This is a genomic window from Actinomyces sp. Marseille-P3109 (genome assembly GCF_900323545.1).
GTDB lineage: Bacteria > Actinomycetota > Actinomycetes > Actinomycetales > Actinomycetaceae > Actinomyces.
This window is the reverse complement of the sequence record NZ_OOHN01000008.1, coordinates 2,419,389-2,477,059: the sequence shown is the minus strand read 5'-3', so window position 1 is coordinate 2,477,059 and position 57,671 is coordinate 2,419,389. Positions and strand designations below refer to the sequence as shown.

At 70.5% G+C, this 57,671-nt stretch carries 41 protein-coding genes, 2 tRNA genes and 3 pseudogenes (2 of these 46 cut by a window edge); 28 read left to right on the top strand and 18 right to left on the bottom strand.

From position 1 onward, the window contains the following. On the bottom strand, window positions 1-586 hold the 5' portion of the coding sequence (locus tag BQ8008_RS10725; protein WP_108833983.1) for a DNA alkylation repair protein. It extends 140 nt beyond the left edge of the window; the window shows 586 of its 726 coding nt (coding positions 1-586); the start codon lies at window positions 584-586; its stop codon lies beyond the left edge, outside the window. 265 nt (window positions 587-851) lie between these two features. Here BQ8008_RS10725 and BQ8008_RS10720 point away from each other — a divergent pair. The 3 genes from BQ8008_RS10720 (at window position 852) to BQ8008_RS10710 (ending at window position 2,733) form a co-directional block, all read left to right on the top strand. Next, window positions 852-941 (top strand) — tRNA-Ser (locus BQ8008_RS10720). A 246-nt stretch (window positions 942-1,187) separates the two neighbouring features. Next, window positions 1,188-2,498 (top strand): hypothetical protein, encoded by a 1,311-nt coding sequence (locus tag BQ8008_RS13475; protein ID WP_234415363.1) that lies wholly within the window; start codon window positions 1,188-1,190, stop codon window positions 2,496-2,498. A gap of 159 nt (window positions 2,499-2,657) precedes the next feature. Continuing rightward, a tRNA-Arg gene (locus BQ8008_RS10710) sits at window positions 2,658-2,733 on the top strand. Window positions 2,734-2,837: 104 nt separating this feature from the next. Here BQ8008_RS10710 and BQ8008_RS10705 read toward each other — a convergent pair. The 3 genes from BQ8008_RS10705 to BQ8008_RS10695 form a co-directional block, all read right to left on the bottom strand. Further along, entirely contained in the window at window positions 2,838-4,607 is a 1,770-nt protein-coding gene (locus BQ8008_RS10705) for an alpha/beta hydrolase (protein ID WP_234415362.1), read from the bottom strand. A 93-nt stretch (window positions 4,608-4,700) separates the two neighbouring features. Beyond that, window positions 4,701-5,909 (bottom strand): PLP-dependent transferase, encoded by a 1,209-nt coding sequence (locus BQ8008_RS10700; RefSeq protein WP_108833981.1) that lies wholly within the window; start codon window positions 5,907-5,909, stop codon window positions 4,701-4,703. Between the two features lie 126 nt (window positions 5,910-6,035). Next, complete coding sequence (locus tag BQ8008_RS10695; protein WP_234415475.1) at window positions 6,036-7,379, bottom strand: MalY/PatB family protein; 1,344 nt, start codon at window positions 7,377-7,379, stop codon at window positions 6,036-6,038. A 595-nt stretch (window positions 7,380-7,974) separates the two neighbouring features. Here BQ8008_RS10695 and BQ8008_RS10690 point away from each other — a divergent pair. Beyond that, window positions 7,975-8,976 (top strand): alpha/beta hydrolase, encoded by a 1,002-nt coding sequence (locus BQ8008_RS10690; protein ID WP_234415361.1) that lies wholly within the window; start codon window positions 7,975-7,977, stop codon window positions 8,974-8,976. A 184-nt stretch (window positions 8,977-9,160) separates the two neighbouring features. Here BQ8008_RS10690 and BQ8008_RS10685 read toward each other — a convergent pair whose 3' ends face one another. From BQ8008_RS10685 to BQ8008_RS10675, 3 genes are all read right to left on the bottom strand, one after another. Further along, window positions 9,161-12,019 (bottom strand): heavy metal translocating P-type ATPase, encoded by a 2,859-nt coding sequence (locus tag BQ8008_RS10685; RefSeq protein ID WP_234415360.1) that lies wholly within the window; start codon window positions 12,017-12,019, stop codon window positions 9,161-9,163. A gap of 74 nt (window positions 12,020-12,093) precedes the next feature. Continuing rightward, complete coding sequence (locus BQ8008_RS10680; RefSeq protein WP_108833980.1) at window positions 12,094-12,363, bottom strand: heavy-metal-associated domain-containing protein; 270 nt, start codon at window positions 12,361-12,363, stop codon at window positions 12,094-12,096. A gap of 82 nt (window positions 12,364-12,445) precedes the next feature. Further along, entirely contained in the window at window positions 12,446-12,727 is a 282-nt protein-coding gene (locus tag BQ8008_RS10675; protein ID WP_108833979.1) for a metal-sensitive transcriptional regulator, read from the bottom strand. Window positions 12,728-12,900: 173 nt separating this feature from the next. Between BQ8008_RS10675 and BQ8008_RS10670 the strand changes: the two genes are divergently transcribed. Then, window positions 12,901-13,920 carry a variant leucine-rich repeat-containing protein gene (locus tag BQ8008_RS10670; protein WP_108833978.1) on the top strand — a complete coding sequence of 340 codons (1,020 nt, stop codon included), beginning with the start codon at window positions 12,901-12,903 and terminating at the stop codon, window positions 13,918-13,920. A gap of 22 nt (window positions 13,921-13,942) precedes the next feature. Here BQ8008_RS10670 and BQ8008_RS10665 read toward each other — a convergent pair whose 3' ends face one another. Further along, complete coding sequence (locus BQ8008_RS10665) at window positions 13,943-14,695, bottom strand: response regulator transcription factor (protein WP_108833977.1); 753 nt, start codon at window positions 14,693-14,695, stop codon at window positions 13,943-13,945. A 266-nt stretch (window positions 14,696-14,961) separates the two neighbouring features. Here BQ8008_RS10665 and BQ8008_RS10660 point away from each other — a divergent pair, with 266 nt between their 5' ends. The 8 genes from BQ8008_RS10660 to BQ8008_RS10620 all read left to right on the top strand — a co-directional run bounded on the left by BQ8008_RS10660 (window position 14,962) and on the right by BQ8008_RS10620 (window position 25,092). Then, window positions 14,962-16,335, top strand: a complete 1,374-nt coding sequence (locus tag BQ8008_RS10660; protein WP_108833976.1) for a YcaO-like family protein — start codon at window positions 14,962-14,964, stop codon at window positions 16,333-16,335. 66 nt (window positions 16,336-16,401) lie between these two features. Continuing rightward, entirely contained in the window at window positions 16,402-17,184 is a 783-nt protein-coding gene (locus BQ8008_RS10655; protein WP_108833975.1) for a cyclodehydratase, read from the top strand. A 28-nt stretch (window positions 17,185-17,212) separates the two neighbouring features. Further along, window positions 17,213-18,958, top strand: a complete 1,746-nt coding sequence (locus tag BQ8008_RS10650) for a TOMM precursor leader peptide-binding protein (protein ID WP_234415359.1) — start codon at window positions 17,213-17,215, stop codon at window positions 18,956-18,958. Beyond that, window positions 18,948-19,685, top strand: coding sequence for a hypothetical protein (locus BQ8008_RS10645; protein ID WP_108833973.1), 738 nt, complete (start codon window positions 18,948-18,950; stop codon window positions 19,683-19,685). The genes BQ8008_RS10650 and BQ8008_RS10645 overlap by 11 nt, the downstream gene beginning before the upstream one ends. Window positions 19,686-19,881: 196 nt before the next feature. After that, window positions 19,882-20,058 (top strand): thiocillin family RiPP, encoded by a 177-nt coding sequence (locus BQ8008_RS10640; protein WP_108833972.1) that lies wholly within the window; start codon window positions 19,882-19,884, stop codon window positions 20,056-20,058. A 98-nt stretch (window positions 20,059-20,156) separates the two neighbouring features. Then, a complete protein-coding gene (locus BQ8008_RS10630) occupies window positions 20,157-21,296 on the top strand; it encodes a PqqD family protein (protein WP_108833971.1) in 1,140 nt (379 codons plus the stop codon). Further along, window positions 21,293-23,932 (top strand): lantibiotic dehydratase, encoded by a 2,640-nt coding sequence (locus BQ8008_RS10625; RefSeq protein WP_108833970.1) that lies wholly within the window; start codon window positions 21,293-21,295, stop codon window positions 23,930-23,932. The genes BQ8008_RS10630 and BQ8008_RS10625 overlap by 4 nt, the downstream gene beginning before the upstream one ends. After that, a complete protein-coding gene (locus BQ8008_RS10620) occupies window positions 23,929-25,092 on the top strand; it encodes a thiopeptide-type bacteriocin biosynthesis protein (RefSeq protein WP_108833969.1) in 1,164 nt (387 codons plus the stop codon). Before BQ8008_RS10625 ends, BQ8008_RS10620 begins: the two co-directional genes overlap by 4 nt. Window positions 25,093-25,427: 335 nt before the next feature. Here BQ8008_RS10620 and purB read toward each other — a convergent pair whose 3' ends face one another. Together purB and BQ8008_RS10610 are read right to left on the bottom strand one after the other, a co-directional pair. Further along, on the bottom strand, window positions 25,428-26,873 hold the full coding sequence (purB, locus tag BQ8008_RS10615; protein WP_108833968.1) for an adenylosuccinate lyase: 1,446 nt from the start codon (window positions 26,871-26,873) through the stop codon (window positions 25,428-25,430). 5 nt (window positions 26,874-26,878) lie between these two features. Beyond that, the gene (locus tag BQ8008_RS10610) at window positions 26,879-27,295 is read right to left on the bottom strand and encodes a hypothetical protein (protein WP_108833967.1); all 417 of its coding nucleotides are present in this window, start codon (window positions 27,293-27,295) and stop codon (window positions 26,879-26,881) included. A gap of 236 nt (window positions 27,296-27,531) precedes the next feature. On the opposite strand from BQ8008_RS10610, the gene BQ8008_RS10605 reads away from it, so the two are divergent. After that, the gene (locus BQ8008_RS10605) at window positions 27,532-27,972 is read left to right on the top strand and encodes a GNAT family N-acetyltransferase (RefSeq protein WP_108833966.1); all 441 of its coding nucleotides are present in this window, start codon (window positions 27,532-27,534) and stop codon (window positions 27,970-27,972) included. Window positions 27,973-28,154: 182 nt separating this feature from the next. Here the strand turns inward: BQ8008_RS10605 and BQ8008_RS10600 are convergent. The 3 genes and pseudogenes from BQ8008_RS10600 to BQ8008_RS10590 form a co-directional block, all read right to left on the bottom strand. Continuing rightward, a pseudogene (locus tag BQ8008_RS10600) lies at window positions 28,155-28,520 on the bottom strand (hypothetical protein); the annotation flags it as partial. Window positions 28,521-28,599: 79 nt separating this feature from the next. Next, window positions 28,600-29,358, bottom strand: coding sequence for a siderophore-interacting protein (locus tag BQ8008_RS10595; RefSeq protein ID WP_108833965.1), 759 nt, complete (start codon window positions 29,356-29,358; stop codon window positions 28,600-28,602). 199 nt (window positions 29,359-29,557) lie between these two features. Continuing rightward, the gene (locus tag BQ8008_RS10590) at window positions 29,558-30,652 is read right to left on the bottom strand and encodes a DNA cytosine methyltransferase (protein WP_108833964.1); all 1,095 of its coding nucleotides are present in this window, start codon (window positions 30,650-30,652) and stop codon (window positions 29,558-29,560) included. Window positions 30,653-30,798: 146 nt separating this feature from the next. Here BQ8008_RS10590 and BQ8008_RS10585 point away from each other — a divergent pair, with 146 nt between their 5' ends. The 9 genes from BQ8008_RS10585 to BQ8008_RS10545 all read left to right on the top strand — a co-directional run bounded on the left by BQ8008_RS10585 (window position 30,799) and on the right by BQ8008_RS10545 (window position 46,903). After that, the gene (locus tag BQ8008_RS10585) at window positions 30,799-33,624 is read left to right on the top strand and encodes a DUF1156 domain-containing protein (RefSeq protein WP_108833963.1); all 2,826 of its coding nucleotides are present in this window, start codon (window positions 30,799-30,801) and stop codon (window positions 33,622-33,624) included. 1 nt (window position 33,625) lies between these two features. Then, a complete protein-coding gene (locus BQ8008_RS10580) occupies window positions 33,626-37,042 on the top strand; it encodes a DUF499 domain-containing protein (protein ID WP_108833962.1) in 3,417 nt (1,138 codons plus the stop codon). 2 nt (window positions 37,043-37,044) lie between these two features. Then, complete coding sequence (locus BQ8008_RS10575; RefSeq protein ID WP_234415358.1) at window positions 37,045-38,553, top strand: ATP-binding protein; 1,509 nt, start codon at window positions 37,045-37,047, stop codon at window positions 38,551-38,553. 3 nt (window positions 38,554-38,556) lie between these two features. Then, window positions 38,557-39,549 (top strand): PD-(D/E)XK motif protein, encoded by a 993-nt coding sequence (locus BQ8008_RS10570; RefSeq protein WP_108833960.1) that lies wholly within the window; start codon window positions 38,557-38,559, stop codon window positions 39,547-39,549. 3 nt (window positions 39,550-39,552) lie between these two features. After that, window positions 39,553-42,567 carry a Z1 domain-containing protein gene (locus BQ8008_RS10565; RefSeq protein WP_108833959.1) on the top strand — a complete coding sequence of 1,005 codons (3,015 nt, stop codon included), beginning with the start codon at window positions 39,553-39,555 and terminating at the stop codon, window positions 42,565-42,567. Beyond that, on the top strand, window positions 42,518-43,027 hold the full coding sequence (locus BQ8008_RS10560) for a very short patch repair endonuclease (protein ID WP_234415357.1): 510 nt from the start codon (window positions 42,518-42,520) through the stop codon (window positions 43,025-43,027). The genes BQ8008_RS10565 and BQ8008_RS10560 overlap by 50 nt, the downstream gene beginning before the upstream one ends. A gap of 165 nt (window positions 43,028-43,192) precedes the next feature. Next, window positions 43,193-43,897, top strand: a complete 705-nt coding sequence (locus BQ8008_RS10555) for a class I SAM-dependent methyltransferase (protein WP_108833957.1) — start codon at window positions 43,193-43,195, stop codon at window positions 43,895-43,897. A 559-nt stretch (window positions 43,898-44,456) separates the two neighbouring features. After that, window positions 44,457-44,684, top strand: a complete 228-nt coding sequence (locus tag BQ8008_RS10550; RefSeq protein WP_108833956.1) for a hypothetical protein — start codon at window positions 44,457-44,459, stop codon at window positions 44,682-44,684. Continuing rightward, complete coding sequence (locus BQ8008_RS10545) at window positions 44,681-46,903, top strand: hypothetical protein (protein WP_442778224.1); 2,223 nt, start codon at window positions 44,681-44,683, stop codon at window positions 46,901-46,903. Before BQ8008_RS10550 ends, BQ8008_RS10545 begins: the two co-directional genes overlap by 4 nt. 47 nt (window positions 46,904-46,950) lie before the next feature. Here BQ8008_RS10545 and BQ8008_RS10540 read toward each other — a convergent pair whose 3' ends face one another. Further along, window positions 46,951-47,358, bottom strand: a complete 408-nt coding sequence (locus BQ8008_RS10540) for a phage holin family protein (protein WP_108833955.1) — start codon at window positions 47,356-47,358, stop codon at window positions 46,951-46,953. A gap of 46 nt (window positions 47,359-47,404) precedes the next feature. Between BQ8008_RS10540 and hisC the strand changes: the two genes are divergently transcribed. Beyond that, entirely contained in the window at window positions 47,405-48,610 is a 1,206-nt protein-coding gene (gene hisC, locus BQ8008_RS10535) for a histidinol-phosphate transaminase (protein WP_108833954.1), read from the top strand. Between the two features lie 150 nt (window positions 48,611-48,760). On the opposite strand, the pseudogene BQ8008_RS10530 reads toward hisC, so the two are convergent. The 3 genes and pseudogenes from BQ8008_RS10530 to pgm all read right to left on the bottom strand — a co-directional run bounded on the left by BQ8008_RS10530 (window position 48,761) and on the right by pgm (window position 52,635). Then, a pseudogene (locus tag BQ8008_RS10530) lies at window positions 48,761-49,923 on the bottom strand (YwiC-like family protein). Between the two features lie 336 nt (window positions 49,924-50,259). Continuing rightward, window positions 50,260-50,790, bottom strand: a complete 531-nt coding sequence (locus BQ8008_RS10520; protein WP_108833952.1) for a GNAT family N-acetyltransferase — start codon at window positions 50,788-50,790, stop codon at window positions 50,260-50,262. Window positions 50,791-50,952: 162 nt separating this feature from the next. After that, entirely contained in the window at window positions 50,953-52,635 is a 1,683-nt protein-coding gene (pgm, locus tag BQ8008_RS10515) for a phosphoglucomutase (alpha-D-glucose-1,6-bisphosphate-dependent) (protein ID WP_108833951.1), read from the bottom strand. Window positions 52,636-52,882: 247 nt separating this feature from the next. Between pgm and BQ8008_RS10510 the strand changes: the two genes are divergently transcribed. The 4 genes and pseudogenes from BQ8008_RS10510 to BQ8008_RS10495 all read left to right on the top strand — a co-directional run bounded on the left by BQ8008_RS10510 (window position 52,883) and on the right by BQ8008_RS10495 (window position 57,370). Then, the gene (locus tag BQ8008_RS10510) at window positions 52,883-53,281 is read left to right on the top strand and encodes a RidA family protein (protein ID WP_108833950.1); all 399 of its coding nucleotides are present in this window, start codon (window positions 52,883-52,885) and stop codon (window positions 53,279-53,281) included. A 306-nt stretch (window positions 53,282-53,587) separates the two neighbouring features. Then, window positions 53,588-54,601 (top strand): DUF5129 domain-containing protein, encoded by a 1,014-nt coding sequence (locus BQ8008_RS10505; protein ID WP_108833949.1) that lies wholly within the window; start codon window positions 53,588-53,590, stop codon window positions 54,599-54,601. 105 nt (window positions 54,602-54,706) lie between these two features. Beyond that, a pseudogene (locus BQ8008_RS10500) lies at window positions 54,707-56,328 on the top strand (DUF5129 domain-containing protein). A gap of 145 nt (window positions 56,329-56,473) precedes the next feature. Then, window positions 56,474-57,370 (top strand): DUF5926 family protein, encoded by an 897-nt coding sequence (locus BQ8008_RS10495; RefSeq protein ID WP_108833948.1) that lies wholly within the window; start codon window positions 56,474-56,476, stop codon window positions 57,368-57,370. Window positions 57,371-57,469: 99 nt separating this feature from the next. Here BQ8008_RS10495 and BQ8008_RS10490 read toward each other — a convergent pair whose 3' ends face one another. Further along, on the bottom strand, window positions 57,470-57,671 hold the 3' end of the coding sequence (locus tag BQ8008_RS10490; RefSeq protein ID WP_108833947.1) for a DUF817 domain-containing protein. Its footprint extends 656 nt past the window's final position; the window shows 202 of its 858 coding nt (coding positions 657-858); the start codon falls outside the window, past its right edge; it ends in the stop codon at window positions 57,470-57,472.

The window sequence follows — 57,671 nt, the reverse complement described above, 5'->3', positions numbered from 1 at the left end:
AGTCCTCCTGGTTGGCCTCGATGACGCCGGTGAGCAGGTCGAGGTCCGTGTCGGCCTTGTGCTGGAGCTGGCAGATGATGGCGCTGCGCCGTACCCACATGTCCGGATCGGTGGCCCACACGCGCATGCGGGCCGCCGCAGCCGGGTGCTGACGCACCACCAGCCCGACGGCGTGGGAGGTCTCATCAACCAGATCCCACCACTGCCCCGTGCGCAGAAAATGCTCGTAGAGCGCCAGGGACTCCATGCGTCCAGCATGCGATGTGGACAGCTTGGATCGGATGATGGCCAGGGCCGCGTAGCGCTCCTCGCGGTGAGCGGCCCCGTCCCACAGGCGCCGCAGCGCGGCCTCCCAGGTAGTGGCCTCGGTCCACAGCTCGGTGTGGGCGCCAGCGGTCCTTCGGGAGAGGCACCGCGTTTCCGGGACCCCGACTCCGTACATCGCCATCTCGGACTTGAGGTACGCCCGCTGCTGCTCCGCGCGGGCCGGGTCACCCGCGCCTTCCAGCGCCTTGCGCAGGTCGGTGATGAAAGCCGTGATCCGCGCACTCGTCTCCTCGCTCACCGACTCTTCATCCCTGTCCATCTCCTCGCAGTGCGCAGCTCATGCTCTCGTCGCCTTATGGCATGCTTCCAGGGACATTATGGCCCCGGTGCGCATCTGAGGGCCGGCGGATCGTTGGATCCGGAGACTTCGGGCCGTGAGTGACGGCCGCAGGCCGCCCATCCGCCCAGTGGCCGGGGTGCCTCACGTCAAGGTGCCCGCGAAAAGTCGTCGGGCAGTTTGCTCGTGGGGGCGTCCTGCCGGTAGGCTGCGCGTGCATCCTACGGTGGAGCCGTGGGAAGGCGATGGAGATGTCGCATAGTGGCCTAGTGCGCCTCCCTGCTAAGGAGGTTGGGGTGGAAGCCCCTCGGGAGTTCGAATCTCCCCATCTCCGCCAGAGCGAAGAGCACCGGTGCGCAGCAGTGCGCCGGGGCCTCGTCGTCGGGGTCGCCTGCTGGCGCGGTACCGGCGTCTCGGAACGCGTCGGGCCTCCACGAGCCCGCTGTTGCGGCCATGCCCCGCCGACCGAGCCCCACGAATCAAGCCCGCTCGGCGCGTTCGCCTCTGGCCGATCGGGGTGCCTGTGTGTCGCCCCGCGCTGATCCGGGATAGCGTGATGCTGTACTCGACTGAGAGGGACCTCATGTCTGACCACGACGCAACCCAGCCTCCGGCCTCCGGATCGCCCCGCCCCGGCGAGGGGGACGAGTTCAACGCACGGACTGTCCTCATCAACCAGGACCTGCTCGACGCCGCACGCGCCGAGTCGCAGCAGGCCGCCGGGCAGGTGCCCGGTGGGGTACCCGGCGCCCAGGCCCAGGCCGGATCGTGGCGCCCCGTGCAGCCCGACCTTCCCGCTGGGCCTCCGCCCGAGGAACAGACGCGTGCCTACCCCACAGGTGCCGCACGGGCAGCCGCCCAGCCGGGGGCCGCCCCGGCGGACCCCTACGCTCAGGGCAATCCTTACGCCCAGCAGAGCGGGGCCGATCCGTTCGGGCCGCCGAGCCCGCAGCCCCAGCCTGGCCAGCCGCCTCAGTTCGGTCAGTCCGACCCGGCTGGAGGTGCAGGATTCGGCGGCTCCGGTGCCTCGCCCTTCCAGGCCGGGCAACCATCCGTTCAGCCGGCGGCCCAGCCGACGCCCTACAAACAGCCGGCTCAGCCCGCCTGGGGCGCGCCCCAGGGCGACGACGGCGCGGCGGCCGCGGCCTCGCCCCTCGCTCAGTCGGCACCCGGTACCCCCTCGGCGCCGGGTACGTCCTCGGAGCCCGTTGCTGGTGGGGCTCCGGGTGCCGCCGGGGGCCAGGAGACCCTGCACTGGCAGGAGCAGCAACCTGCGCAGCCGGCGGTTCCCCAGGACCAGCAGGCCTTCGCCCAGCAGCCCGCCCCTCACTCGCACCCCTTCAGTGGGGGCCGCCACGACGGCGACGTCGGCATGTCCTCGGTCTTCCCCACGGCCACCGCGCGCGCTGAGGCCGAGCAGGCGGCGGAGACCTTCGTTCCCGCGGCGGCGCAGCCGGTCGCCCAGTCCGCACCGTCGTCGGCCCCGTCCGTCCAGTCGCAGGGCTCGGCGCCCCAGTGGGACTCGGCCCCCTCCTCCGATGCCGCAGCCGGGCAGGTCCCCGCCTTCTCCGACGTGGTTCCCCCCGCCGCAGGGACGTCATTCGGGCAGTCGGCGGGCGGCGGCGCGCTGGCGCAGCCCTACGACGAGGGCGCCGACTCCGTCGGCAGCTGGATGCTGACGACGTTCCTGGCCGCCATCCCGTTGTTCGGACTCATTTACCTGCTGATGCTCGCCTTCGGCGACGGCCGCTCGGTCGCTAGGAAGAACTGGGCCAGGGCCGCTCTCATCTGGATGGTGATCGGCATCGTCCTGAGCATCCTCCTCTCTGTCGTGCTCGGCGCGTTCGGCCTCTCGATGTGGTCTTTCAACACCGGGAGTACCAGCGTCGGGTAGGGACCCAGTGGCTCGCAGACGAGCACCGCTGCCGTAGCAGCACGCACAGGGCCGGAGCTCCGTCGTCGGCGGGGCTCCGGCCCTGTGCCCATCCTCACGGGGCGCGGATTTGTCCCCTGGGTGGACGCTGAGTAATCTTCTATCCGTCGGCAACGACGAGCGCCTGTAGCTCAACGGATAGAGCATCTGACTACGGATCAGAAGGTTGGGGGTTCGAATCCCTTCGGGCGCACCAACACCCCGTCATCGGCTGGAAAGTCGGAGCCGGGGTGTTTTCCATTTCCGGCACTCCCCGGCTCCGACGGCGCGGCTCAGCGGAGTCGCTGCTGAATCTTCGCGTCAGCCTTTCTCACCACCTCCTGCCTGGGGCTCCGGGTCCGCCGCGCAGACCTCGCCGTCAGAGGGAAGCGTCCCGTTGACGAGGAAGTCGCTCACCTTCGTGCTCGTGCAGGCATTGCGACCGGTAGCGCCGTGACCGTACATGTCCACGCTCAGCAGATGGCTGTTGCGGATCCTCGACACCAGTGTCTGGGACCACGGGTAGGGCGTTTGCGGATCGTGCAGGATGCCGACGATGAGCACCGGGTTCGTGGCCTTCGTGTCGACGTCGACCGCCTCGGTCCTGCTGGTGTGCCCCCAGCCGTGGCAGAACGCGTCGTACTGGGGTAACAGACTGTGGAAGACCGGGTAGTCGTGGTGGTAGGAGGCCAGTGCCGCATCCCAGCTCGACTCGTTCCCGGCGTCGGGGAAGTCGAGGCACCGGTTGGCCGAGAAGACCTTGAGGCCTTGGAGCTGCTCGACCACCTGCTTCTCGGTCGTGGGAGGTGCGCTGTTGCCGGAGACGGCGTCGGCGTTCGCCTTCAGAGCGGTGCCGTCGTGCGCATTCATGGCCTGGGTCAGTCCCTCGGTGAGCAGCGGCCACTTGTCAGGTGATGTGGTGACGAGCTTGCCGATCGCGTCAACGGCCTTGGCGCGGTTCAGGGGCGTTCCGGATCCGGAGACGGTCAGCGGATCGGCATCCAGACCGTCGAGGAAGGTGGCGAGCTGGGCGACGGCCTCATCCGTCGTACCGCTCAGGGGGAACCCCGCCTGGCCCTGCTGGGACTCGATGTAGGTGCGCAGTGACTGCTCCCCGGCTGCCGCATCACCTTCCATCGGATCCTGGCGAGCCATGGTGGGGTCCATGGCGCTGTCCAGGACGACGCGTCCGATGTTGTCGGGGAAGAGCTCGGTGTAGACGGCGCCCAGGTAGGTGCCGTAGGAGTAGCCGAGGTAGTTGAGGTCCTTGTCTCCCACCAGTGCCCGCATGACGTCCATGTCACGGGCGACGGAACGGGTGTCCGCATGGTCGAGGATCTCGGGGACCTCCGTGTGCTCCTCGCAGGCCGTGGCCTCGCGTGAGCCCTGGGCGACGATGTCGGCGGCGCTGCCCGGCGTCAAGGGGGAGAAGGGCACCTCGGCCTGCCCGGCCAGAATCGCCTGGACGTCCTCGGGGGTCCAGCAGGTGATAGGAGTGGACTGGCCGACGCCGCGAGGGTCGAAGCCGATGACGTCGTAGTTCGCCAGGACCTCGGACAGATCGCCGCTCTTGTAGAGATCGGCCTGGGACTCGATGGCGGAGATACCGCTTCCCCCGGGTCCGCCGGGGTTGAGGAACACCGAGCCCCGAGGGGAGGAACTCGTCGAGGACAGCTTCTTGAGGGCCACCGTAATGGTCTGCCCCTGCGGGTTGTCATAGTCCAGGGGAACGGTCACGGTAGCGCACTGGAAGGCGGTCCCGGTGGCGTCGTCGGTACAGTCGGTCCAGGTGAGGTCCTGGTTGTAAAAGGACTCCAGGCCCTTGGGGACGTCCGCCCCCGTGGACCCGGTGGATCCCGTGGAACCGTTTGAGCTGTTGCTGCCGGTGGCCCGAGATGTGTCGGCGTTGCTGTTCGAGTTCGTACTGCTGTCCAGCACGACGCCGGCCTCATGGGAACCCTGCGCGGGCGGGCTGGCGGCGGCTGCGATATTCGCACCGAGCATGCTGCAGGCGGTGAGCGTGCCGAGCAGGGTGAGGACGGTGAGGGTAGAGCTGGCGTGCGGTGGCGAGGTGGTTCGTAGGCGTCTCATAGTAACGAGCATTGTCCTTCCACAGCCCGATGGCCCCCGCCTGAAGCACAGCACTGCCTGTCCTTATGGACAGTTCGGGCTTCGAACGAACTCTCAGACGCCGGCGGCCTCGAATGCCTGGGCCAGGTCCGCGATGAGGTCGTCGACGTGCTCGATCCCCACACTCAGGCGCATGAGCCGGTCGCTCAACCCGTAGGAGGCACGCACCTCGGCGGGCACGTCCGCGTGCGTCTGCACCGACGGGCACGTCACCAGCGACTCCACGCCACCCAGGGACTCGGCGAAGGTGAACACCCGCACCGATTCCAGGAAGCGGGACACATCCACCGACTCGGCCAGGTCGAAGCTCACCATGCCCGATCGCCCCGGGTAGAGCACCCGCGTCACGTGCGGGCTGGAGCGCAGGAACTGCGCGATCGCGGTGGCGTTGGCCTCGTGGCGCTCCATGCGCAGCGCCAGGGTCTTGAGCCCGCGCAGCAGCAGGAAGCAGTCGAATGGCCCCAGCGTCGCGCCGGTCGTGTTGAGCCGGTAGTTCAGCCGCTCGGCCAGGGCGTCGTCGGCCACCACCGCCACGCCCGCCATGACGTCGTTGTGCCCGCCGAGGTACTTCGTGCCCGAGTGGACGACGACGTCGGCCCCCAGCTCCAGGGGCCGCTGCACCACCGGGGTGTAGAAGGTGTTGTCCACGATCAGCCTCGCCCCGGCCGCGTGGGCCAGCTCGACCGCCTCGGGGATCGGGATCTCCTCCATCATCGGGTTCGTGGGCGTCTCGATGATGACCAGGTCGGCCGGGGAGGCCAGCGCCTCGCGCAGGCCCTCGACACCCAGGACGAAGTCGACGCGTGCGGCGCCCTCCTCCGCCAGAACCTCCAGGAAGCGGAAGGAGCCGCCGTACAGGTCGCGCAGCGCCACGATCCGGCTGCCATGCGGCGCCAGCGTGCGGGTCACCAGCTCCAGGGCCGCCATCCCCGAGGACAGGGCGAAGGCGGCCGTCCCTCCCTCCAGGCGGGCCAGGGCGTCCTGGAGGACGTCGCGGGTGGGGCTGGCCGTGCGCGTGTAGTCGTAGCCCGTCGACTCGCCCAGACCCGGGTGCCCGTAGGCGGTCGACAGGTGGATCGGCGTCGTGATCGCACCCGTGGCCGGGTCGGTCCCGGTGCCCGAGCGCACCAGCAGCGTCTCCAGGCGGACCTGCGGGGCCGGGGCCGACGACGTTGGGTGGTGGTGGACGGGGAAGGTGCGAGCGGCCAGCGGCTCGGGACACTCGGGGCGGCCGGTGGGCTGGGGTGCGGACGTAGTGGTCATGGGCGGCTTCTCCTCGGGCTGGCGGGGCGGAAGGAATGATGGCTGAGGGGCGGTGGCGGTGCCGCCGGTGATCGGTGGCTGGACGCCGGGTAGCCGATCCGGTCGGCGGGGTTCGGGCGAACCGGCTCAGGCGGACAGGGCGACGCGACCGCGCCCGGATCGCTCGGCGGCGCGAGCGATCACGGCGGTAACGGCCGCCTCCAGCCGGTCCAGGGCGGCGTCGAGCGTGGCGCGGGGGCAGGCGACGTTGATGCGGGTGAAGCCCTCGCCGCCGGCGCCGAAGATCCGGCCGTCGTCGAGCCAGAGCCCGGCCTCGCGCAGCATGACCTCGTCGAGCTCATCGGGCTCGAGCCCGGCGGCCTCCAGGAAGCCCGAGCAGTCCAGCCACAGCAGGTAGGTGCCCTCGCAGGGCGCCGCCTCAATCCCCCTAATCCGCGCCAGGCGCGCCTCGACGTGCGCCCGGGCGGCCGCGATGTGCTCGCGCAGCGCGTCGAGCCAGGCCTCGCCGCCCTCGTAGGCGGCCTGGCAGGCGGTCAGGCCCAGGACGTTGGGCTGGGAGTAGCCGGTGGTGGCGAGCTCGCGGCGGAAGGCCTCGCGCAGGCGCGCATCGGCGATGAGGATGTTGGCGACCTGCAGGCCCGCCAGGTTGAAGGACTTCGACGGCGAGGTGCAGGTGATCGTGCGCGCGGCGGCCTCCTCGCTCAGGGAGGCGAAGGGGGTGGTGGTCAGGCCCGGCAGGGCCAGGTCGGCGTGGATCTCATCAGCCACGACGACGACGCCGTGGCGGGCCGCCACCTCGTCCAGGGCGGCGAGCTCGCCCCGGCTCCAGACCCGGCCGACCGGGTTGTGCGGGTTGCACAGGAGCAGCAGGCGTGAGCCGGTGGCCTCGATGGTGGCCTCCAGGGCGGCCAGGTCACGCCGGTAGAGGCCGTCGGCGTCGCGCACCAGCGGGACGGAGGCTACGGTGCGCCCGTTGTCCTCGACGACCTCCCGGAAGGGGTAGTAGACGGGCTCCTCGATGAGGACCGCCTCGCCCGGGGCGGTCAGGGCGCGCACGGCCAGGGCGAGGGCCGGGACGACGCCGGGAGTCACGGTGTTCCAGGCCGCCTCCACCTGCCAGCCGTAGCGGCGGGAGAACCAGCCGGTCAGGGCGGCGTGGTAGGCGTCGTCGGGCTCGGAGTAGCCGAAGATGCCGTGGCGGGTGCGCCACAGCAGGGCGCTGGTGACGGCGGGTGCGGTGGTGTGGTCCATGTCTGCGACCCACAGGGGCAGGACGCCCTCGGGGCGGCCGCGCTCGACGGCGAAGTCCCACTTGAGGCTGGCCGTGCCGCGGCGGTCGGGGACGACGTCGAAGGAGGCGGGGTCGACGGCGGGGCAGGTGGAGAAGGGGGAGTGGCCGGCCGGTGAGAAGGCGGCCGCGGGGGAGGAGACGGCCGAGGATGGTACTGGGGTCGGCGTGAGGCCTGACAGGCCGGGACAGGGGTGAGGTGGGCGGGCATGGTGGAGGTCCTCTCGGGTCCCCGGACGCGGCGACGGGCGGCGGCGCAGGACGCCTGCGCGGCACGTCGATGCGGTGCGTTTCCGGGGCGGCCGGCGCGCGGGCCGGCCGAGGTGGCGGGGTGCTGGAGGGATGAACACGGGGCCAGCGGGGCCTCCGCGGAGTGCGACGAACCGGTGTGACGCGGCTCGGACTCTCACCGTTACGTGTCAGACAGCGACGGCTGGCGCTGTCAGCGCATGCACATTCGACCCTCGCCAAGAGGACGCACCATCATCGTGCGGGCCTGGGTCAGAGGAGTCGTCATGGCGACGAGCATAGCGGGCGCGCCGCCGCCGGCGCCACCTCGCTGGTCGGCGCCGTGATCTCGTCCTGCCGGGCGACGCATGTCAAGACGGGGAGCCTCATCTATATTTTCCACCGATTAATAACGATAGTATCGGTGTTGGTCGCGACCGCCATGCCAGGCTCGCGACGAACGCCGCAGCCATGATCCAGTGGAGGCGGCCTGGGGGGAGGGACCCCCTTTCTTCACCATCATCGACGCGGCAAGGAGCTGTACATCCCATGATTCAGAAACCTGACCACCCGATGACCCTGGATCCGCCTCGCCCTCCGGCCCGCCGGGGGATCGACCGACGCAGCATGCTCAAGGGGGTGGGCGGGGTCGCTGCACTCGCCGCCGTGGGCGCCGGCGCATCCGTGGCCGGTGCGGCTCCCGCCCGGGCCGCGGGCCTGAGCGTCGTCGAGCACCAGGACGGCGGCCGTATGCAGTACTACCGGTTCTCCACGCCGTCGATCGGCTGGAACCCGGCCGTCAATGTGCTGCTGCCCGACGGGTACAACCCCGCGCGCCGCTACCCGGTGCTTTACCTCCTTCACGGAGGAGGCGGCGACAACAACTTCATGATCTTCGACAAGCTGGGCATCCGGGACTACACCGTGGGCCGCGAGCTCATCGTCGTCATGCCCGATGGAGGAACCGCCGGCTGGTACTCCAACCCGGTGAGCTCCAATGTGGGGCCGCGCAATTGGGAGACCTTCCACATGGGCGAGCTCGTCCCCTGGGTGGACGCCACCTTCAGCACCATCGCGGAGCCCGCGGGGCGCGCCGTCTCCGGGTTCTCCATGGGAGGCCTCGGGGCCCTGAAGTACACGGCCAAGTACTACGGGCACTTCGCCTCCGTCTCCTGCCACTCGGGGCCCGCGGACCTGCGCGGAACGGATGGCGCCGCGATCACTCACTGGGCGAATCTGACCTCGATGGTCGAGCTCGGGGGCGGCATGGTCTACGGGGCCCCGTGGGACGAGGCCCGTGTGAGCGCGGACAACCCCATGGAGCACATCGAGAGCTACCGGGGCAAGCGCATCTTCCTCGTCTGCGGAACGGATCCCGTCGACCCGAACGAGAATCATGTCCTGCCGACCCAGAGGACCTTCGGCGGTGCCCTGGAGGCCGCCGGCATTCCTCACGAGCGTCATGAGGACGCGGGGGGTCACATTGTGCGCCCGGAGCGGCTGCAGCAGGACATCGATGGCGTCATCGCCCACCTGACCAAGGCGGGGTGAGGGCTTCCCCGTAGCTCTGCGCCCCCTGAGGTCCACTGCACTGAGCCGGCATGACCGGCTCAAGAGCTCGGCGTCGAGAACCGTGGTGTCAGCGGTTCTCGCCGGGCGCTTGATCGCATGAGGACCCGGTCAGGGGGCGGGTCGGGATCTCCTCGACGTCCCGACTCGCCCCCTGGCCCGTCGGTCAGCCGGCGCGGCGCAGGCGCAGGGAGTTGGTGACCACGATGACGCTGGAGGCGGCCATCGCGGCCCCCGCGATCATCGGATTGAGCAGCCCGGCGACCGCCAGCGGGATCGCGGCCACGTTGTAGGCGAAGGCCCAGAACAGGTTCTGGCGGATGATTCGCAGGGTCGCCCGCGACACCCGCACCGCCGCCACCGCGGCGTCCAGGTCCGTGCGCACCAGGGTGATGTCGGCGGCCTCGATGGCCACGTCCGCCCCCGACCCCATGGCGAGTCCCAGTCCCCGCGTCCCGGCCTGGGCCAGGGCCGCGGCGTCGTTGACCCCGTCGCCCACCATGCCCACGACCGCACCCTCGGCCTGCAGCGCGGCGACGACGTCCCGCTTGTCGGCGGGCAGCACCTCGGCGCGCACATCGACGGCGTCGATCCCCACCTGGGCCGCCACGTGCTCGGCGGCCCGGGCGTTGTCCCCGGTCAGCAGCACCGGCCGGATCCCCAGCTCGCGCAGCGCAGCCACCGCCGCCCGCGAGGAGGGCCGCACCGTGTCGCGCACCACGAGGACCGCCACCGCCCGCAGCGGCCGCGCGTCCGGATCCGCAGCGCCGGCGCCGTCGGCGCTCGAGGCCGCACCGATGGCCTCACTGACTGCGACGACGACGGCGGTCGCCCCGGAGTCCTGAGCCTCCCCCACGGCGGAGCGCAGAGTCTCGGGAACCTCGACGCCCAGCTCGCCGGTGAGCCAACCCGGCCGGCCCACCGCCACCCGGCGGCCCTCCACGGTTCCCGACACGCCCCGGCCCTCGTGGTTGGAGAAGCCGGCAGGTGCCGGCAGGACGCCCAGGCGCTCGCGGGCGGCCGTCGTGATCGCCGCGGCCACCGGGTGCTCCGAGGCCGACTCGACGGCGCCCGCCAGGCGCAGCACCTCGTCCCCGAGCGGGGACAGGCCCGCGGCGACGTCTGCGCTGGCGCCCGCGGCGGCGTCCACGTCGGGGCCGGCACCGACCGCATCCGGGGCCTCGGACGACGCCGAGTCCGCGTCAGCGGCCGCGTCGTCAGAGGGCGCACCTGCCGTCCCCGTGGCCTGCGCGGCCTGGTCCGGGGACGGGCCGTGAACTCCGTTCACCTCGCGGCAGGCCTCGACGTCCAGGCTCATGCGCCCCTGGGTGACCGTCCCGGTCTTGTCCATGACCATCGTGTCCAGCGCCCGCGTCGACTCCAGCACCTCCGGGCCCTTGATGACCACGCCGAGCTGGGCCGCCCGTCCCGAGCCGACCAGCAGCGCCGTCGGCGTGGCCAGCCCCAGCGCGCAGGGGCAGGCGATGACGAGCACGGCCACCGCCGCGGTGAAGGCCGCCTGCGGGCTGTGCCCGGTGAGCAGCCAGCCCGCCAGGGTCGCGGCCGACAGCACCAGGACGATCGGCACGAACACTCCCGAGACCCGGTCCGCCAGGCGCTGGACCGGCGCCTTGCCCGCCTGCGCGGCCGTCACCATCTGGCCGATCCGGGCCAGCATCGTCCCCTCGCCCACGGCCGTGGCCCGCACCAGCAGCGCGCCGGAGGTGTTGACGGTCGCCCCGGTGACGGCCTGCCCGGCCTCCACCTCGGTGGGCACGGACTCGCCGGTGAGCAGGGAGGCGTCCACGGCCGAGCGGCCCTCGACGACGACGCCGTCGGTGGCCACCTTCTCGCCCGGCCGCACGAGGAACAGGTCCCCGGCTGCCAGGTCCTCGATGCTGATGCGCTCCTCGGTGCGGGTGGCCTCCGCGCGGGGCGAGCCGTCCTCGTTCAGGACGTCGATGGCGTCGCGGCTGCCCGACGGCGAGGTGAGGACCACCCGGGTGACCTCCTTGGCGCCCAGCTCGAGCAGGGCGCGCAGGGCGTCACCGGAGCGGTACTTGGCGCGCGCCTCGGCGTAGCGGCCCGCCAGGAGGAAGGTGGTCACCCAGGCGGCCGACTCGAAGTACATGTGGGCGGCGTGCCCCTGCGCGCGCGGCAGCAGCTCCATGCTCATCCGCATGCCGATGTGCCCGGCCCCGCCGAGCACCAGCGCCCACAGGCTCCAGCCGGTCGCCGCGATGACCCCGAGGGACACGAGCGTGTCCATGGTGAAGGCGCCGTGGCGCAGCGCCCGGAAGGCCGCCTGGTGGAAGGGCAGCGCCCCCCAGAGCGCCACCGGCAGTGACATGATCGCCACTGTCCACTGCCAGCCGGGCATCTGGAGCGCCGGCACCATGGAGATCGCCATGATCGGCACCGACAGGATGAGGCTGTAGACGAGCCGCAGCCGCAGGTCGGCGGCCCGCTCCACATGCGAGGCGCCCAGGGCCGGTGCGGACGCTGTGGAAGCAGAGCTGGGGTGGACGCCGCCGGCGCTGCCGGCGGGGCCGCCGGAGGGCACCGCCGGCGTGCCCGCCGCGGTAGGTGCCGCCGCGGCCGCCATGGACAGCGTCGTGCGGCCGCCTCCGCCTTTGGTGCTGCGCCCGGTGCCGCCCGAACCGGCCGGCGTGGACGGTCCCGACGCCGATGCCGACGACGGCATCGACGCCGACTCGCCGGCCGACGACTCCTCCGGCGTGTCGGTGCCCAGCAGGGCGCCGGAGTACCCGGCGCGTGCGACAGTGGCAAGGAGGTCGTCGACACTCACCGTGCCCGGGGCGGTGACCCGGGCCGACTCGGTGGCGAGGTTGACCGAGGCGCTCACGCCATCGAGCTTGTTCAGCTTCTTCTCCACCCGGGCCACGCAGCTGGCGCAGGTCATGCCCCCGATGGAGAGGCTGACGGTGCGCAGCTGCTCGCCCGGTGTCTTATCCGACGCCGCGGCGCCGGACGAGACGCGGGCCCGACTGGTCGACGTGCTCATGAGTGCGGTTCCCTCTCCTGTGCTGCCCTCCGTCGGTGCCGTGCCGCAAGCCGTGGGGGTGGTTGCCGGACTGCTCAGCCCTCGCGGACGTCGCGCTCGATGGCGTCGAGCGTGTAGTCCCCGGCCTCATCGATGGCCTCGGCCAGGGCCGTGTCCTCGAGGCGGACATCGGAGAGCACGGTGACGGTGGACTGCCCGCCCTTGTTGAGCAGGACGGAGACGTCCTTGACGCCGTCGAGCGCCTCGAGCTCCTCGGTGACGTGGGCGACGCAATGGCCGCAGGTGAGTCCGGAGACCTTGAGGGTGGTGGTGCGGTCGACGCCTTCAGCGGTGAACTCGGTCATCTCTCACTCCTTGGGATGTGAAGAAAATGGATGGATCGGAACGGGAACGAGGTGGTCCGGTCGGGCGGCCGGACCGCGGTGCTCAGGACCGCACGATCCGGGCGATGGCGTCGGAGGCCTCGCGGATCTTGGCCGTGCCCTCCTCGTCGCCGGCCTGGGCGGCGTGCAGGACGCAGTGGCTCATGTGATCCTCCAGCAGGCCCAGGCTCACGGCCCGCAGGGCCTTGGTGGCGGCGGAGATCTGGGTGAGGACGTCGATGCAGTAGGTGTCCTCCTCAACCATGCGGGAGATGCCCCGCACCTGTCCCTCGATGCGGCGCAGGCGCTTGAGGTGATCCTCCTTGGCCCCGCTGTATCCGGCCATCTCTCCTCCGTCTCTCCTTCTCGTTCGACAACGAACATACCCCTGGGGGGTAGGTGAGTCAAATACCCCTCCGGGGTATCAGTGGCATCAGTCCCTGAGGGCGGAGCGGCCCGAACCGACCCAGTGGGCATGGTTCCGGGACAGGGCGGAGCCCGGCGTGGGATGCTCGTGCCATGACCACCGTTGCGAATGCCGCCCCTGTGTCAGCCGGCCGCGGGACGGCCACAGAGACGACGGGGACGGCAGGCAAGCCCGTTGACCCCGATCTCCAGCTCGCCCGGGACCCGAAGGCGGGAGCAGGCCGGCTCATGGTGCTGGCCGGCAACCGCCCCGACCTGCGCGGCGTCATCGTCGACAACCCGGGCTGCTCCCCGGAGCTGCGGGCCTGGGTCGGCCGGATGGGGGCGGCCTCCGCCCGCCCCAACGTCGAGGCTGATTCGGCGCGGGCGGACAGCGCTCACGACTCCGACGACTCTGACGACTCCCCGTCCCTGGCGCCTACGGGCTGGGAGCCCTCCGACATCGGCCTGGGCGACGACCCCTTCGGCTCCGTCCTGGGCGACCCGCTCATGGGGTCCCCGCTCTTCGACGACGGCGGCCGCGACGGTGACGCCGACGACGGGGCCGCCGGAGATGCCGAGGGCGGCCGTCCCACCGGCCGTGCCCCCGGCGGGCAACGGTCGCAGGGCCGGCGCACGGCCAGGGCGCACACCGCCGCCGCCCGCACCGCTTCCGCAACCGCCGCGTCCCGGACGGCGTCCCCACGCACCTCGTCCCCGCGGACGACGTCGCGTGCAGCGGCTCAGCAGACTCCGCCGTCAGCCCCTCCCGGCCCTCCGGCGGCCCGGTCCGGCCGCTACGCGCAGCCCGGGTACCAGGTGCCGGGGCCCGGTCGGCCCGCCGGCCCTGTTGCGGGAGGCTATGGCGGGCCGCGTCGCGGCCCCTATGCCGGCGGCCCGCAGGACATCCCCTGGCGTCCGGGCGGAGCCCAGGGCTACAGCGGCGCGCAGCCGACAGTGCCGCCCGCACCTCCTGCCGCCTCTTACGGGGCCCGGGGGTACGGCACTCAGCCCTCCCTCCGGTCCGGCCGCAGACCGGCTCCGTCCTCGGGCTCCGACACGAGCGCGATCAAGGTGGTGGGGTGGGTTCTCATCATCATCATCTTCTTCCTCATCCGGATACTGACCGGCTGAAGGCGGATGACGGGGCCGGGCATCAGTGCTCGGGGCTGCGGAGCTCTGAGGGGCTGGGGCTCGAGCCCGGCGTCGGGCTGCTGGGGGCGCTGGAGGACGGGATCGTGAAGGGGCTGTTGGAGGCGTACCCGTGCTTGAAGGCCCACACCACCATCTCCAGGCGCGACGTCGTGCCCGTCTTGTGGAACAGGCCGGTGATGTGCGACTTGACCGTCGCCTCAGCAATGGTCAGCAGCGAGGCTATCTTGCGGTTCGAGGCACCCTCGCACAGGAGGTGGAGGACGTCGCGCTCCCTCTCCGAGAGGTGGACGCTCCCGTCCGCACCGCGCACGGAGGCCAGCGCGTAGTCGATGAGGCGCGTCGTCGGCGTGGGGGCCACGACCTTCGCCCCGGAGTGGACCGTGCGCACCGCCGAGGTGATCTCCTCGGCCGGGGCGCTCTTGAGCAGGAAGCCGCTGGCCCCCGCCCCCAGCCCCTGGAGGAGGTCCTCATCGGTGTCGATGGTGGTCAACAGGATGACCCGGGTGGGTGGCGAGCTCCGAAGCACCTCCCTGGTCATTTCCACGCCGTCCATGTTCTCCATGTGGACATCGGTGATGAGGACGTCAACCTGGTGGGATTGGACAAATCTCAGGGCCTCGTGGGTCGAGCGCGTTGCTAGGAGGACGGAGAGGTCCTCAACGCCAGAGAAATAGGACTCCAGATGGGCCAGGGCCATCGCGTCGTCGTCGACCAGGGCGACGCCAACGCAGTCGGGAGGAATCTGGGAAGACATGTGTCTCCTTGGTCAGATGTGTGCGGACCGCGGTAGGTGGGGGTCGCGGTCTGCTGGGAACAGTGAACAAACTACCTGAAAAAAGACGCCAACCGTGTAAACGCCGCGAAATGCGTCTCGACGAAAGGACGGGTGGGGCCATCCAAACAGCGGAGCGGGCAGTAGATCAAAGACCGATGTGAAGGCCTGACGGCTTCGGGCAGGCTCTTCGCCAACGGCACTTCCCCCAAGTGTGCCTCCTCTGTCGTTCCCAGGAAGGAGGGTCCGTGTACCGCTCTGCGTTCAAGGAGGGTGTGGCGCCATCACTGGCTCGCGCTGCGTCCCTCGAGTCACCCTTCGGCCTGGTTTCCCGTTCCACCGAGCTGCCCCAAGCGGCCGGAGAACCGGTCTTCGCGATCTGGACCGGTCTTCTGGGTGATCCATCTGAGGCGCTGAGGTCACAGCGCAGCTGGAATCACCGTGCCGAGGCGGGCAACTTCGACGGGGCCGGCGGGGCCATCGACGCCGATCGCGCCAGACACATCGCGATCGTGGAGACGATGGAACGCTACTCCAGCTGCTCATGGACGGAGGAGGAGCTGGTGTGGGACACCCCCGCCGGTCTCGGCGAGGCCGCGATCGGACCGGAGCGCTGGCCGGCGTGCTCGGCCACCGAGCTGGCGGACCCCGACTGCGGGCTCATCGCATCGGACCCCCGCGTCCCGATGCGATGGGTGCGCGGCTGGTCCCTGACGCGCGGCCGAGAGGTCTTCGTCCCGGCCGTCCTGGTCTACCTCAACTTCCCGGTACGCACCCCCTCCGAGCAGTTCGTCAACCCCATCTCCACCGGCACGGCCGCGCACTCCGACCTGCGCGAGGCGGTCCTGGGCGGCCTGCTCGAGGTCATCGAGCGCGACTCCATCGCCCTGACCTGGCTGCAGCGCCTGCGCCTGCCCGCGGTCGCCGTCGACCCCTCCACCCTGGGCGAGGAGGTCGCCGAGTACCACCGGGTCGGCACCTCCACCGAGCTGAGGACCCACCTGTTCGACGCCACCACCGACTACGGCGTCCCCACCCTCTACGCCGTCCAGACCTCCCAGGTCGACCCCGAGCTGGCCCAGGTGGTCGCCGCCACCTGCGACATCGACCCGCAGCGGGCGCTGGCCAAGATCCACCGCGAGCTCGCCTCCCTGCGAATCGCCCTGCGCAGCCACGCCCGCGGCCCCCGTGCCCAGGAGATCAAGGGCCAGGACCTCACCGTGGTCGGCGGAGCCCTGGCCGACGCCGAGCTGTCCATGCGCCACATCTTCGACTTCCTCCTCGAGGGCGAGCGGCCCGTCCACGCCCTGGACGAGATCGGCACCCTGGGGGCGTCGTCGGCCGGCATTGACGGCAGTGATGGTCCTGACCCGCTCGAACGGGTCGTCACCAACCTGGAGCGGGCCGGTGCCGAGGCGATCGTTGTCGACATCACCACCGACGAGGCCCGCCAGGTTGGCATGCACGTCATCAAGGCCCTCATCCCCGAGGCCATGCCCCTGTCCTTCAGCCACCACGCCCGCTACCTGGCCACGCCCCGTCTCTACGAGGCGCCCCGGGCGATGGGCCTGACCGTCCACGACGAGGCCGGGATCAACCCCGTCCGCCAGCCCTTCGCCTGAACCATGCCCCCGACGTCCGCTCCATCAGCCATGCCACCGATCGACTCCCAGGAGCCCCGACCCGCCATGAGCACGACGACGCCCGCACCGGCCACGCAGCCGGCACAGGGACCGGCACCGCAGGCCCCCACGGGGCCGGTGACGGCCTACCTGCCCCAAGGCGGGTTCGCGCGCGCCGTCGTGAGGCGGCTCGCCGGTGAGGACGACGTCGTCGTGCCGGTCGACCAAGGGCTGGTCAGCGCCTACGTCCCCTACGCCGACCGCGCCGTCCTCGTGGCCGACCCCGATCAGACCGGCCTGCGTGAGGACCTCGACACCCTGTCCTTCACCCGGTCCATCCCCTCCCTCGGCCTGGAGCTCTTCCCCACAGAGCTGCGCTGCGGACCGCTCGTGGTGCCCGGCCGCAGCGCCTGCTACCGCTGCTACGACCGACGCCGTCGCCAGCACGGCTACCGCCCGATGCCCGCGGAGGTCGCCGCCGAGCTCGGCCCGCTGGAGCAGGCCTACGCCCACCACCACGTGCTCCTGGGAGCCGGACTCATCTCGCTGGCCCTCCAGACCCTCGACCGCCGGGGAGCAGCCGTTCCGGGAGCCGGTGGGGCCGGTGGAGCCGACGGCGTCGCCGTCGGCGAGGACGTCCCGGACATCGGCGGCCAGGTGTGGACCATCGACCTCGTCTCCGGGGTCACCACCTGCGCGCGGACCGTGGCCGTGGACCGCTGCGAGACCTGCTCGACTCGCTACGAGGGGCGCCGCGACGGCCTGCCCGCGCTCGCGGCCCTCCTGCCCGAGCGGCGCACGGGTGGACGCCCCTCACACGACTCCGATCGCCGTGGGGAGGTGGCTTGAGATGGCCGGGGACGCCACAAGCTCAGTCATGCGTGCCGGCGACGTCGGCCGCGCCGCTCGCCGCGACCTGCAGTTCCGCATCCCCCGCAGGCCCGTGGTCCGACTGGGCCTGCGCGCCCGGCCCGACGAGGACGGCTGGATCGTCGACGGGGCCCGCAAGAGCCAGGTCCTGGGCGGAGCCTTCGCCCGCGAGCACATGGGTCCCCTGCTCGAGGCCTGCGACGGCACCCGCACCCTCGACGAGATCGGCGAGGTCACCGGCATCGGCCCGCAGGCCGCCTTCGAGGCCGTCTCCCTGCTGTGGACCGGCGGCATCGTCGAGGAGGGGGACACCGAGCCCGTCCCCGGTGACCCGGCGCCTGAGCTGGCGCGGTTCCTCTCGCGCCTGGGTGACTCCACCGGCGTCAACGACTCCTGGCAGGACGCCGCCCGCCGCCTGGCCGCCGCCCGGGTCGCCGTCGTCGGGGACAACGAGCTGGCCGGCGAGATGGTCGCCGCCCTGGAGCCCACGCTGCCCGACGTGCGGCTCGACGGCGCACCCCGCCAGGGGGACACGCTCGTCGTCCTCATCGAGACCCAGGGCTCCGCGGGCCGCCGGGAGGAGGTGGCGCGCCGCTGCCGCGAGGCCGGCATCCCGCTGCTGCGGGTGCGCGCCGAGCAGGAGGCGGTCACGGTCGGCCCCTACGTCGACGAGGCCTTCTCACCCTGCCTGGCCTGTGCTAGCGCCGACGAGCCCGAGCTCGGCCCCCGCCCCGAGGCCGCCCGCCGCGACATCGTCATCGGTCTGGCCGCCCGGGCCGTGGCCGCGCTCATCGCCCGTGCCACCGTCACCCACCTGCCCGGGGACGCCCGGCGCACGGACCTGGCCACCTTCACCTACTCCGACCGCCCGGTCGTCTCCCGACCCGGCTGCCCCGTCTGCTCCGTTGCGGGGCAGGGTCAGGCCCCGGTGCCGGTGGCGCCGTCGGCCCCCGTGGGGGCCCGCTACGAGCAGTCCGTGGCCATCCCGCCGGCGGCCTTCGTGGACTCCAAGGGCCATCAGCAGCACTACAAGCCCTCCAACCTGCGCCTTCAGCGCGAGTTCCGCGACTGGCCGGTCTGTCCGCGCGCCCCGCTGCCGCCCGCCGACCTGGAGCGTCTGGACCAGCCCTGGCCCGTCGTGCACCCGCTCACCGATGACGGCTCCGAGCCCGACGTCGTCGCCCGCCCCACCCTGGGCGAGCTCGCCACGATCCTGGCGCTGTCGGTCGGCGTGCGCGAGCCGATCGGCGCCGAGCCCATCGGCCGGGAGCAGGCCGACACCGCCCAGACCCCGCTGAGCGCCAAACTGCGCCGCTGGACGGCCGCCGGCGGCAACATCGGCTCGGTGACCGCCTACGTCCTCGTTCCCGAACGAGGGGAGAACGACGGAGAGCTGGCTCCGGGCGCCTACGTCTACATCGAGCGCGACCACGCCCTGGCGCTCATCGGCCCCGCCCCCAGCGAGCAGACCGGAACGCAGGGGGCGGTGCCCGACGGCGTCGGCGCCCGGATTGTCCTGACCGGCAACGTCGACAAGGTGGCCCGCAAGTACTTCTCCTTCGCCCTGCGGATCGCGGTGCAGGACTGCGGCTGCTCCTTCGAGGTGATCCGCCTCGTCGCCGACGCTCTGGGGGTGCCTCTGCGAGCCCGGGCCCGCTGGGACGAGCAGCAGATCGCCCGGGAGCTGGGCACGGACCCGGTCAGCGAACCGGCCTGCATCGTCGTCGACCTGGGAGGCAGCCGTGCGCACTGACTTCGAGACCCTGCGCGAGCTCATCAACGGCTTCTCGGCCGGATCGGGAACCCGCCCGGGGGAGCCGACCTCCGACGGCCTGGCCGCCCGCCGCCCGCGCCCGCCGCTGGCCTGCCTGGAGCCGGACGTGCTCGCGCCCGGACCCCAGGCGGCCTACCCCTACGAGCTGCACCGGACCTTCGAGCGCCGCTCGTCCTCCACCAGCTACGGTGCCGAGCCGCTGGCGGTCGAGCCCCTCCTGGGCATGATCCGCGACGCCCTGGCCGACGACGCGCGCACCTGGGGCGAGGACGCCGCTGCCTGCCCCCTGGAGCCGTTCGTCCTCCTCCTGCGCCCGAGTGGTGCCGAGCCGGGCATCTACCGGGTGCGGCTCGACGGCGTCGACCTCGTCCGCCCCCTGCCGGACGCGGAGGCGATCGAGGGCATGACGGTGCAGAAGGAGTTCGCCCGCGCCGGCGCCATCGTCTCGGTGGCCGCGAACCTCGATGAGGCCGACGCCTGGGGCGGGGCGTCCGGCTACCGCTTCACCATGAGCCGCAGCGCGGCCCTCATCTACTCGCTGCACCTGCGCGCCGTCGCCCGCGGGCTGGTGGGGACGGTCTTCGCCGGCTTCGCCACCTCGGCGGTGCGCCACCTGCTGGACTCCGACGGCGTCAGCCGCCACCAGATGTTCGCCGTCACCATCGCCAGTCCGCAGACGACTCCACCTGACCAGGTGGCCGGCTAGCCCCGGTCACCACCCGCGAGCGCCGCCGGCCAGCCGGCGGCGAGACGGCCCCAGAACTCCATATCGCGCCAGAGCGCCACACAGACCACCCCGTTCGCGGGGTTGTGGGGCCCGGCCCCGGCAGGCCGGACCCCCAGGGCCCGATCGGGCCCTGCTCCTGCCCACACGACGTATGAGAGAAGGAGGTGAACAGCATATGACGAACAGCGCGATTGATCTCACCCTCGCCGACAGTGACTTCGGCGTCGAGGAGCTGCCTGAGGGCAACGCCCTGGGTTGCGCCTTCAGCAGCGCCAGCGCGTCCTGTCCGGCCAGCGCGGCCTCGGCCTCGTGCCCGGCCTGCGCCGCCAGCGCGTCGACGACGTCCTGCTGACGACCCCATGGTGGCGGGCAGGAGACCGGGGTCTCCTGCCCGCCACTAGCGGTACCCCGGATTACCGCGAACCGATCTGAGGGAGCCAAGAGCCCACGATGAGCACGGTGATGAGTACGGCGATGAGCAGCACGAGCACCCCGACGAGCCCGATCCCGCGCCTGCGCCGCGGCGTGAGCCTGATCGTCGGGATGGACAACCAGCCGATGCTGTTCGACTCCGACTCGGGCAAGTACCACCGGCTCGGGGCGGCCGCGGCCTTCATCGTCAACCAGTTCGACGGGGTGCGCTCCCTGCCGACCATCATCGAACAGCTGCCCCAGGACATCGACGAGGCCGGCGCCAGGCGCATCACGAGCCCCCCCGCCCGCACCAGACGCACCCGCGGTCGGCACACCGCCCAGCCCCGCCAGGCCCGCCACCTCAAGGTCGAGCAGCCCCGCCGCAGCGGAGGCTGGTGGCTGCCCCGCATCATCATCGCCCGCAAGTACCACCGGATCGTCGCCCCGATCGTCACCCTGCTTCAGCGTCTGCCGGCCCGCGCGCTCAGCTGGGTATTCCTGGCGCTGGCCGCCTGCGGCTACACGGCCGGGGCCATGGCCCTGGCCTCCCTGGCCGGTGGCCCCCGCCCGGGCGTCCTCGTCCTCGTCACGGCGGTGGCGATCCAGCTGGTGAGCATCCTGCTGCACGAGTCCTGGCACGCCATCGTCGCCGGCTACCTGGGCACCCCCATCCGAGGTCTGGGGGTGGCGCTCATGTTCTGGGCGATCCCCATCGCCTACGTCGACCGCACCGACTCCTACCGGGTGCGCTCCCGGCGCGGGCTGACGATGCTGGCCCTGGCCGGCATCTTCTCCGACGGCGTCGTCTGCGGTCTGGAGGCGGCCGTCGCCTGGGCCTCGACGGGAACGGTGCGCCAGGTGGCCCTGACCCTGTGCGCCTTCCAGCTCACGATGCTCGTCACCAACCTCAACCCCCTCACCCAGTCCGACGGCGTCGCCGCGGTCGAGGCAGCCACCGGCTCGGTCAACCTGCGCGGGCGCTCCATGTTCGTGCTGCGCTGTGTCCTCAGACGCCAGCCCCTGCCGCCGGCCCTGGCCGTCATGCGGCCCGCGGTGCGCTGGGGCTATTTCATCTACGGGCTTCTGTGCAGTCTTCTCGGTCTCCTGGCCTTCGTGATGAGCGTTGTATGGATAGGCTACTGGCTGTCCGTTCTCTTGAAAGGTTTCCTCCTATGACGCAGCCGGTTCTCTCCCGCGCCGGTGCCTCCCCCTCCCGACAGCCACAGCCGCACTCCACATCCGCCGTGACCCCCGGGGAGCCCGTCCCATCCGCCCCGTCTTCCGCCGTACCAGCGCCGGTACCGGCATCGGAACCGGAGCCCCCGGCCCTGGCTCAGCCCGCCGTGGCCCTGCCCACCCTCGTGCGCCTGGGAGGACTCCCGGCGCGAGCCGTTCCCGAGACCACCGCCGCCGTGACCGGCAACCTGGAGTACCTGCGCCGGCTCGACGAGGTGCTCGACGGCGCCGCGAACCAGCTGCTCGACCCGCTCTACGAGCTCATCCCCACCCTGGCCAAGACTGAGCGCCGCCTGGTCCTGCGCGCCAAGCGCCGGGTCTTCCAGGGGCGAGCCACCGGCCTGTCCGAGGAGGTCCTGGCGGCCCTGCCCACTGAGCTCCGCGCGCTGCTGGAGCGCTGGGACGCCCTGGTGGCCCGCAAGGAGGAGACCCGCGCGCGCCTGGCCGTCCTGGTCGACGTCGACCTGGACCGCAGCCGCGAGCTGCTGGCGGCCGGACTCGTCGAGCCCGGCTACCAGGAGGCCCTGGCGATCGCCGCCCCGGCCCTCATCTCCACCCTGGCCACCCGCGGCCGCAGACTCGAGGACCCCCGCGTCCTGCGCACCCTCTACACCCTGGCCACCCGGGCCGCCCTCAAGACCAGCCCCTTCTCGGGACTGACCACCGTCAACGAGGCCGGCCAGCCGTCCGCCGGGCGCAGCCACCGCATGGTGGCGACCCACCTGGCCTACCGCATCCTGAGCGCCACCGCCCAGGACCTGGCACCCGACGGCGCCCTCTACCTCGAGCCGACCCCCGTGCGCCGGGCCGTCACCGCCTCCGGCGCGGGCCCGGCCCGGGTTTACGGCCAGTACCCGCCCAGCGAGCCCGAGGCCGAGGCGCTGACCATCGTCGGCGAGCACGAGTACGGCAACGGCATGGTCTTCCGTCAGGAGACCGTCCAGCCCGCCCGCTGGCTCCAGGAGACCCACGACGCCCTGACCGGCGGCGGCATGCACGCCGTCCTCAGCGTGCGCGACGCCTGCGAGCGCGTGGGCGGCGCCAACCCGCGCCTGCGCCTGGAGCGGCTGCTGGCCTCGGGCGCCGTCGTGCCGCGGGTGCCCTGGTACCGCGGGGAGAACCCCTTCCCGCTGCTGGCCGCCACGCTCTCACCGGACCAGCAGCGCCAGTGGGGCGAGGACCTGGCCTGGCTGGCCCGGCTCGACGAGGCCATCGGCGCCGCCGACGGGCTCACTCGCGCCGAGCTCCTCAACCGCGCCGTGCGGCTGGCCGAGCGCGTCTTCCCCGACGGCGAGCTCGGCGAGCGCCCCAGCGGCTTCCTCTACGAGGACCGCGAGTCCGCTCGCAGCTGGGCCGACCCGCTTGACGAAGCCCCCTTCGTCCAGGACGTGCGGACCCTCGGCGAGCTCGCCGACCCGTGGGTGGCCCGCTCCCACATCTACGACCTCATGGTGACCCGGTTCGTCGCGCTGTTCGGCAACGGTGGGGTGTGCAAGGACCCGCTCGCCTTCTTCATGACCCTCGCCCACGCCCCCGACGGCGACGAGGAGATGCTGCGCGCCGCCGGGCTCGACTACGCCGCCGGGCCCGACGCGGAGCGCACCGCCCTGTCCGGCGGGGCCTCCGGCTCGCCCCGGCACCTGGGCGCCTTCCTCCAGCCCGTGGCCCCCAACGCGCAGACCTATGCCGCCGGCGGGGGACTGACCGTCGTCAACGCCTTCACCAACGCCAATGGCTCGCTGCAGGCCCGCTTCCACCGGCTCCTGGGGTCCGGCTTCCGGGAGCGCCTGGCCTCGCGGATCCGCACCGCCTGGGGCACCGAGCGGGTCCTGGAGATCCAGGCCAGCACCGAGTGCAACACCGGCCAGGCCGTCTCCTGCGGGCTCCTGCCCCCGCTGGGTCTGCCCGGTGAGCCGGGCGCGCCTGACACGATCCCCCTCAGCTCCCTGCGGCTCGTCCACGACCCGGCCACGAGCACGCTGTTCCTGGCCGACGACGCCGGGCCCGTGGGGCTGGCCTACCTGGGCCTGACCCCGCAGTACCTCCTGGGCGGATACCTGTCCTGGCTGGTGCTGCTGAGCGACCCGTGGTCCCGGCTGCCCCCGTTCGCCGACCACTGGACCAGCCGCCGTCGGGACCTGAACGGCCCCCTGCCCGACGAGGTCATGCACTCCGAGCGGGCCGTGGCCGGCCGCCTGGTGACGCGCCGCGAGTCCTGGACCTTCCCGGCCGCGCAGATCGCCCCGCTCATGGACCGCGACCTGACGACGACCCTGCTGCACATGGACGACCTGCGCAAGCAGTGGGGGATGCCGGTGGAGGTGTTCGTCCACCAGCACATGCCCTCCCAGGGCGCCACCTTCGACCAGCACAAGCCCCGATACGTGGACCTCACCTCGCCGGTCTCCGTGCTGGCCCTTAGGGGGTGGATCGATCCCGACGCCGCGCACATCAGCTTCGTCGAGGCCCTCCCGGCCCGCGGCGAGGCCCTGGGGCTCACGCAGGACGGTGAGCCCACGGCGGTCGAGTACCTCGTGGGGCTGCAGTGGCCCAAGAACCTGGAAGGCACGGCATGAGCACGCACGACGACTCCCAGGCCAGCCGGCGCGAGCAGCGCAACCAGCCCAGCCGGCTCACCCGCTCCCGGCGCCTGCGCTGGCTCGGCGGGCGCTCCCGGGTCTCCGAGCAGTCCGAGCGGTTCGGGCAGACCGGCCAGGCCGGGCAGGGAGGCGCCACCCCGCAGGTGGGGGCCTCGATCCCGGGGATCCAGCCCCTGGAGATGGCGGCCGCCGACTTCGGCAGCCTGCGCGCCCAGCACAGCTCGGTGCGCCAGCGGGGATCGGCGCTGGTCAACCAGGCCGACGACGTCGGCTGGCTGTATGCGCGGATCTACTGCGCCGGAGGGGACGACACCGACGAGCTGCTGCCGGAGATCGCCCAGTGGCTGGCCCGGGCCCGCGGCCAGTGGGATATCCGCTCGGCGCACTTCCTGCGCTTCGTCGACCTGCGCGGGCACCACGTCCGGCTGCGACTCAAGGCCGTCCAGGGCGTCCTGGACGAGGCCTACGAGAGCATGCGCGAGCTCGACGCCGTCGCCCGGCGGGCCGAGGTGCGCACGGTCGAGCGCCTTGTCTCCGACCCGATGACCAGTGGCATCGGCGCCAGCCGGCCCGGGATCGCCTTCGGCGTCTACGGCCCCGAGTACGCCAAGTACGGGGGCGTGGCCGGCGTCGAGGAGGCCGAGCGCCACTTCTACGTCTCCAGCCGGTGGTGCCTGGACCGCCAGATCTGGCAGATCCCGAGATCGGTGCCCCGGGCGGCCCTGGCGGCGCGGTTCCTGGCGCTGGCGGCCCAGAGCGCGCCGCTGCCCGCGGCCGAGCTGCTCTCCGCCCACCTGCGGATGTGGGGCTCGCGTCTGCCCGCGCACCTGCGCGACGGCAGCGCCCTGGGACCGATCGTCCAGCAGCTGCTGGAGGTCATCGAGTTCCAGTTCGATGAGATCCCCGCCTGGGGGCGGGCCGCCGGGGCCATGGGCGAGTTGGCCGACGACGCCGCCCGCGCCATCGGCGCCATGGGGGCTGGCACCGGTGGGCGCCGGGCCCTGGACCTGCTGCACATCGACGTCAACCGGCTCGGCCTCAACCCGGCCGAGGAGTGCGTCGCCGGGCTGTGCGCCCGCCAGCTCCTGGCCGGAGGCGCCGTGCCCCCGGTCCAGCCCTCAGCCGCCGTCGGGTAGCCACGCGCGTCGCCCTGCCCCGCCTGGCTCCTGTCCTCCTCCTGGACTGGGGCCAGGTGGCACTGACGCATCATCGGCTCCGGCCTACCTCCGCCTCGGGCCGGTCCACTGAACGAGGGTGGGGGTGTACTGGCCAAGGGTTGTGCATACTGCACGAACTCCTGCACCTCATGGAGTACACCCGACCCTTCCCCAGTAGCGCCCGACCCTCGTGCAGTGCGGGCGGGGCGTCTGGATCGGCCGGCGTCTCTCGGTCGCCGGTCCTCGGTCGGTGACTCCCGGCCAGCGCGCCCTGCCGGCGTCTCCCGGTCTGGGCTTGATCTGCTTGCGGGCCTTCAGTCGTCCAGGTGGGAGACGAGCTCGGCGGCCAGGCCCGTGTAGGTGGTGGGGGTCAGGGCGAGCAGGCGGGCCTCGACGTCGTCGGGCATGCCGAGCCCGGAGATGAACTCGCGCATGCCCTCGGGGGTGACCTTCTTGCCGCGGGTGAGCTCCTTGAGGCGCTCGTACGGGTCGGCCATGCCGGTGGCCCCGGCGACGGCGGCCGCCCGCATGGCCTGCTGGACGGGCTCGCCGAGCACCTCCCAGGTCGCCTCCAGGTCCTCCTCCAGGCGGGCGCGGTCGACGTCGAGCCCGGCCAGACCGCGGCGGATGTTGTCGACGGCCAGCAGCGAGTGCCCCAGGGCCGCGCCCACGTTGCGCTGCGTGGTGGAGTCGGTGAGGTCGCGCTGGAGGCGGGAGGTGACGAGCGTGGCGGCCAGGGTGTCCAGCAGCGAGCAGGAGATCTCCAGATTGGCCTCGCCGTTCTCGAAGCGGATCGGGTTGACCTTGTGCGGCATGGTCGACGAGCCGGTGGAGCCCTGCGCGCTCAGGCGCTGGTGGAAGTAGCCCAGCGAGATGTAGGTCCACACGTCGGTGGCCAGGTTGTGGGCGATCCGGTTGAAGCGGGCGACGTCGGAGTAGAGCTCGGCCTGCCAGTCGTGGGACTCGATCTGGGTGGTCAGCGGGTTCCAGGTCAGGCCCAGGTGCTCGACGAAGCCGCGGCCCACGGCCCGCCAGTCGGCGCCGGGGACGGAGACGACGTGTGCGCCGAAGGTGCCGGTGGCGCCGTTGATCTTGCCCAGGTACTCGGTGGCCTCGACGCGGCGCACCTGGCGGCGCAGCCGGTGTGCCAGGACCGCCAGCTCCTTGCCGAGCGTGGTGGGGGTGGCCGGCTGGCCGTGCGTGCGCGCCAGCATGGCGGCGTCGGCGTACTCGTGGGCCATGGCGGCCAGGTCCTCGACCAGACCGCGGGCGGCCGGCAGCCACACCTGCTCGATGGCGGCGCGGATCGTCAGGGCGTAGGAGAGATTGTTGATGTCCTCGCTGGTGCAGAAGATGTGGACGATCTCGCCGACCGTGGGCAGCACGGTGGGGCCGCCGTCGGCGCCGACGACGCCAGGGGCCTGCGCGGCCGCGGCCAGGCGGCGCTTGAGCAGGTACTCGACGGCCTTGACGTCGTGGCGGGTCTCGGCCTCGATGGCGCCGAGCTCGGCGATCGCCTCGGCCCCGAAGTCCTCCACGACGCCGCGCAGGTAGGCCTTCTCCGTCTCGCTGAGGCGGGGGGCGCCGGGCAGGACGCCGTTGTCGGTCAGGTGGATGAGCCACTCGACCTCGACCTGCAGGCGAGCCCGGTTGAGGGCTGCTTCGGAGAGGTGATTGACCAGCGGGGCGGTGACGGCGCGGTAGCGGCCGTCCAGGGGGCCCAGGGCAATGGCGGGGGAGACGGTGGAGAGGTCGACCATGCCGCTCATTGTGGCAGGTTGCCGCCGATCTCTGCGAGAGGAGCCTCCGGGGTGGAGATGAAGACGGGCTGCGCGGTGGGCTTGCGCTGACGGTGGGCGCACTGGCTGACGATGACGTAGAGCAGGATGCCGGCCGCCGGCAGGTTGATGACGGCTGCGGCGTCGTGGTTGTAGAAGCCGTAGGCGAGCAGGGCGATCGCGAGCCCGAGGCCGATGACGCTCAGGGCGAGGATCGAGGGGCCCGGGATGCGCTGGGACGGCTCGGCCCGCTGGACGTGCTGGGCCTGGAGAAGGATGAGACTGACCGTCAGCAGGCTCAGAGGCGTCAGGAGGGAGGTTTCCCAGCCGAACAGCCCGCCGCCGACGGTGAGGACCAGGACGGTGGTGGCGAGAGTGAAGACGACTGGAGGGAGGAGTCGCATGGCAGATGACCTCATAGGGGCGGACACGGTGGGGAATGGTACGACCAGGCAAAATCCTGCCGGATTCTTGTGGCATTTTCAACAAGTGGCCCGTCATCATTGATGGGTAGGCCTACCCGGGCTCACCCACTCTAGTCATTGAAGCGTCCTCAATCGGCAAAACCGGGTTTTACCAGGGAAAATGCAATGCGTCCGTGACGCCATAGGTGACGTGCGGGTCAGTAGATAATGAGGCTGTGAAGACGGATCGGGTCCCGCACGGAGCGGCAGTCAGAGTTCTGGTGGAGCAGGACCTGGCCAGTGAGCAGATGCTGGCTCTTATGCGCCAGGCTGCGGGGCTTCCGGACGCCGAGCTGTGCCGGATCATTGCCGAGGAGCTGGCAGTCATGGAGGTCGTGGGTACGGGCCCGCGGGGCGCGCCCACGTCGATGGCGGCCTACGTCTCACAGTCCCACGGTGTCGTGCTGGAGTACATTGCCGTGGCTCCGGAACTACGTGGCGACGGGATCGGGCGGACGCTCGTTGACGCTCTTGCCGGTGTGTCGGGGCAGGTTGTCGCCGAGACCGATGACGACGCCGTCGGCTTCTATCGGGCGCTCGACTTCGACATCGGCCCTGCGCCGTCGGACCCGCGCTGGCCGGGGCGCCGCCGCTACCGCTGTGTGCGGCGGTCCTGATCCTGAACGACACATGTCGGGGACTGCGTTTCGCCCCGAGGACGTACTCCTCCGGCAAACGACAACGGCCCGCCCCTCCAGTCATCTGGAGGAGAACGCAGCCCTCGGGGTGTAAGTACGTCCTCGACCGACGTCGTCGAGAAGTTTGGTGGTTGGAGCTGGCGGGTGATGAGTCTTATCGGGGGCGAGGAAGTGCTCGCGGCGACCTCACGGGGCCGCCGGTCCCTCAGGCTGCGCACCACAACGTAGCCCAGCAGGCCCAGGGCGGGCAGGGCGAGGAGAGCGACGAGGTCGGACCTGAAGAGGCCGCGCGCGAGAGTGAGTCCCGAGAGAACGACCCCGACGGTTCCCAGCAGCCGGATCCCCGACGGCGGAAGCGCCCGCTCGCCGGAGCCGGCGTTCTGCGCCCGCAGCAGGAGAAGGCCGAGCAGGAGCATGCACAGCGATGTGTTGAGGCTGTTGACCTGCCAGCCGAGTAGCAGGCTTCCGATCGAGGTGACCAGGACGGTCAGGGCAAGGACGAGAATGGCGAGCTTGATGAGTCGCATGTCGAGCACCTCGGTGAACAGATCGCGACGATGAACGGCTCCAGGATAAGTCTGTTCCTCGCCTTGTGTCGCCTCGGTGTCAGGCCTCGGAGGCCACGCCCATGGCTCGGCCGCGGATCCAGTAGGCCTGGTGCTGGATGCTGCGCCGGCTCATGCCGGAGGCGACCAGGTGGCGCCGCACCGCCTTGGTGACGCTGCTCTCCAGCGCGATCCAGGCCCAGTCGAGCGCCAGATCCCCGGTGTCCGCCCACAGGGTGCGGTCGACGGCGGCCAGCAGCCTGTCCTCCAGGACCTCGGGGTCCAGACGGACGAACTCATGGTCTCGCTCGGCCATGGGCAGGTAGCCGTCGCGAGGCGCCAGCATGATGACCGTGGCCGGACTGCCCACCGGGGCGGCGTTCACGGCGTCGACGAGCGCGGGCGCGGAGGCGCGATCTCCCACCAGGAGCAGCCGGTCGCCGGGGGACGGAGACCGGTAGCTGGTGCCGCCCATGACCTGGACGGCGACCGTCGCGCCCGGTCTCACGTGGCTCGACCACTGCGACGCCGGCCCGGCCGGCTCATGGTGCAGGAACAGGATCCTGGCGGAGGCCTGACTCCGGTCGATGCGGGTGAGCGTGTAGGCGCGCTGGTACTCGCGGCCGTCGTGCGGAATCCACATGCGCACCCAGGCGGTGGGAGGCAGTGCGGCGGCCCCAGAGCCCAGGAGGCTCGGGCACTGGACGATCAGCTCCGTGTAGGGCGGGAGCTCGCGCACCCCGGTGACCGTGAGCTTGTGCTCCGGCACGCGCAGCGCCTTGAGCACTGTGCCCTGGAATCCCCGTCCTCCACGTGCCATCTGCTGGCTTGCCTTCCTGTGTCCTGGTGTCTTCCAAGGCGAACCTTAACCGGAGCAGGTGTGAGCTTGCTTGGGACGGTCCACGCGGAAAAGGACAGAAAATTTCGGGAAAATTCCGCAAGAATGCCGACGGCGCCCGACAGGTTCAGCGTACTGGGGCACCTGGGACGCTCGACTGCTTCAGTGCCCGGGCTCGCCCTCAGAACTGTGCGAGGATCTGCCGCGCGATGGCGGTGCCCAGTGGGATGGGCACGGCGTTGCCGATCTGCCGGGCGATGGACGCTCGGGAGCCGATGAATCGGTGCGTGTCGGGGAATCCCTGGAGGAGCGCCGCCTCGTAGTGGGTGATGGCGCGGTTCTCCACGGGATGGAGGTAGCGGCCCTTCTCCGGCTTGAAGAACTCGGTCCGGATCGTCACGGAGGGCCGGTCCCAGTGCATTCGCCCCATGACGTCCATGGATCCGGAGGTGTGCCGGAGCCAGCAGGGCGCCTTCAAATCGTCCGGAAGATCGGCTCGATTTCCGCCCTGGGGGATCTTGGCGAAGCGCTCGAGCGAGATGGGGCTGTAGCCCCGGGAGACATGCAGCTCCCGGGGGGAGAAGGCCCCGGGCACCTGCCGCGAGCCGACCCGGGTGCGGAGCTGGTCGAATCGCTCGTCCATGTCGGGCTGCGCGGGCACGCGCAGCAGCGTCTCCCTCACCGTCCGGTACGGGGGCAGTCCACTGCCCTCGTCCGGGGAGTGCGTGGGCTCCGGGAACTCGGGAGCCGTCATGTCTTCGCGGTGCCCGATGAGGACGGCGCGCCTGCGCGCCTGCGGGGCGCCGTAGTCGGCGGCGTTGAGGACGCGGAAGTCGAAGGAGTAGTCCTCGAGGAACTCCCCGGGGCGGGTGGCGGCCAGGAAGTCGCGGTACTGGGGCGACTTCCCGAAGGCGGGCACGTTCTCCACGACGAAGTACTTGGGCCTGGCCCTCTGAATGACCTGGGCGTACTGCTCCCAGAGTCGGTTGCGGGCGTCCTCCGCGTCCCGCTTGCCGAGCGTGCTGAACCCCTGGCACGGGGGGCCGCCGACGACGACGTCGACGCCGGTGGGGATCGTCCCCTCGGCGAGCCAGTCCTGGATGGCGCCCGCGTAGACCTCCGTCTCGGGGAAGGTCGCCCGGTAGGAGGCGGCGGCCTCCGGGTCCATCTCGACTGCGGCGATGCTGCGGAAGCGCGACGACGCCGTATGGAAGCCCGCAGTGAGCCCTCCCGCCCCGGCGAAGAGGTCGAGGACGCGGATGGTGCGGGCAGTCATGGAATCAGGGTAGCCGGCCGGTACGACACCGAATCGAGGCTCACCGTCGGTTCAGGGGTGTGATTCGTGTCGGAGGGCGGTCGTAGGATGTTCCCGTTCGCACCCGCGGAGAATTCCCCCGTTCTCCGTCGACAGGAAGGACTCCCGTGCCCAGGAAGCTCATTGAGGTGGCGCTGCCTCTCGACGCCATCAACCAGCAGTCCGCTCGGGAGAAATCCATCCGCAAGGGGCATCCCTCCACGCTGCACCTGTGGTGGTCCCGCAAGCCCACGGCCACCTCGCGCGCCGTGCTCTTCTCCCAGTTGGTCGACGACCCCTCCGAGCGCTACGAGGAGTTCCTGGAGGCGGCCCGGGCCGCGGGGGAGACAGACCCTGAGTCCGCCGCCGAGCGGGCCGTGGAGGCGGAGCGCCGCCGCCTGTTCACTCTCATCACCCGCATGGTGAACTGGGACAACATCGGCGATGAGCACCTCATGCGTGAGGTCATGGGGGAGATCCGCCGCTCCACGGGGGATGAGCCGCCCGCGGTCCTCGATCCCTTCGCCGGAGGCGGTTCCATCCCCCTGGAGGCCCAGCGGCTCGGCCTGGAGGCGCACGCCTCCGACCTCAACCCCGTGGCCGTCCTCATCAACAAGGCCCTCATCGAGATCCCGCCGCGCTTCGCCGGCTGCGCCCCGGTCTTCCCCGGCGCCGACGACGGCACGCGCAGCTGGCCCGGTGCGCACGGCCTGGCCGAGGACGTGCGCCGCTACGGGGAGTGGATGCGTGAGGAGGCCTGGAGGCGCATCGGCCACCTCTATCCGCGGGCGCAGTTGCCTGACGGATCGGAGGCGACCGTCATCGCCTGGATCTGGGCGCGGACCGTCACCTGCCCCAACCCGGCCTGCGGCATTGAGACTCCCCTCGTTTCGAAGTGGTGGCTGGGGAAGAAGAAGGGTAAGGAGGCCTACATCGTCCCGACGGTCGTCGGGGATCATGTCGAGTACTCCATCGGCCACGATCCCAAGCGGGCGCCGACGAAGCAGGATGATGGAACCGTTGATCGGAACGGCGCCCGTTGCCTGGCTTGTGAAGCGCATATCGGTTTCGACTATCTTCGGTCTGAGGCTCGGAGTGGTCGCATGGGGGCGGAACTGACAGCGATCGCTACGGAGGGACGCGGCTCTCGCACGTATTTGCCGCCGGACAGAGGTCATGTTGCAACGGCGTTTCGCGCCGTTCCGTCGAGCACCCCTATGGGAGAGCTTCCCGAGGCGGCATTGGGGTTCCGTGTGCAGGCATACGGCATGCTGAAGTACTCCGACCTGTTCAGTTCGCGTCAGTTGACGGCGTTGACCACCTTCTCGGATCTGGTGGGCGAGGCGCGTGAGCGCGTATTGCAGGACGCCCTCGCCAGCGGAATGAGTGAGGGGCAACGCTTTGAAGCAGGTGGTGGGGGAGCAGGGGCCTATGCTGATGCGGTGGCAACATATCTGGGGTTCATTGTATCCAGGCTTACCGACTACTCGTCGGCTCTGAATACGTGGGCAAATAACCCTCAGATGGAAATACTTCGCAACGTATTTGCTCGACAAGCCCTTTCGATGTCCTGGGATTTTGCTGAAGGAAATCCCTTTGCTGATTCCTCGGGGAGTATGTCAATTATGGTTAGGGCTGTTTCTGAAGCGGTTAGCCGGGTGCCTGCTTGCTCTTATTCCGATGTTCTTCAGGCTGATGCTGCATTATGTGAGTATCGAGGCGCCGTCATCTCCACAGATCCGCCGTACTACGACAATATCGGCTACTCGGACCTGTCCGACTTCTTCTACGTCTGGCTGCGCCGCTCCCTCAAGGACATCCACCCCTCCCTGTTCTCCACCATGCTCGTGCCCAAGGCCGAGGAACTGGTCGCCAACCAGTACCGGCATGGGGGCAAGGATGGGGCAAGGGACTTCTTCGAGGACGGCTTCCGCGCCGTCTTCGCCAATGCCCGCCGGAGCGCCAACCCGGACTACCCGATGACGGTCTACTACGCCTTCAAGCAGTCAGAGACTAATGCTGCCGGGCGGACCTCCACCGGCTGGTCCACGATCCTCGAGGGGATGATCCGCTCCGGCTGGAGTATCACTGCCACTTGGCCAGTCCGATCTGAGCGCGGCGGACGGATGAGGGATATCGGCTCGAATGCACTCGCGTCTTCCGTCGTCCTTGTGCTGCGGCCCCGTCCCGAGGATGCCCCCACGACCAACCGCCGCAGTCTCATGCGCGAACTGCGCCGCACTCTTCCCGAGGCCGTCGAGACCCTGCGCAGCGGCGGCATCGCCCCCGTCGACCTCGCCCAGGCGGCCATCGGCCCCGGCATGAGCGTCTTCTCCCGCTACTCTCGCGTCATCAGCCCCGACGGCACCGACATGAGCGTCTCCGAGGCCCTCACCCAGATCAACGCCGTGCTCGACGAGGTCCTCGGCGAGCAGGAGGGCGACCTCGACCCCGACACCCGCTGGTGCCTCACCTGGTTCGACGCCCACGGCTTCACCGAGGGCCCCTACGGGGAGGCCGAGACCCTCGCCTCCGCCCGCAACGCCTCCATCGACGCCCTCAAGCGCTCCGGCGTCCTCACCTCCGGCGGCGGCCGCGTCGGCCTCATCGCCCCCGCCGACCTCCCCGACGACTACGACCCCCGCACCGACGACCGCATCTCCCACTGGGAGGTCGTCCTCCACCTCGCCCGGGCCCTCGACCGGCGCGGCATCGACGAGGCCGGGAGGCTCCTCTCCGCCGCCGCCGAACGCGGCCTGGGCGCCGACATCCTCCAGTCCCTCGCCTACCGCCTCTACTCCCTCGCCGAGAAGCACGGCTGGACCGAGGCCGGCCTCCTCTTCAACGCCCTGGGCGGCTCCTGGCCGGAGATCGCCACCGCGGCCCGGACCGCGGAGAGCACCGGTCCGGACATCCAGACCGCACTCGACCTCGACACCCTGGAGAACCACTGACATGTCCGCCACCTCCAACCGGGACCGCATCGGCCGGGCCATCGAGATCCTCTCCGGAGCCCTGGAGCCCTGGATCGCCGTCGCCGTCGCCCCGAAGCTGCCCGCCGCCAGCACCTGGACCGACCTCCTCGCCTGGAAGGACGGCAGGCCGGACAGGACCTACGAACCCTCCGACCCCCAGTGCCAGCTGCGCATCATCACCGAACGCATCGGGAACCTCGGATTCCTCTTCAGCGGGATCCTCTCCCGCGGCGAGCAGAACCTCGCCGGCGAGCTGCGCGAGGTCCGCAACAAATGGGCGCACAATAGCCCCTTCAGCATGGACGACACCTACCGCGCCCTCGACACCGCCGAGCGCCTCCTGCGGGCCATCAACGCCCCCGCCGAGGCCGACCAGATCCGTGCCATGAAACGGGACGCGCTGCACTCCACCTTCGACGCAGCCACCAGGCGCGATACCCGGGCGAGCGCCGTCGCCATGCCCGGCCTCGGGGAGAACGGCCTCGCACCCTGGAAGGACGTCGTCCGCCCCCACACCGACATCGTCTCCGGCAGCTACGGCCAGGCCGAGTACGCCGCCGACCTGCACCAGGTCGCCCACGGGGAGAGCAGTGAGGAGTACGGCGACCCCGCCGGCTTCTTCAAGCGCACCTATCTCACCGAGGGGCTCAAGACCCTCCTGACCATGACCGCCCGGCGGCTGTCCGGGGACCCCAACGCCCAGGCCGTCATCAACCTTCAGACCACCTTCGGCGGCGGCAAGACCCACTCCATGCTCGCCGCCTGGCACCTGGCCGGTCCGACCCCGCTCAAGGACCTCACCCAGGACGTCCAGGAGCTGCTCGCCGACACCGAGATCCCCGACGGGTTCAGGCGCGTCGCCATCGTTGGCAACGAGATCTCCCCCGGGCAGCCCACCACCAAGTCGGACGGAACGGTCGTTCACACCCTGTGGGGCGAGCTCGCCTGGCAGCTCGGCGGCGCCGAGGCCTACGAGCTCGTCGCGCAGGCCGACCGCACCGGCACCAATCCCGGTGCCGCCCTGCGCAACCTCATCAGCCGCCACACCCCCGCCCTCATCCTCATCGATGAGTGGGTCGCCTACGCCCGCGGCCTGTACAGGCGCGACGGCCTGACCGGCGGCAGCTTCGACACCCAGTTCACCTTCGCCCAGGAGCTCACCGCCGCCGTCCAGGGCACCCCCGGGGCCCTGCTCCTCGTCTCCATCCCCGCCTCCGACATCCGCCAGGACGGCACCGTCACCCGCGCCTCCGAGCTCGAGATCGGAGGCGACGGCGGCCGCGAGGCCCTCCAGCGGCTCCAGCACGTCGTCGGGCGCGTGGCCCACAACTGGAGCCCCGCCACCTCCGGGGAGAGCTTCGAGATCGTGCGCCGGCGCCTGTTCACCGACCTCGACGCCGAGGCCATCCGCAAGCGCGACGCCACCGTCAAGCGGTTCGTCGACTACTACCGGGGGCAGCGCGGCGAGCTGCCCTCCGAGACCTTCCAGCCGGACTACGAGCGGCGGCTGCGCGAGGCCTACCCCATCCACCCCGAGCTGTTCGACCGGCTCTACGGAGACTGGTCCTCCCTGGAGCGGTTCCAGCGCACCCGTGGCGTCCTGCGCCTCATGAGCGCCGTGGTCCACTCCCTGGTCCAGGCCGGTGATGATGCCCCGCTTATCATGCCGGGCTCCATCCCCTTCGACGACGACGCCGTCCGCGACGAGATCGCCGGCTACCTCGACGACGCCTGGCGCACCATCATCGAGACCGACGTCGACGGCGAGAACGCCACCCCCCTGCGCATCGACCGGGAACGTGAGTTGTTCGGACGACGGGCACTGACCCGGCGCATCGCCCGCACCCTGTTCCTCGGCTCCGCCGCCACCCTCGACACCGCCCACAAGGGCATTGACCGGCAGCGTCTCTTCCTCGGCGTGGCCATGCCCGGGGACACCCTGGGGAACTTCGGCTCCTCCCTGCAGCTGCTCACCGACCGCGCCACCTACGTCTACAACCAGGGGACCCGGAGCTGGTACGACCGGCAGCCGTCGATCAACCGGATGGTCGTCGACCGGGCCGCCTCCCTCGACGCCGCCGACGTCGCCCGGGAAGCGGTCGACATGCTCAAGGCCATGGCGGCCCGGGCCCCCGAGTTCGTCGATGTCGTCGTCGCCCCACCATCCACCGGGGACGTCCCCGACAAGCAGGGCGCGACACTGGTCATCCTCGGCCCGGACCGCACGGTCGCCGCCAGGAACGGACGGAGCGCCCATGTCACCGGCCCCGGCAGGGAGTTCACCGAGGAATTCCTGCGCCATCGCGGCTCCGCGCCCCGCAGCCACATCAACACTCTCATGGCCGTCGCCCCCGACGAGGGGCGCTGGGACGAGGCCGAGCAGGCCCTGCGCATCCACATGGCGTGGTCGCAGATGGCGAAGGAGGAGTCGATCCGGGACCACGACCTCACGGTCAGCCAGGCCGACCAGGCCCGCCAGAAGGCCCGGGAGACCCGGGGTGCCGCCGAGCGCTCCGTGGCGGGTGCGTGGATCTGGGCGCTCCACCCCGTCCAGGACGACGGCGGCCGCCCCTTCGAGATCGAGGCGCTCAAGATCGAGGGCGACGAGCAGCGGATCGCCGTGCGCGCCGGTCTGAGGCTCGGTAAGCAGGACATCGTCCTGACCGCTCTCACTCCGATGGCTGTGGCCCTGGAGCTCGTGGGGCCGAACCTTCGTGCCCGATGGAACGAAGGCAGGATCACCGTCGGCGAGCTGTGGTCCTTCTTCACCCGTTACCCCTACATGCCGCGCCTCCGGGACCGGAGGGTGCTGGAGGAGGCCATCGCCTCCGTCATGGACGACCTCGGCTGGGAGAGCGTCGGCTTCGCCCTCGCCTCCGACTACGACGCCGAGCGGGGCGACTTCCTCGATCTGCGCCTGCCGCTGGAGGACGAGGCGCCGCGGATCAGCGATACGACACTCCTCGTCGCCCCCGCGCTCGCCCGTGCACAGCGCCGCCGTGAAGAGGAGGAGCAGAGGACTGCCGCAGTGGTGGCGGAGTCGCGCGAGTCCGGACCCGCCGACGACACGGGCGCCGCACCCGACGTCACCGCGGCCCGATCCGCCTCCTCCCGCGATGGGCGCGCCGTCGCCCCGGAGCCCGCCCCGCCGCGCGTCGCCAACTTGAGATTCGAGGGAGTGGCCGAGCTGGACCCCGGGAAGGACATCGCCGCCCAGCTCGCGCTGCTGGCCGAGGAGGTCATCGCCCATCTGAAGTCGGGCGGCGCGGAGATCCTCAACATCGAGGTCTCCATCGATGCGAGCCGGTACGCCGGCTTCGATGCCGACACCGTTCGCACGGTTGCGGAGAACGCCCGCACGCTCGGTCTCAAGCCGGGCCGATTCACCGAGGGGTGACCATGGAGGACATCGCCGTGGTCTCATCCCGGACCGTTCCGCCGGACCCGTCCATCGCGGACGCCCTGGGAGCCCATCACGAGCTCCCCACGGCGCTCGCCGACCTCGTCGACAACTCCATCGACGCAGGAGCCTCACAGGTGTGTATCCGCATCCTCACCGATGACGACTACGTCTCCGGCCTGCTCGTCATCGACGACGGCCGCGGCATGAGCGAGGCCGGCATCGACGCAGCCATGGCCCTCTCCCGCCGCCGCGACTACGGCGAGACGGACCTTGGCCACTACGGGCTCGGGCTGAAGGCCGCGTCTCTGAGCCAGGCCGACATCCTCGACGTTTACGCCCGGGCCATCGGAGGCGTTCCCGTCGGCCGGCGCATCACGAGGGAGGCGCCCACCCTCGTGCAGAGCCTCGACGTCGGTCAGGTGGGCGAGGTCCTCGAGGGGCCCCTGGTGCGCATGGCCGATACCGCGCCGCTGAGCGGGACCATCATCCGCTGGCGGGGGTTCCGCGCCGCAGTGGTGGCGCCGGACCGGGACGAGCGGCGCTCCTGGCTCAGCCGACTCATCGAGAGCATCCGCGGTCACCTCGGCCTCGTCTTCCACAGGATCATCGCCCGGGGGGACGTCGAGATCACCGTCGACGAGTACGACCTCGGCCTGGGGCGGGCGGGGTCCGCGAGACGGGTGCAGGCCCTCGATCCGCTCGCCCTGGATGCCGCCGCCGCGCATCCGTACCGACTCGCCGGTGAGGTCGGCGAGGTCCCCTTCGACCTGACCGCCGTCATCCTCAAGGGCGGCGTGCTTGATACTCCAGGGGTCGAGGTCTCGCGGAGGCTCTCCCCGGCTGAGGGCGGTCAGGGCCTGTACGTCTACCGCAATGACCGCCTGCTGCAGCTTGGTGGCTGGAACTCCGTCATCGACGGCGGTAGGGACTACTCGAATCTGCGCATCTCCATCGATGTCGGCGATGCTCTGCTGGACGTCGTCCGGATCAACCCGGAGAAGAGCGGCGTCGTCCTGGAACCGGAGATGGGGCGGGCCATCCATGCCTCCGTGGGACAGGACATCGGTACATTCTCAGAGCTCCTCGCCTCCGCCCGCAGTGCGGCTACCGAGGGGCGCAGGCGGGAGCCGCGCCCGATCCGACTGGTCGAGCCGGTCGGAGGCCTCAGCCGGGACGTCTACGACGCCATCCAGGACTCCGTCGAGTTCGCCGACGCCGATCCCATCAGGATCCGGTGGGAGCGCATGCCGGAGAACAGATTGGTCGAAGTGGACGGTGAGCGGCGTCTTCTCAAGATCAACGAGCGCCACCGGCGGGTGTACTCCACGAGCACCGATCCGCAGGACGCCCCGCTGCTCAAGACCCTCGTGTACCTGCTCTACTCGGACTTCTTCACGGGGACCTATCTCGGTAGGCGGGAGAAGCAGAGGATCAAGGCCTTCGAGAGAATCATCGAGACGGCCCTCGTCGACGAGCTCCGACGTCGTGGCGCCCAGGAGGAGTAGACCATGACCAAGCATCCCGACGATCGCGACGCGCTGACTCCGGAGACCCTGTCCGCATACTTCGACGCCGGAAACCCCGCTGAGCAGCGACTCGCGGAGGAGCCCCTCTGCATCCTCGGCATCGATCCGTCGCGCGGAGAACTGACGCTGCGCACACCCGCGACTGCTTCGGACATCGATGTCTCCGCCTATCGGATGATCCGTACCGACATCCTCGAGGAGCCGGGGGACGAGACCGTCTGGTTCCGCGTCACCGTCGAGGCCAAGGGCATCGAGTACGAGGCCTACTCCCTCCTCCAATCGGTCACCGATCAGCTCCAACAGGGCGACGACCTGGAGCGGGCGCTCCACGTGGCGCTCGACGCCTTCCGAGGACTGCTCGCCCGCGCACCGCGGCTGAGCGAGGACCGGGAGATCGGGCTGTTCGGTGAACTGGTGGCGCTCGATCGGCTCATCGACGGAGTCGGGGAGACGAAGGCGCTGGCCGCCTGGCTGGGGCCGCGGGCCGAGGAGCACGACTTCGTCCTCGGCGAGGCCGACGTCGAGGTCAAGACCACCCGCAGTGAGCGACGCATCCACGTCATCCACGGCCTCGGCCAGCTGACCCCCACGCCGGGACGGCCACTGCATGTCATGTCGGTGCAGGTGACGGGGGCCGGCGCGGCCGGCAACGGGGAGACCCTCCCCGAGCTCATCGAGCGCATTCGTCGACGGCTGCGGTCCGGGCGCACGGACTTCGACGACAGACTCACCGAGTGCGGATGGGAGGACGCCCAGGCCGACCGGCTCTACACGACGCGCCTCCTGGTCCGCAGTGAACCTCGTTTCTACACCGTCGATGAGGCCTTCCCGGCGATCACCTCCGCAGGACTCTCCCGGATCGTGACCCGCCCCGAACTGGTCCGCAGCATCGACTACCGGATCGACGTCACCGACCTCGAACCCGAGGGAACCGCACCCGCCGAGTTCACCACCGCACCCACGCACGAGGACTGAGACATGAGCATCGACAAGTACGACCAGGCCCTCAGGCAGGCGCTGGACGGCATGGACGCGCCGATGGACCTGTACATCATTGTGTCGGCGTTCCTTCAGGCCGCCGGTGAGAGGATCGAACGGGAAGAGCTCGCTGAGCTCATCCTGGGCACTGATCGCAACGCCCCGGGAAGAAGGACGTTCCACCTCCGGCTCAGCAGATGGGACGCGGAGAGCGATGCCGCCTGGACCGACGGGACCGCCGCCCGCACTCCCGAACGGCGGACAGTAGTCATGAAGCGGCTCGGACTGGACGACGGTGCGGCCTCGCGAATCAGCGAGGTCTTCCCGGTCTTTGTCGACCGGACCAAGGCCATCGTCGCACCCGACTGGACACCCTGGTACAACGAGGAGCGGCGGCGGGCGCACCACTTCTACTGGGACGGCTACCGGTCACTACTGGAGAAGAGACTGCCCCCCGAGGCGGTGGCGAGCATTGACTCGGCCACCAACGACATCGTCGGACGACTCGCCGACCCCTCGGGGGCCGAGCCCTACCAGTCGAAGGGGCTGGTCGTCGGTCACGTTCAGAGCGGCAAGACCGCCAATTTCACCGGTGTCATCGCCAAGGCCATCGACGCGGGGTACCGGCTCATCATCGTACTCACCGGAACCGTGGAGATCTTACGATCCCAGACCCAGCGCCGACTCGATATGGAGCTCATCGGGAGGGAGAACATCCTCGGGGGAATCAGTGAGGAGGACGAGGACCTCCTGGAGGACGTCGACTACGCCAGCACCGACGACGTCGACTGGAAGGCGGGACGGTTCGTGTCCTACGGGGCCGGGTTCACCGATGCGGGCGTGCCGACGATCCTTCGCCTGACCGGCGCTAAGGATGACTACAAGCTACTCAAGGCTGGTCTTGATGCGCTCGATCCTCGGGCCGCGCATGAGCTCAGTAATCCCGCACGGCCCATGTGGCACGTGGACAACATCCATCGGACCCGCGTACGCATCGCCGTCGTCAAGAAGAACAAGACAGTGCTTGGCAAACTGGTCAATGATCTGCGACGCATCAAGGCGCCATTGAACGAAATTCCAACACTCATCATTGACGATGAGGCCGATCAGGCCTCGGTCAACACGGTCAAACCGGACAGTGCCGGAACGCGGAAGGAGCGCACCGCGATCAACCGGCTCATCGCTGAGCTCATGGGCAGGCTGAGCCGGGCCCAGTACGTCGGTTACACCGCGACACCCTTCGCCAATGTCTTCGTCTCACCGGAGGACGCCGAGGACATCTTCCCCCGCGACTTCATCGTGAGCCTGAGCGCCCCGGAGGCGTACCGGGGCGGTCGGGCCTATCACGACTTCGAGGAGCTCACCGATGAGGAGAAGGACGATCCGGCCGTCTCGAACGAGAAGGCCTTCGTCCGCAGTCTGCACGGTGACGACGACACTGATCCGCAGCGCGTGGAGAAGGAGCTGCGCGAGGCCCTGAACGCCTTCGTGCTCACCGGGGCGATCAAGCTGTGGAGGGCGACGATAAGACCTGCGCTGGAGGGTGCCTTCCGCCACCACACGATGCTGGTGCACGAGTCCGTCAAGCAGACGGAGCACGCCGAGCTCGGGGATCGGATCCGTCGCCTGTGGCAGCAGGCAGGATACGGGTCCCCCGCATCGAATGATGCGTTGCGCAAGCTCTTCGATGAGGACTTCGCCATCGTCTCCGCCGCCCGGCAGTGGGAGGACGACCTGCCCCTTCCGGAATCCTTCGAGGACGTGGCTCCATTCATCGGCGAGGTGCTCGACCTCGTCATGGCCGGTGGTACTGACCCGGTCGTCATCGTCAATGGTGACAAGGACCAGCAGTACAACCAGGTCGACTTCCAAAGGGATCGGGTCTGGCGGACCCTCGTCGGCGGCACGAAGCTCAGTCGGGGGTTCACCCTCGAGGGGCTGACCATCACTTATTTCAAGCGCAGGTCGACTCAGGGGGACGCCCTCATGCAGATGGGGCGGTGGTTCGGCTACAGGCGTGGATACCCTGATCTGGTGAGGCTGTACATGGCCAGAAGGATCAAGGGGGCCGGTAACACGACCTATGACCTCTACGAGGCATTCGGAGCGATCATGCGGGATGAGGAGCAGTTCCGTGAGCAGCTCGAGACCTTCGCCAGGCTCGGCGAGGACGGGCGTCCGCTCCTCCGTCCCATCGAAGTTCCGCCGCTCGTCTTCCAGCAGCTGCCGTGGTTGCTCCCTACGAGCCGGAATAAGATGTACAACGCGAAGCTCGATTTCAAGGGGATCGGTGGCGAGCTTCAGGACTTCCCACGGCAGCCCGAGCGCGGACGCGGGGAGACGAATGCGAAGCACTTCGCACTCGTTCGACCGTGGTTCGAGCATGACCTGTTCGGACCGATCGAGTCCTTCGAGTACTGGGACCCGAGGACCGAGCGCATAGGGGAGTTCGACGGGCGGGTCGCCGTCGTCACCGCCGAGGAGATGCTCGCGGTTCTGGAGGGCTTCTCATGGATGGAGCAGTTCGACTTCGGACCCACCCTGGAGATGATCCGCCGTGCCATGGCCGGTGGGAAGCTGAACGACTGGGCGGTTCTCCTTCCCATGCTCAAGGGGGCGTCGGAGAAGACGGTCGACGGGCTTCGGATCCCGATGCTCAAGCGGACCCGCCGTGGTGGCACCCGTGGAGGGTTCTCCGGAAGCTCCTTCCGACAGCGTGACGCCATCGAGACCATCGCTGGAAAGCCCCGCTCGAAGGACAGGATCGCGGGAGATCATGACGCCGCCATCGCCTATCGGACGAGTAGCCGTGGCGCCATGCTCCTCACCTTCGCCGCCGACCCGAAGAACAGTGCCGAGAGGACGCCGAGCCGTATGCCCGAGACGATGACTGTGGCGGACACCGCCACGCTCTTCTCTCTGGCGCTTCCCTATGCGGCCGCGCCCAGAGGGAGTATCGCCTTCAGTGTCAGACGCAGAGATCGGAGCAATGACCCCGTCGTCGACGCCGACTGAGCCGGAAGAGCCACAGCCTCGACGACCGGGACGGGCCGACGCCTCGTCCTGGGCGTCGACGCCGGGCGTGGCCCGGTCCATGCGCGCCAACACGCGTCGGGACACCAAGCCCGAGCTCGCGATCCGGCGACTGCTGCACGCCCGAGGCCTGCGCTACCGCGTGGACATGGCGCCGTGGAGCAACAAGCGCCGGCGGGCGGACATCGTGTTCACGCGCCGGCGCCTGGCCGTATTCATCGACGGCTGCTTCTGGCACGGGTGTCCCGAGCATGCGACGGTGCCGGTGACTAATGCCGACTATTGGCGACCGAAGCTCGCGAGGAACATCGAGCGGGACCGGGAGACCACCGCGATGGCTGAGGCGGAGGGGTGGAGGGTACTGCGGATCTGGGAGCACGTCCCGCCGGAGGATGCCGTGCGGCTCATCGTCCGGGCCCTTGAAACGGGCCGGGACGGATGAACGGTTTCAGCCTGTGCGGTGCGTGAGATGCTCAGGCCACGGGTCCCGGCCGGGAGGCGTCATCGGCTCGGTCCCGGCCTCCGCCGCACGTGCGCGACCTCGTTCGGCCGCTGGGTGAACCGTCGGGCGAGCGACCGGCTGAGCCGGCGCCGGTAGGCTCGCGCCATGACGCAGCCCCACCAGCACTCCGCACCGCCGTCCGACGCCGGCGCGCAGGCCACTGGTCCTCAGCCCGAGGTCGACAACCGGGCTGCCCGCTGGGAGGAGCGCTACGCCTCGGTCGAGCGGCTCTGGTCGGGTCATCCCAACGACTGGCTGCCCGAGCTCGCCACCGACTGGTCCCCCGGGACCGCCCTGGAGATCGGCTGCGGAGAGGGCGCCGACGTCCTGTGGCTGGCCGAACGCGGCTGGCTGGTGACCGGACTCGACCTGTCCGCCACCGCCGTCGGGCGCCTGAGCCGCGAGGCCGAGCGCCGCGGAGTGGCCGCGCGGGTGACCGGCCGGGTGCACGACGCCGGAGACGGCCTGCCGGAGGGACCGTTCGACCTGGTGACGAGCTTCTACGTCCACGGCGGACCCGAGAAGGGCTCCCTCGACCTCGTCGCCCTCCTGTCCGACGCCGCCGCCCGCGTCGCCCCCGGCGGCCACCTGCTCACGGCCGTGCACGCCGTCAACCCGCCCTGGCACACGCATCACGCCCGGACCTACACGGCCGGCGAGCTGGTCGAGGGCCTGGCTGAGGCGACGGATGGCTGGGAGGTCGTCGTCGCCGAGGAGCGCCGGCGGCACGCGACGGGGCCCGACGGTCAGGAGGGCAGCCGGGCCGACGCCGTCGTGTGCCTGTGGAGGCCGGAGAGCCCGTCCTCTTGACGAAGCGTGGGAGCGACCCTGAAAAAAGCCGGGAAAACCCGGGTGGTAGCCGGAATGTGGTGCAAGCAACTCAGAAGTGGCGGGATGGCGCCCATTTCTCAGCATGTTCATAGGAGTTTTCGGGGGGTCCACCCAGGATCACTGGGTTACATAGTTACTGCCGCCGGACGGAACCGGTCACGAGGGTTGGGGAGCCCGACGACTGGCAGGTATCCGAGTTCGGAACGGGTTTTAGGGAGCCCGGACCGGACGTTCTGGCGAAGGAGGATCCGCCTCCCCGGCCTTATGGGAAGCCGGGTAGCAGGAGGACCTCGCGAGGCTTGGGCCCGCGGTCCGGGAAACCGGACCGCGGGCCGAGTCCTTTGTTGAGCGAGTGCCTTCGGCCGGGTCGGCTCGACGACGTCTCGGCGCCCCGGCATGCGGTCCACCAGTTCTGGATCCACCCCGCGGTCTGGGCTCACTTGGCTCCTTGGGGGCCACAGGCGTCGGTTTGCAAGGCTGATCCACAGGGCGGTTCGCGGGCTCTGCGGGCGGCCCGGGGGCGCCCTACCGTCGAGTCATGTCTTTCTCACTGTCTCTATCCAGGATGGACTACGACACCGCAGTCACCCAGTTCCCCTCCGCGGTCCCCGCCAGCTGGGTGGGGGCCGCCTCCATCGCCTGCCAGACGGCGCTCGATAACGCCTCCGGGCTCCTGGCCGCTCTGGCGACGCGCTATGACACGGCGATCTCCAACGTCAGCGCCATCGAGGCCCGCAACTCATCAACCGCAACGAGCCCGTCATGAGCCCGGTACCCGCGGTGAGCTCGGGCAGCTCCTATCCCGCCTCTGAGCAGAAGCCGACCTCCTCGGGGCCGTCAGCAGGCTCGACGTCGAGCACGTCATCGGGTGGGGGCGGACACACGAATGGGGAACCGGTCGGGAACACGGGCAGCTCCTACCCCGCCTGGGCGCAGGATCCCGGAGCGACGGAGCCGCCCTACCATGAGCCGACGAGTGCCGTGCCCGCGGCTCCCGCCGCCCCGTACGACGGTCCGCCCCCGGAGGACGCGGGCCACGCATGGCACATGTGGGGAGGAGCGGTTCCGACGATCGTGTCAGGCGGCAGCGTCTCGGTGAACACGGATGACCTGGATGCCCTCGCCGGCAGTCTCAACCTGACAGCTGGCTCCCTGGAGAATGCTCAGGCGAATGCCCTCCAGGCGATGGGGGAGATTGAGCTCATTCCACCGCTTCCCATGTTGAATGAGGATGGCACCACCCATTACTACACGCCGCCCTACAGTTCCTGGCACAGCAGCGACGGTCAGTGCCTACCGGGGTCGGGCGAGTCAACCACGCTGGTAGGCGGGTCGAGCACCACGACGCTGGCTCAGGACTTCGCCTACAACGACTATATGTGGCGGCAAGGAGACATCGAGTACCAGATGGCTCTCCACTCGATCAACGGTTTGACGCAGGGTGCGGGGAGCCTTTCGGATGTCGCCGCATCGCTGCGCGGCATCGCCTCCGACGTCACCGCCTGCTCCCAGGCCCACACGCTCGCCGAGGGAGGAGCCACCCCCGGCCCCGGTCTCGTGGGCCCCGTGGACATTCGGGCCTTCGACTCAGGATTGACCCAGCTGGCGCTGGGCGTCTCCCTCGCTGCAACGTCCTCGGGTGCCGTCGGCCTGGCGGTGCTGGCGACGACGCCCGGTAGCCCGCTCTACACGCAGCTCGTGAACAACGAGGGCGGCCAGGCCGTCGTCGAGGCCCTGCACCTCCTGCTCGAGGACCCGGACACTGCCCAGTGGGTCAAGGATGACGCCGTGCGGATCGTCCTGCTGACGCTCTGGCTCCAGAAGGCCCAGACCGGCCGGGAGTCGGCCACGATCGAGACCTATCTCAAGCAGGTCTCCGAGCGCCTCGACCCCTGGGTGACCCAGAACCTCCCCGCCCAGGTGGTCGTGGGGACGCAGACCGTGGACACCAAGAGCCTCACTCCCATGCAGCGCGTCACCAGATACCTGGGGCTGAACGCTGCGGCCCTGGGAGCCGAGGTCTACGGGCGCCAGACCGGCATCACGGTCACCCCGGTGGGCGGCAGCGGAGCCACCGTGCTCCCGCCGGCCACCAAGGACCCCCTGGGGCTCGGCAGCCCCGTGCAGGCCGGCATGACCGGCAAGGGCAAGGACTCCAGGTCTCCGCAGAGCATCTCCGAGACGATCACCCACTGCCAGGAGGTGCAGTCCTCCAAGAGCTCCCTGGGGCAGGACTACGACGAGGCCGGCGTCATCTCCATCCAACGGGTCGAGCACGCCGATGGCCGCGTCTCTTGGGTCGTCTACGTCCCCGGAACCACCGACTGGACCGTCGGCGACGGCGAGCCGCAGGACCTGCTCACCAACCTCGAGGGCGTGGGCGGGACCCCCACGGTCATGGAGAGCGCCGTCGTCACCGCCATGCGCCAGGCCGGTATCCAGTCGGGAGACGAGGTCGCCCTCTACGGCCACTCCCAGGGCGGTATCACCGTCTCCAACGTCGCAGCCGACCCGTCGATCCAGGACCGGTACAACATCACCACGGTCCTCACCGCCGGGGCCCCCACGGCGGGCGCCGACATCCCCAACGACGTCCACGCTCTGCATGTGGAGAACACCGGCGACGCCGTCCCCGGGCTCGACGCCGCCCCCACGCCCACCGGCCCTCACCGGCAGGTCGCCATGGTCGACACTCACCAAATGGGTATGGACGGTTACCCCCACGCCTCCGACGTCTACGCGCAGGCCACCGAGGGCCTGGAGGGCAGGGCCCCCGAGCTCGGCGACTGGAGCAGGTCCTTCTCCCGTGCCTCGGGCGCCGGCGAGCAGGGGACGACCACCACCGAGTACACCTTCGCGATCCAGCGCAACACCGACTCCAGCGGGGTGTACCAGGACGGCGCCGGCAACGAGGGCAAGGTGCCGACGTCGGCGCCCTCCTACGAGCTGCCGACGCCGTCCCCGCAGCCATCAGGCGAGCACTAGGGCCGGCTGGAGCCGACTATGGGCGACGCCGGCCGGCGTCGCCAGCGTCAGTCCTCGCGGGGCAGGAGCAACGCGGCGATGATCGAGGAGATCACCGAGACGATGATTGAGCCGACCACCGCAGTGCCGAAGGAGGACACCTCCAGCCCCAGCGGCACCGAGCCGCCGGCGCCCAGGGCCTCGATGCGATCGGTCAGCCAGCCGGCTAGCAAGAGCATCGCGCCGTTGACCACCAGGGCGAACAGCCCGAAGGTGACGATGTAGAGCGGAAAGGCCAGGAACCTCGCCACGGGCTTGACCAGCGAGTTCACCAGCGCCAGCACCAGGCCCAGGACCGCGAGGTTCAGCCACATCTGGGTGGTGCCCACCCCCTCGGGCACGCTCAGCCCGGACAGGAGGCGTGTGGCCAGCCACAGGCCGGCCGTGTTGCCGATAGTTCGTGCCACGATCTCCATGGCCGCATTGTGCCAAGCGAACCTGGGCTGATGCCAAGATGGGGACATGACTCCCGCAGCGACTCCAGCGACCGGCGAATCCGACCCCCCGGAGGCCCCCGTGATCCCGAGGCCGACGCCGACGGAGTCCGGCACGACCACCCCCGGCGCCCCCGTGACCGCCGAGTCCTCGACGACGGTCCGCATCCGCCCCGACGTCGCAGCCCTGCCCGCCTACGTGCCCGGGGCCCGGCCCGACGCCGCAGGCCCGGTGGAGATCGCCAAGCTCTCCTCCAACGAGCTGCCCTTCCCGCCCCAGGACTCGGTGGTCGAAGCCATCTCCCGTGCCGCCGCGGGGGCCAACCGCTACCCCGAGATGACCGGGGAGACCCTGACGCAGGCGCTCGCGCGCCGGTGGGGCGTGGAGGTCGAGCAGGTCGTCGTCGGCAACGGGTCGGTCGCCCTCATCCAGCACCTCCTCGACGCCGTCTGCCAGCCCGGCGATGAGGTCGTCATCCCCTGGCGCTCCTTCGAGGCCTACCCGATCTGCGTCGCCGTCGCCGGCGCCAGGGCCGTGCGCGTCCCGCTGACCCGCGACGCGCGCCACGACGTGCCCGCCATGCTGGCGGCCATCACGCCCCGCACCCGCGTGGTCATGGCCTGCACCCCCAACAACCCCACCGGGACGATCCTGACCGCCCGCGAACTGGCCGAGCTCGTGGCCGGGGTACCGCGCCACGTCGTCGTCCTCATCGACGAGGCCTACCTCGACTTCGTCACCGACCCCGAGGCCGGCGACGCCCTCACCCTGCTGGCCGGTGCCCCCAACCTCGTGGTCTCGCGGACCTTCTCCAAGGCCCATGCCCTGGCCGGGATGCGCGTGGGCTACCTCATCTGCGAGCCGGGCCTGGCCGCCGCCATCCGCTCTGTGTCCACGCCCTTCGGGGTCAACCTGCCCGCGCAGGCCGCCGCCCTCGCGGCGCTGGGGCAGGCCCAGCTGGCCCGCACGGCCGAGCGCTCGGCCGCCATCGCCGCCGAGCGAGACCGGGTGGTCGACGCTTTGCGGACCCAGGGCTGGGAGGTGCCCGAGGCCCAGGGCAACTTCTTCTGGCTGGGTGTGGGTGCGGAGACGACGGCGCTGGCCGAGCACTTCCGCACCGCCGGCATCCTCGTGCGCCCCTTCGCCGGTGAGGGCGTGCGGGTCTCGATCGGGACGACGTCGGACAACGAGAGGGTCCTGGCCGCGGCGGCAGCCTGGCGCGCTGCGCACTGAGGCCCGCACGGCTGAACGGCTAGCTCGGAGCGCCCTGCTGACGGCGTCGGGCAGCGTCTGCCTCCAGGTGACGTTCGGGGCGGCTGTTGCCCTCAGATCACGATTGTCGCCGCGTTGCCGGTCGTGCGGTCCGAGCCGAGCGGGCAGCCGTTACTGCGACACCGAGATGGTCACCAGGAAGGCGAGGCACATGACGACCTCGACGACGCCCATCGTGCCCGGGCGCAGCGGACGGTGGCGCCGGCGCACCAGGCTCCACTGCCACAGTGGCATGACCAGCGAGCGCACGACCAGCACCACCCAGAGGACGGCGTGCCCCCACGGCAGCATCCCCCGCGACGCCAGCCAGATCGTCACCACCGCGACCGCCGCGTGCGCCGCCACCGTGCCGGCCAGCAGCACGTAGTTGAAGCGCTCGCGGATCATCGACTTGATGTAGGGGACCGTCCCGCAGAAGTAGGCGGCGGTCAGCGCCGTCACCAGCCACATCCAGGACCACCCCGTCAGCGCGCCGTTGGGGGAGGACCCCGGCAAGGGGGCGCTCGGCGTCCCCAGGCCCAGGAACCCGCCGTCGCCGCGCACCCCCAGGCTATAGGTGACGGCCGCCATGAGGGAGGCGGCCGCCGTCGTCGACAGTCCCGAGATCAGGGAGCGCTCGTGCCCGCTCCACACCTGGTGCAGCGCGATCACGAACAGCGGCAGCAGCGGCACCACCCACTGGATGAGGTAGGGCGCCACGAGCAGGGTGATGAGGGCCAGGGAGACCGTCCAGCCGGTGTAGACCAGGAGCGGCAGCATGATGAGGGCGCGCTTGCGGGCCGAGCGGGTGCGCAGCCACTGCGACCAGCACCAGTAGGTGAGGTAGCCGCCCCACCATGCCGGCAGGAACAGGATGTTCACCCAGCTAAAGCCGCCCACGACCCAGCCGACGATCGGAGGCAGCACCAGCATCGACCAGGCCCCGTGCTGGTTGGGGACCCAGGCCTTGCGGCCGGGCTGGCGCCGGATCTGCTCCTGGGTGGGGGCTTGGGGCGCTCGGTCTGCCGGGGGCGGCCGGTGGCCAGCATGATGTCGTCCTGCGGGCCGGGCCGGGACTGCTGGGAGGGGGCCCGGCGCGGCAGGTTGGTGCTCGCCGACGTCAGGGCGGCGCCGTCGGCCGAGCCGGCCGTGGGGCTCTCCAGGGAGCCGGTGGACTTGGAAGACGCAGGGGACCCTGCCGATCCGGCGGTCTCCGTAGGGCCTGCGGGGTCGGTAGGTGTGGAGGAGTGCTCGGCGTGGTGCTTGGACGGCCTCGACGGGCGGGACTGGCTCACACCCGTCACCCTAGTCGTTTGCCCCGCCCCGCGGCCGGGGATATTTTGCGTCGGTTGAGCCGTTCGGCATCGTCCTCCTTGCGGGTGGAGACATGTGACGCCGGCGAACCGCCGTCTGCGCGTACGGGGACATTTTCTTGCAGCCGGGGAACTTCCACGCGTAAGGGTGCAGGATTCCTGTCCCCGACGGCGTCGAATGACCCCGCCCGGCGCCGATCGCACCCGCCCGCGCAGAATGTCCCCGGCGGGAGGCGGGCGTGTCACGCAGGCGCGAGGCCGGAAGGCACGCGGGCGGCCGAAGGCGCCGCGGTCGCGGTCAGGCCGGCGTGCCGCCGATCAGGCCAGGGTGAGCCGCATCTGGTGCCAGGGCATGCTGCCGTGGTTGGAGGCGGACAGGCCCTCGTCGACGAAACCGAGTCGTGCGTAGAAGGGCACGAGGTCGTCGAGGCAGGTGAGCACCAGCCCCTGGCGGCCGTGGGTGCGCGTCGTCTCGATGACGGTGTGCAGCAGGCGGGTGGCCAGCCCCTGCCCCTGGGCGGCGGGCGCTGTGGCGACGCCGAAGATCATCTGCCAGGCGCCGTCGGGGTCGTACATCGAGGCGTCCTCGTACATCTCGTCGCTCAGGTCGCGCTCGTTGGTGCACAGGCCGTTGACCAGCGCCAGCAGCGTGCCGCCCTCATCCTCGATCAGCCAGAAGTGGTCGGCGTAGCTGGCCATCCGCTCGGCGATCGTCGTTGGACTGGCTGCCTGCTCGGGCGGGAAGCAGATGGCCTCCAGAGCGGCCGCCATGGCCGCGTCCTGTGCCTGCCCTGCCGGGTCCGTGCGGGCCGTGCGGATGTGCAGGATCGTGGAGTCGCTGATGTCCATACCTGCATTCTGGCCAGTCGGCCGCCCGACGTCGAACGCTCACCCACTCCTCCGCGGCCAGGGGCATTCCACGCGTACGGGTGCAGGATTCCTATCCGCGACGGCGCCGAATGCCCCCGACCGCGAAAAGAGGTGTGCGGGCGGGCTGTGGGTGCGGAGGCCTCAGTCGCCCAGGGCCGCGGAGACCACCTGCTTGGCCTCCTCCTGGACCTGCGCCAGGTGGTCGGCACCCTTGAAGGACTCGGCGTAGATCTTGTAGACGTCCTCCGTGCCCGAGGGGCGGGCGGCGAACCAGGCGTCCTCGGTGGTGACCTTGAGCCCGCCGATGGCGGCGCCGTTGCCGGGCGCGTCGACCAGCCGGGCGGTGATCGCCTGGCCGGCCAGCTCGGTGGCGGTCACGTCCTCGGCGGCCAGGGCGGCGAGCTTGGCCTTCTCCTCCTTGGTGGCGGCGGCGTCAATGCGCGCGTAGGCGCTGGCACCGAAGCGCTCCACCTGCTCCTCGTGCAGCTGGGAGGGGGACTTGCCGGTGACGGCGATGATCTCGCTGGCCAGCAGGGCCAGGATGATGCCGTCCTTGTCCGTGGTCCACACGGTGCCGTCCTTGCGCAGGAAGGAGGCTCCCGCGCTCTCCTCGCCCCCGAAACCGATCGAGCCGTCGAGCAGCCCGGGCACGAAGTGCTTGAATCCCACCGGCACCTCGATGAGGGTGCGGCCGATGGCGGCGGCCACCCGGTCGATGAGGCTGGAGGAGACCAGCGTCTTGCCCACGGCGGCGTCGGCGGGCCAGCCGGGCCGGTGGGTGAAGAGGTACTCGATGGCCACGGCCAGGAAGTGGTTGGGGTTCATCAGCCCGCCGTCGGGGGTGACGATGCCGTGGCGGTCGGAGTCGGCGTCGTTCCCGGTGGCGACGTCGTAGGGGGTTCTGCCCTCGGCGTCGGGCGTCATCGTGGAGCGCAGTGAGGCCATGGCGTTGGGGGAGGAGCAGTCCATGCGGATCTTGCCGTCCCAGTCCAGGGTCATGAAGTGCCAGGCCGGGTCCACCTCGGGGTTGACCACCGTGAGCTCCAGGCCGTAGCGCTCGCCGATCGCGCCCCAGTAGTCGACCGAGGCGCCGCCCAGCGGGTCTGCCCCGATGCGCACGCCGGCCTCGCGGATGGCGTCGAGGTCGATGACATTCTCCAGGTCGGCGACGTAGGTCTCCAGGTAGTCGTGCTTGATGACGTAGGGGCCGTCGAGCGCCTCGGCGACCGGGACGCGGGGGACCTCCTGCCAGCCCGAGGCCAACAGCTCGTTGGCGCGGTCGGCGATCCAGCTGGTGGCGTCCGAGCCGGCCGGGCCGCCGGTGGGCGGGTTGTACTTGAAGCCGCCGTCGCGCGGCGGGTTGTGGGAGGGCGTCACCACGATGCCGTCGGCCAGGCCCGGCCCGGCGGTGCGCACGCCGGCCTCGGTGCCGGCGCCGTTGGCCAGGAGGATGGAGTGTGAGACGGCCGGGGTGGGCGTGTAGGAGCCGCGCGCGTCGACGGCGGTCATGACGCCTGCACCCGAGAGCACCTCGATGGCGGTGCGCCAGGCCGGCTCGGACAGGGCGTGGGTGTCGCGCCCCAGGTAGAGGGTGCCGTCGGTGCCCTGGGAGCGGCGGTACTCCACGATGGCGGCGGTCGTGGCCACGATGTGGGCCTCGTTGAAAGCGGTGTCCAGAGAGGAACCGCGGTGCCCGGAGGTACCGAAGACGACCTTCTGAGTCGGAACCGAGGGATCGGGAACGAGATCGTAGTAGGCGGAGACGACCTCGTCGACGTCGATGAGGTCTTCGGGCTGTGCTGGCTGTCCTGCGCGTGCGTGCATGGGGCACAGTGTGTCACGTGCCACTGGTTGAATCAGCCCGTTTCGCTGTGCGAAACACTGGCCGTTCTGAGGCTGGGACGTGGGGGCGGCAGCCGGCCGGCTCCCGACGTCAGCCGGGCCTCGGGGCATGGGTAGTCTGGGCCGGGCGCTCGACGCCGTGCTGCTGCGCGGCCCTACCACCGCGCCGCCCACCAGCAACGACCCAGGAACGCGACCGCACCCGAGTGTCCAGGAGGAACGAGGAACCATGACCGCCAGCCGTATCGCCACTGCCAGCGCCCCCGCCGCCGTCGGCCCCTACTCCCAGGGTGTCTCGACCGGTCAGGAGGCCGGTTCGCTCGTCTTCGTCTCCGGCCAGGTGCCGCTCGACCCGGCCACCGGTGCGATTGTCGAGGGCGATATCCAGGCCCAGGCCGAGCAGGTCCTCAAGAATGTGGGTGCCATCCTGGCCGAGGCCGGGCTCGGGTACGACGACGTCGTCAAGACCACGGTCCTGCTTGCCGACATCGCCGACTTCGCCGCCGTCAACGAGGTCTACGCCCGCTACTTCACCGGTGAGACGCTCCCGGCCCGGGCCGCCTTCGGCGTCGCCGCCCTGCCGCTGGGGGCCGGCGTCGAGATCGAGGCCATCGCCGCCCGATCCTGAATCGGTCCTGGGCCGGCCCCGGGTCGGCCTACTGCACGAGGGTGGGGGTGTACTGGCCAAGGGTTGTGCCTACTGCACGAAACCCCCACCCCTGTGGAGTGCAGCCGAACCTCTCCCAGTAGCCCCCGACCCTCGTGCAGCACAGGCCAGGCCGACCCGGATGACTGCGGGAGGCCAGGACGGCCGTCCCGTGTTGCTCTCCCCATGGCAAGCGGCCTGATCGCGGGGAAGGATGAAGCATGGATGGTGGCCGCAGGATCGCCGGTCCCCATGACCCCGTTTCGAGGCGCAGTGAGAGGAAGACGGATGCCACGCACGCACCTGCCCCTCAGCGTTCGTCTGGGCGGGATCCGCTCGCTGCTGGCCTTCTGCGTCACCATGACCGCCGGCCTGGCTCTCGTGCTGCTCTCGCCGGTGGCCGCGGCGCTCTGGGCGCCTGCCCTCCTGCCCGCCTCGATACTGCTGGCCCTGCCGAGCGCAGGCGGTCTCAGCTACTACCTGTGGCGCGGTTTCTCGGCGCGACGTCTGGCCGAGCAGGCTCTGCGCCACTACTCGCAGGTCACTCACGACTACGAGGCCACCGAGCTTCAGGCGCGCCTCATCCCTGAGGGTGAGGCCCACGGCGCCCGGGTCATGGCCCACTACCGCTGGTTCCGCGACGAGTACGAGAGCCTGACCCGGGCGTGGCAGGACCTCGGCAGTCCCCGGGGTGCCCAGTGGTTCGATCCGGGGACGCTCAGGCGGGTCTCCGAGCTCGAGCGACGCTCGGCCGCACTGGAGTCGACCGACGACGTCATCGCCGGTAACGCCGCATTCCTGAGTCTGTCCTCCAGCTGGGAGCGGATCTGGTACGACGAGCAGCGGCCAGTCCTTCAGGACCTCAACCTGCTCCAGGGCCTGTGCCAGCAGATCGACTCCCTCGTCTTCGCGCCCGGCGGCACGGTGGAGGCGCGAGAACAGGTCCGCGCCCACCACCAGCGTCTCACCGAGATGACCTCCGAGCTGTCCGCCGGCCAGCTGCAGCCCTCGGCGGCGCTCGACGAGCTCGCCTGGATCTCCGCCGATGTCCACCGGTCGGTGAGCAGCCTGGCGCTCCGTGCGGCCAGCGCCGGCCCGTCCCTTGGTCTCCCCGGCACCGAGGTGCAGCGTTGGCGGAGCGCCGACGAGTGGCTAGACGTCGTCGGAACCGTCGTCGGGCCCGGAGAAGGAGTGCCGGACCACCACTGGGCCGACGGCTGCACCACGACCTACGCGGGTCCCCGCCCACATGCGCCGGCCCGCGCGGGCTTCCTCGGGGACGGGACGTTCCCGGGCTCCTGACGCCGGCGGCAGGGCCAGCACCCGTCACAGCCACCCGCTGGGGTCCATCCCCGGCGTATGACACCAGTGAATGCAGAGGAGATCAAAGAGAACCGAGGGAGACAGATGCATCAGTCCCGTATCGTCGGCCTGGGCAGAATCTGGTCGGTGACGGCCTTCACCGTCAATATCGTGGCGAGCCTGGCCCTTATCTCGGTGCTGCCGATCATGATCATCTGGCCCTTCGGCGGCAGCCACCACCCCAGCGTGGAGGTCCACGACGAGGCCGGGATACTCCAGACCGAGCCGCTGGTCAAGGAAATCCAGGCGATGCGGTTCCGCCACGACGTCCACGTTGCCGTGCTCACGGTCCCGGGCTGGGACGTCGACAACCTCAACGACGCGGTGCTGGAGTACGCCCGCTCGCACTCGGGTGACACCGATGTCCCGTGGATCTCGACGTCGAACTCCAACTACTGGAGCGATGGCCTGGTGATCCTGGCGGTCGCCCCGGAAGCACGGAAGGTGGGCTGCTACTTCGGCGAGGACGTCGCGGTCCCCCTGGACCAGCAGGCCGCCATCCAGGACGCCGCCAAGAACCAGTACCGGCAGGCCGACTGGTACGGGGGCACCGTCTCCATGGCGGCCAAGACCGCAGACGTCATCGGCCGGCCCGGTGGCGGTGACGTGGGCACGACCTACGTCCTGCCCGGAATCTCGGCGCTCGTGGGCTTCGCCTGGCTCTTGTACTACCTGTGGCGCGGCTTCACGGCGCGACGCCGGGCGCGCGAGGCGCTGCGCCACTACTCGCAGGTCACCCACGACTACGAGACCACCGAGCTCCTGGCCGGCACGATCCCCGAGGACGAGCCGCACGGGGCCCAGGTCATGGCCCGTTACCGGTGGTTCCGCAACGAGTACGAGAAGGTCACCCGTTCCTGGCAGGACTTCGGCAACCCCTACCGCACCCAGTGGTTCGGCATCTCAGTGCTGAGGCGGGCCACCAGGTTGGAGAAGCACTCCGAACTCCCTCGACGACGTCATCGCCAACACCGCGACCTTCCTGAGCCTGTCGCCCGGCTGGGAGCGAGTCTGGAGCAATGAGCAGGGGCCGGTCCTGGAGGACCTGCAGTCGCTGCGGCGCCTGTGCCACCAGGTCGACAGCTCCGACGTCGCCAACAGAGGCACGATACCGGAACGTACCAAGGAGGAACGCGACTGGGTTCGCTCCCGTAAGCAGTGCCTGGACGACATGACCTCCGGGCTGGAGAACGGCTCCCTCCGGCCCTCGGACGCGCTCGACGAGCTCGACGAAATCGCCAGCGAGACGAAGATGAAGGCGACCCGGCTCGCGCGTGAGGCCATCGACGCCGACACCTCCAGGTACGCCGACGAGCGTCGTCAACGCTACGACTCGCACTCGTCCAAAGCATCCAAAGAAGCCGCCTACGCCGGCTACTGGTACCTGGACGGTGGGCACGGCAGTTACAACCCGCACTCGACGATCCGCCTCAACCCCTCCTCGCCGGCGATCTTCGTCCTCGGCTCGTCCGACTCAGGCTCCGGTGGCGGCGGGTCGTTCAGCTCCTTCACCCCGGTCTCCGACCTGGTGGTGGGCTACGACTCGGCCTCCTCCTGCACGCCGTCGAGCAGCTCCGGAGGGTCCGGCTCCAGCTTCTCGGGTAGCAGCTTCTCCGGCGGCTACAGGCGGTGGCTTCTCCGGGGCCGGCTCCTCCTCGAGCTTCTGAGCCGGGTGTGCGCCTGGGGCTGCCGGCCGGCGTCGGAGTGCGGCCGCCGTGAGTGGTTACGAGCCGCCGTGAGCCGTGTCATGGGTGCGTCGACGGGCTGGCATCGGCCTGGGAGGGGCGCGGGCCGGCCGGTAGGCTGACGGGCATGTCGAAGAAGAAGCGCCAGGGGCGCCGTCCGGCCGGGGCCGGCCAGTCGGCCAGGCCCCGCAAGCAGAGTATCGAGTTCGTCGCCCGACCCTTCGCCGGTCTCCCGGCGGAGGAGGACCTCGTGGCGATGGCCCAGATCATCCCGGCCGCCACGGCCACGGTGCGCCTGACCGAGGAGTACGGCGGCGGACAGGTCCAGCTCGTCACGCTCCTGCCCGAGTTCGTCCAGGGGCTCAAGCGCTCCGACGGCGAGGTCCTCGTGGCCATGCAGACCTCCATGCACTCCGGGGACGCCTCCCGCGACGTCGCCGCCGCGCTCCTGGCCACCCTCGAGCTGCCCGAGGGCCAGGCGCTGCGCTCCGACGGCCTGCCCGAGCCCGGCCCGCGCCTCCAGGACGTCCTCGACACCAGCGAGCCGCCGGTCATCTCCGTGCGAGAGACCTTCGACTTCTGGGTCGACCCCCAGGCCGCCGGCAACAACGAGCAGACCCGCCAGGTCATCGAGGAGGCCATCGAGCGGGCCAAGGACGAGATCGCTCCGACCCGGCCCGTGCCCGGCGTCGAGCACGCCTACTGGTGCCGCCTGGGCGCCAAGGAGTTCGTGCGTTGGGTGCGCGGGGAGGACGAGGACGAGTTCTTCAACGCCTTCGCCCGCATCCACGCCGCGCGCGAGTCCGACCTGGAGGAGGGGGCACGCTTCGTCGGCGCCTTCCGGGCCAACGGCGTGGCCATCCCGGTGTGGGAGCTCGTGCCCGGCACGGAGGCCGAGGAGCTCACCAAGCCGCTGCAGGCCATGGGCAAGCGCCTCGACGCCGCACTGGCGGATGAGAGCCCCCTGACCCCCGAGGTCCGCCGCGCCAAGGCCGGCATCATCTCCCGCCAGGTCAACCTCTGAGCCCTCCCTCCCCTCTACTTTCGTCGAGCCGGGTATTCTTCGCGTAGCCCTACGGAATTTCTGTTGGACACCGCGAAGAATGCCCGGCTCGACGTTGGTTCAGGTCTCGGTGATGCGCAGGCTCCGGCGCATCACGCGCGGCAGACCGCGTCCGTAGAGGGTGCCCTCCTTCGCCTTGACGGCGGCGACGAGCACAAAACTGAGCGAGATGAGCAGTGCCCAGCTGCCGAACTTGCCGGCATGCACCAGGTGCCAGCCGTCGGCCTGGTCGGGGTAGCGCCAGGCACTCAGCGCCGTGGCC

Excerpts from the sequence above, each read along its gene's own strand:
- BQ8008_RS10700 (WP_108833981.1), bottom strand. The coding sequence starts at position 5,909 with ATGACCACTACGTCCGCACCCCAGCCCACCGGCCGCCCCGAGTGTCCC.
- purB (WP_108833968.1), bottom strand. The coding sequence starts at position 26,873 with ATGGTCGACCTCTCCACCGTCTCCCCCGCCATTGCCCTGGGCCCCCTG.
- BQ8008_RS10670 (WP_108833978.1), top strand. The coding sequence starts at position 12,901 with ATGACCACCGTTGCGAATGCCGCCCCTGTGTCAGCCGGCCGCGGGACG.
- BQ8008_RS10570 (WP_108833960.1), top strand. The coding sequence starts at position 38,557 with ATGACCAAGCATCCCGACGATCGCGACGCGCTGACTCCGGAGACCCTG.
- BQ8008_RS10650 (WP_234415359.1), top strand. The coding sequence starts at position 17,213 with ATGCGTGCCGGCGACGTCGGCCGCGCCGCTCGCCGCGACCTGCAGTTC.
- BQ8008_RS10705 (WP_234415362.1), bottom strand. The coding sequence starts at position 4,607 with ATGAGACGCCTACGAACCACCTCGCCACCGCACGCCAGCTCTACCCTC.
- BQ8008_RS10630 (WP_108833971.1), top strand. The coding sequence starts at position 20,157 with ATGAGCACGGTGATGAGTACGGCGATGAGCAGCACGAGCACCCCGACG.
- BQ8008_RS10545 (WP_442778224.1), top strand. The coding sequence starts at position 44,681 with ATGAGCCCGGTACCCGCGGTGAGCTCGGGCAGCTCCTATCCCGCCTCT.
- pgm (WP_108833951.1), bottom strand. The coding sequence starts at position 52,635 with ATGCACGCACGCGCAGGACAGCCAGCACAGCCCGAAGACCTCATCGAC.
- BQ8008_RS10680 (WP_108833980.1), bottom strand. The coding sequence starts at position 12,363 with ATGACCGAGTTCACCGCTGAAGGCGTCGACCGCACCACCACCCTCAAG.
- BQ8008_RS13475 (WP_234415363.1), top strand. The coding sequence starts at position 1,188 with ATGTCTGACCACGACGCAACCCAGCCTCCGGCCTCCGGATCGCCCCGC.
- BQ8008_RS10565 (WP_108833959.1), top strand. The coding sequence starts at position 39,553 with ATGAGCATCGACAAGTACGACCAGGCCCTCAGGCAGGCGCTGGACGGC.
- BQ8008_RS10575 (WP_234415358.1), top strand. The coding sequence starts at position 37,045 with ATGGAGGACATCGCCGTGGTCTCATCCCGGACCGTTCCGCCGGACCCG.
- BQ8008_RS10620 (WP_108833969.1), top strand. The coding sequence starts at position 23,929 with ATGAGCACGCACGACGACTCCCAGGCCAGCCGGCGCGAGCAGCGCAAC.
- BQ8008_RS10555 (WP_108833957.1), top strand. The coding sequence starts at position 43,193 with ATGACGCAGCCCCACCAGCACTCCGCACCGCCGTCCGACGCCGGCGCG.
- BQ8008_RS10540 (WP_108833955.1), bottom strand. The coding sequence starts at position 47,358 with ATGGAGATCGTGGCACGAACTATCGGCAACACGGCCGGCCTGTGGCTG.
- BQ8008_RS10655 (WP_108833975.1), top strand. The coding sequence starts at position 16,402 with ATGAGCACGACGACGCCCGCACCGGCCACGCAGCCGGCACAGGGACCG.
- BQ8008_RS10595 (WP_108833965.1), bottom strand. The coding sequence starts at position 29,358 with ATGGCACGTGGAGGACGGGGATTCCAGGGCACAGTGCTCAAGGCGCTG.
- BQ8008_RS10550 (WP_108833956.1), top strand. The coding sequence starts at position 44,457 with ATGTCTTTCTCACTGTCTCTATCCAGGATGGACTACGACACCGCAGTC.
- BQ8008_RS10690 (WP_234415361.1), top strand. The coding sequence starts at position 7,975 with ATGATTCAGAAACCTGACCACCCGATGACCCTGGATCCGCCTCGCCCT.
- BQ8008_RS10640 (WP_108833972.1), top strand. The coding sequence starts at position 19,882 with ATGACGAACAGCGCGATTGATCTCACCCTCGCCGACAGTGACTTCGGC.
- BQ8008_RS10520 (WP_108833952.1), bottom strand. The coding sequence starts at position 50,790 with ATGGACATCAGCGACTCCACGATCCTGCACATCCGCACGGCCCGCACG.
- BQ8008_RS10675 (WP_108833979.1), bottom strand. The coding sequence starts at position 12,727 with ATGGCCGGATACAGCGGGGCCAAGGAGGATCACCTCAAGCGCCTGCGC.
- BQ8008_RS10625 (WP_108833970.1), top strand. The coding sequence starts at position 21,293 with ATGACGCAGCCGGTTCTCTCCCGCGCCGGTGCCTCCCCCTCCCGACAG.
- BQ8008_RS10590 (WP_108833964.1), bottom strand. The coding sequence starts at position 30,652 with ATGACTGCCCGCACCATCCGCGTCCTCGACCTCTTCGCCGGGGCGGGA.
- BQ8008_RS10685 (WP_234415360.1), bottom strand. The coding sequence starts at position 12,019 with ATGAGCACGTCGACCAGTCGGGCCCGCGTCTCGTCCGGCGCCGCGGCG.
- BQ8008_RS10495 (WP_108833948.1), top strand. The coding sequence starts at position 56,474 with ATGTCGAAGAAGAAGCGCCAGGGGCGCCGTCCGGCCGGGGCCGGCCAG.
- BQ8008_RS10510 (WP_108833950.1), top strand. The coding sequence starts at position 52,883 with ATGACCGCCAGCCGTATCGCCACTGCCAGCGCCCCCGCCGCCGTCGGC.
- BQ8008_RS10665 (WP_108833977.1), bottom strand. The coding sequence starts at position 14,695 with ATGTCTTCCCAGATTCCTCCCGACTGCGTTGGCGTCGCCCTGGTCGAC.
- hisC (WP_108833954.1), top strand. The coding sequence starts at position 47,405 with ATGACTCCCGCAGCGACTCCAGCGACCGGCGAATCCGACCCCCCGGAG.
- BQ8008_RS10610 (WP_108833967.1), bottom strand. The coding sequence starts at position 27,295 with ATGCGACTCCTCCCTCCAGTCGTCTTCACTCTCGCCACCACCGTCCTG.
- BQ8008_RS10505 (WP_108833949.1), top strand. The coding sequence starts at position 53,588 with ATGCCACGCACGCACCTGCCCCTCAGCGTTCGTCTGGGCGGGATCCGC.
- BQ8008_RS10580 (WP_108833962.1), top strand. The coding sequence starts at position 33,626 with ATGTCCGCCACCTCCAACCGGGACCGCATCGGCCGGGCCATCGAGATC.